Annotated in this window: 52 protein-coding genes and 1 tRNA gene (2 of these 53 running past the window's edge); 16 read left to right on the top strand and 37 right to left on the bottom strand. The window is 72.0% G+C overall.

Annotated features, from left to right (window positions below):
* The 18 genes from GGQ55_RS17580 to GGQ55_RS17495 all read right to left on the bottom strand — a co-directional run.
* A protein-coding gene (locus tag GGQ55_RS17580) for a glycoside hydrolase family 43 protein (RefSeq protein ID WP_179718896.1) crosses the window boundary here: on the bottom strand, positions 1-1,466 show its 5' portion. 13 nt of this gene lie to the left of the window's left edge; the window shows 1,466 of its 1,479 coding nt (coding positions 1-1,466); it begins with the start codon at positions 1,464-1,466; its stop codon lies off the left edge, out of view.
* Entirely contained in the window at positions 1,463-1,789 is a 327-nt protein-coding gene (locus tag GGQ55_RS17575) for a nucleoside triphosphate pyrophosphohydrolase family protein (RefSeq protein WP_179718894.1), read from the bottom strand. The genes GGQ55_RS17580 and GGQ55_RS17575 overlap by 4 nt, the downstream gene beginning before the upstream one ends.
* Before the next feature lie 43 nt (positions 1,790-1,832).
* Positions 1,833-2,804 carry an alpha/beta hydrolase gene (locus GGQ55_RS17570; protein WP_179718892.1) on the bottom strand — a complete coding sequence of 324 codons (972 nt, stop codon included), beginning with the start codon at positions 2,802-2,804 and terminating at the stop codon, positions 1,833-1,835.
* On the bottom strand, positions 2,801-4,351 hold the full coding sequence (locus GGQ55_RS17565; RefSeq protein ID WP_179714522.1) for a glycoside hydrolase family 43 protein: 1,551 nt from the start codon (positions 4,349-4,351) through the stop codon (positions 2,801-2,803). Before GGQ55_RS17565 ends, GGQ55_RS17570 begins: the two co-directional genes overlap by 4 nt.
* 94 nt (positions 4,352-4,445) lie before the next feature.
* A complete protein-coding gene (locus GGQ55_RS17560) occupies positions 4,446-5,447 on the bottom strand; it encodes an alpha/beta hydrolase (protein WP_179718890.1) in 1,002 nt (333 codons plus the stop codon).
* Positions 5,448-5,497: 50 nt separating this feature from the next.
* Complete coding sequence (locus GGQ55_RS17555) at positions 5,498-6,556, bottom strand: oligopeptide/dipeptide ABC transporter ATP-binding protein (protein WP_179718888.1); 1,059 nt, start codon at positions 6,554-6,556, stop codon at positions 5,498-5,500.
* Positions 6,553-8,565 (bottom strand): dipeptide/oligopeptide/nickel ABC transporter permease/ATP-binding protein, encoded by a 2,013-nt coding sequence (locus GGQ55_RS17550; protein ID WP_179718886.1) that lies wholly within the window; start codon positions 8,563-8,565, stop codon positions 6,553-6,555. Before GGQ55_RS17550 ends, GGQ55_RS17555 begins: the two co-directional genes overlap by 4 nt.
* Positions 8,562-9,506 (bottom strand): ABC transporter permease, encoded by a 945-nt coding sequence (locus tag GGQ55_RS17545; RefSeq protein WP_179718884.1) that lies wholly within the window; start codon positions 9,504-9,506, stop codon positions 8,562-8,564. Before GGQ55_RS17545 ends, GGQ55_RS17550 begins: the two co-directional genes overlap by 4 nt.
* Positions 9,507-9,590: 84 nt before the next feature.
* Positions 9,591-11,141, bottom strand: a complete 1,551-nt coding sequence (locus GGQ55_RS17540; RefSeq protein WP_179718882.1) for an ABC transporter substrate-binding protein — start codon at positions 11,139-11,141, stop codon at positions 9,591-9,593.
* Positions 11,142-11,384: 243 nt separating this feature from the next.
* On the bottom strand, positions 11,385-14,180 hold the full coding sequence (locus GGQ55_RS17535; RefSeq protein WP_179718880.1) for an alpha-L-rhamnosidase: 2,796 nt from the start codon (positions 14,178-14,180) through the stop codon (positions 11,385-11,387).
* Entirely contained in the window at positions 14,177-15,118 is a 942-nt protein-coding gene (locus GGQ55_RS17530; RefSeq protein ID WP_179718878.1) for a Gfo/Idh/MocA family protein, read from the bottom strand. Before GGQ55_RS17530 ends, GGQ55_RS17535 begins: the two co-directional genes overlap by 4 nt.
* Positions 15,115-15,324: a hypothetical protein gene (locus GGQ55_RS17525; RefSeq protein WP_179718876.1), complete on the bottom strand. Its 210-nt coding sequence runs from the start codon at positions 15,322-15,324 to the stop codon at positions 15,115-15,117. The genes GGQ55_RS17530 and GGQ55_RS17525 overlap by 4 nt, the downstream gene beginning before the upstream one ends.
* A 280-nt stretch (positions 15,325-15,604) precedes the next feature.
* Positions 15,605-16,255: a TetR/AcrR family transcriptional regulator gene (locus tag GGQ55_RS17520; protein WP_366489589.1), complete on the bottom strand. Its 651-nt coding sequence runs from the start codon at positions 16,253-16,255 to the stop codon at positions 15,605-15,607.
* Positions 16,256-16,340: 85 nt separating this feature from the next.
* The gene (locus GGQ55_RS17515) at positions 16,341-16,490 is read right to left on the bottom strand and encodes a hypothetical protein (protein WP_179718874.1); all 150 of its coding nucleotides are present in this window, start codon (positions 16,488-16,490) and stop codon (positions 16,341-16,343) included.
* A complete protein-coding gene (locus GGQ55_RS17510) occupies positions 16,487-17,227 on the bottom strand; it encodes an SDR family NAD(P)-dependent oxidoreductase (RefSeq protein ID WP_179718872.1) in 741 nt (246 codons plus the stop codon). The genes GGQ55_RS17515 and GGQ55_RS17510 overlap by 4 nt, the downstream gene beginning before the upstream one ends.
* A gap of 10 nt (positions 17,228-17,237) precedes the next feature.
* Complete coding sequence (locus GGQ55_RS17505) at positions 17,238-18,269, bottom strand: zinc-dependent alcohol dehydrogenase (RefSeq protein ID WP_366489587.1); 1,032 nt, start codon at positions 18,267-18,269, stop codon at positions 17,238-17,240.
* On the bottom strand, positions 18,266-19,117 hold the full coding sequence (locus tag GGQ55_RS17500) for a fumarylacetoacetate hydrolase family protein (RefSeq protein ID WP_218860430.1): 852 nt from the start codon (positions 19,115-19,117) through the stop codon (positions 18,266-18,268). Before GGQ55_RS17500 ends, GGQ55_RS17505 begins: the two co-directional genes overlap by 4 nt.
* 39 nt (positions 19,118-19,156) lie before the next feature.
* Entirely contained in the window at positions 19,157-19,927 is a 771-nt protein-coding gene (locus tag GGQ55_RS17495; RefSeq protein ID WP_366489585.1) for an IclR family transcriptional regulator, read from the bottom strand.
* 96 nt (positions 19,928-20,023) lie between these two features.
* Here GGQ55_RS17495 and GGQ55_RS17490 point away from each other — a divergent pair, with 96 nt between their 5' ends.
* The 10 genes from GGQ55_RS17490 to GGQ55_RS17445 all read left to right on the top strand — a co-directional run bounded on the left by GGQ55_RS17490 (position 20,024) and on the right by GGQ55_RS17445 (position 33,329).
* Positions 20,024-21,733, top strand: a complete 1,710-nt coding sequence (locus GGQ55_RS17490; RefSeq protein ID WP_179718866.1) for an IlvD/Edd family dehydratase — start codon at positions 20,024-20,026, stop codon at positions 21,731-21,733.
* On the top strand, positions 21,720-24,527 hold the full coding sequence (locus GGQ55_RS17485; RefSeq protein ID WP_179718864.1) for an FAD-binding and (Fe-S)-binding domain-containing protein: 2,808 nt from the start codon (positions 21,720-21,722) through the stop codon (positions 24,525-24,527). The genes GGQ55_RS17490 and GGQ55_RS17485 overlap by 14 nt, the downstream gene beginning before the upstream one ends.
* 28 nt (positions 24,528-24,555) lie before the next feature.
* Positions 24,556-25,236, top strand: coding sequence for an SDR family NAD(P)-dependent oxidoreductase (locus tag GGQ55_RS17480; protein ID WP_179718862.1), 681 nt, complete (start codon positions 24,556-24,558; stop codon positions 25,234-25,236).
* A 137-nt stretch (positions 25,237-25,373) separates the two neighbouring features.
* Positions 25,374-26,363 carry a Gfo/Idh/MocA family protein gene (locus GGQ55_RS17475; RefSeq protein ID WP_366489583.1) on the top strand — a complete coding sequence of 330 codons (990 nt, stop codon included), beginning with the start codon at positions 25,374-25,376 and terminating at the stop codon, positions 26,361-26,363.
* Between the two features lie 133 nt (positions 26,364-26,496).
* A complete protein-coding gene (locus GGQ55_RS17470) occupies positions 26,497-27,597 on the top strand; it encodes an alpha-hydroxy acid oxidase (protein WP_179718860.1) in 1,101 nt (366 codons plus the stop codon).
* A 31-nt stretch (positions 27,598-27,628) separates the two neighbouring features.
* Positions 27,629-29,830 carry a cytochrome P450/oxidoreductase gene (locus tag GGQ55_RS17465; protein WP_179718858.1) on the top strand — a complete coding sequence of 734 codons (2,202 nt, stop codon included), beginning with the start codon at positions 27,629-27,631 and terminating at the stop codon, positions 29,828-29,830.
* Positions 29,831-29,954: 124 nt separating this feature from the next.
* Positions 29,955-30,968, top strand: coding sequence for a DUF4432 family protein (locus GGQ55_RS17460; protein ID WP_281371680.1), 1,014 nt, complete (start codon positions 29,955-29,957; stop codon positions 30,966-30,968).
* Positions 30,969-31,033: 65 nt separating this feature from the next.
* The gene (locus GGQ55_RS17455; RefSeq protein WP_179718854.1) at positions 31,034-31,810 is read left to right on the top strand and encodes an SDR family NAD(P)-dependent oxidoreductase; all 777 of its coding nucleotides are present in this window, start codon (positions 31,034-31,036) and stop codon (positions 31,808-31,810) included.
* Between the two features lie 12 nt (positions 31,811-31,822).
* Positions 31,823-32,731, top strand: a complete 909-nt coding sequence (locus tag GGQ55_RS17450; protein ID WP_179718852.1) for an SMP-30/gluconolactonase/LRE family protein — start codon at positions 31,823-31,825, stop codon at positions 32,729-32,731.
* 421 nt (positions 32,732-33,152) lie between these two features.
* Positions 33,153-33,329: a hypothetical protein gene (locus tag GGQ55_RS17445; RefSeq protein WP_179718850.1), complete on the top strand. Its 177-nt coding sequence runs from the start codon at positions 33,153-33,155 to the stop codon at positions 33,327-33,329.
* Between the two features lie 120 nt (positions 33,330-33,449).
* On the opposite strand, the gene GGQ55_RS17440 is transcribed toward GGQ55_RS17445, so the two are convergent.
* Complete coding sequence (locus GGQ55_RS17440) at positions 33,450-34,706, bottom strand: IS110 family RNA-guided transposase (RefSeq protein WP_179718848.1); 1,257 nt, start codon at positions 34,704-34,706, stop codon at positions 33,450-33,452.
* A 1,555-nt stretch (positions 34,707-36,261) separates the two neighbouring features.
* Here GGQ55_RS17440 and GGQ55_RS17435 point away from each other — a divergent pair.
* Entirely contained in the window at positions 36,262-36,882 is a 621-nt protein-coding gene (locus GGQ55_RS17435) for a hypothetical protein (RefSeq protein ID WP_179718846.1), read from the top strand.
* Between the two features lie 253 nt (positions 36,883-37,135).
* On the opposite strand, the gene GGQ55_RS17430 is transcribed toward GGQ55_RS17435, so the two are convergent.
* Positions 37,136-37,208 (bottom strand) — tRNA-Asn (locus GGQ55_RS17430).
* Positions 37,209-37,342: 134 nt separating this feature from the next.
* On the opposite strand from GGQ55_RS17430, the gene GGQ55_RS17425 reads away from it, so the two are divergent.
* Entirely contained in the window at positions 37,343-37,552 is a 210-nt protein-coding gene (locus tag GGQ55_RS17425; RefSeq protein WP_179718844.1) for a hypothetical protein, read from the top strand.
* 1 nt (position 37,553) lies between these two features.
* Here the strand turns inward: GGQ55_RS17425 and GGQ55_RS17420 are convergent, their stop codons facing one another.
* The 8 genes from GGQ55_RS17420 to dusB all read right to left on the bottom strand — a co-directional run bounded on the left by GGQ55_RS17420 (position 37,554) and on the right by dusB (position 45,871).
* Complete coding sequence (locus GGQ55_RS17420; protein ID WP_179714521.1) at positions 37,554-37,775, bottom strand: hypothetical protein; 222 nt, start codon at positions 37,773-37,775, stop codon at positions 37,554-37,556.
* Positions 37,772-38,350, bottom strand: coding sequence for a hypothetical protein (locus tag GGQ55_RS17415; protein WP_179718842.1), 579 nt, complete (start codon positions 38,348-38,350; stop codon positions 37,772-37,774). Before GGQ55_RS17415 ends, GGQ55_RS17420 begins: the two co-directional genes overlap by 4 nt.
* Complete coding sequence (dnaG, locus tag GGQ55_RS17410; RefSeq protein WP_179718840.1) at positions 38,347-40,239, bottom strand: DNA primase; 1,893 nt, start codon at positions 40,237-40,239, stop codon at positions 38,347-38,349. The genes GGQ55_RS17415 and dnaG overlap by 4 nt, the downstream gene beginning before the upstream one ends.
* An 11-nt stretch (positions 40,240-40,250) precedes the next feature.
* Positions 40,251-40,880 (bottom strand): YdcF family protein, encoded by a 630-nt coding sequence (locus GGQ55_RS17405; RefSeq protein ID WP_179718838.1) that lies wholly within the window; start codon positions 40,878-40,880, stop codon positions 40,251-40,253.
* A 73-nt stretch (positions 40,881-40,953) separates the two neighbouring features.
* A complete protein-coding gene (ppdK, locus tag GGQ55_RS17400; protein WP_366489578.1) occupies positions 40,954-43,653 on the bottom strand; it encodes a pyruvate, phosphate dikinase in 2,700 nt (899 codons plus the stop codon).
* 203 nt (positions 43,654-43,856) lie between these two features.
* Positions 43,857-44,174, bottom strand: coding sequence for a hypothetical protein (locus GGQ55_RS17395; RefSeq protein ID WP_179718834.1), 318 nt, complete (start codon positions 44,172-44,174; stop codon positions 43,857-43,859).
* A 99-nt stretch (positions 44,175-44,273) separates the two neighbouring features.
* Positions 44,274-44,729: an Rv0361 family membrane protein gene (locus tag GGQ55_RS17390; RefSeq protein WP_179718833.1), complete on the bottom strand. Its 456-nt coding sequence runs from the start codon at positions 44,727-44,729 to the stop codon at positions 44,274-44,276.
* Positions 44,726-45,871: a tRNA dihydrouridine synthase DusB gene (dusB, locus tag GGQ55_RS17385; RefSeq protein ID WP_179718831.1), complete on the bottom strand. Its 1,146-nt coding sequence runs from the start codon at positions 45,869-45,871 to the stop codon at positions 44,726-44,728. Before dusB ends, GGQ55_RS17390 begins: the two co-directional genes overlap by 4 nt.
* Positions 45,872-46,082: 211 nt before the next feature.
* On the opposite strand from dusB, the gene GGQ55_RS17380 reads away from it, so the two are divergent.
* A complete protein-coding gene (locus GGQ55_RS17380) occupies positions 46,083-47,177 on the top strand; it encodes a type IV toxin-antitoxin system AbiEi family antitoxin domain-containing protein (protein WP_179718829.1) in 1,095 nt (364 codons plus the stop codon).
* 70 nt (positions 47,178-47,247) lie between these two features.
* On the opposite strand, the gene GGQ55_RS17375 is transcribed toward GGQ55_RS17380, so the two are convergent.
* The 7 genes from GGQ55_RS17375 to GGQ55_RS17345 all read right to left on the bottom strand — a co-directional run bounded on the left by GGQ55_RS17375 (position 47,248) and on the right by GGQ55_RS17345 (position 52,891).
* Positions 47,248-47,856: a response regulator transcription factor gene (locus tag GGQ55_RS17375; protein ID WP_179718827.1), complete on the bottom strand. Its 609-nt coding sequence runs from the start codon at positions 47,854-47,856 to the stop codon at positions 47,248-47,250.
* Positions 47,853-49,016 (bottom strand): sensor histidine kinase, encoded by a 1,164-nt coding sequence (locus GGQ55_RS17370; protein ID WP_218859321.1) that lies wholly within the window; start codon positions 49,014-49,016, stop codon positions 47,853-47,855. Before GGQ55_RS17370 ends, GGQ55_RS17375 begins: the two co-directional genes overlap by 4 nt.
* Positions 49,017-49,037: 21 nt before the next feature.
* The gene (locus tag GGQ55_RS17365; protein ID WP_179718825.1) at positions 49,038-49,832 is read right to left on the bottom strand and encodes an ABC transporter permease; all 795 of its coding nucleotides are present in this window, start codon (positions 49,830-49,832) and stop codon (positions 49,038-49,040) included.
* On the bottom strand, positions 49,829-50,767 hold the full coding sequence (locus tag GGQ55_RS17360) for an ABC transporter ATP-binding protein (protein ID WP_179718823.1): 939 nt from the start codon (positions 50,765-50,767) through the stop codon (positions 49,829-49,831). The genes GGQ55_RS17365 and GGQ55_RS17360 overlap by 4 nt, the downstream gene beginning before the upstream one ends.
* A 121-nt stretch (positions 50,768-50,888) precedes the next feature.
* Positions 50,889-52,295 carry a glycine--tRNA ligase gene (locus GGQ55_RS17355; protein ID WP_366489575.1) on the bottom strand — a complete coding sequence of 469 codons (1,407 nt, stop codon included), beginning with the start codon at positions 52,293-52,295 and terminating at the stop codon, positions 50,889-50,891.
* 72 nt (positions 52,296-52,367) lie between these two features.
* Positions 52,368-52,613, bottom strand: a complete 246-nt coding sequence (locus tag GGQ55_RS17350; protein ID WP_179718819.1) for a hypothetical protein — start codon at positions 52,611-52,613, stop codon at positions 52,368-52,370.
* A complete protein-coding gene (locus GGQ55_RS17345; RefSeq protein WP_179718817.1) occupies positions 52,610-52,891 on the bottom strand; it encodes an antibiotic biosynthesis monooxygenase family protein in 282 nt (93 codons plus the stop codon). Before GGQ55_RS17345 ends, GGQ55_RS17350 begins: the two co-directional genes overlap by 4 nt.
* A gap of 64 nt (positions 52,892-52,955) precedes the next feature.
* Here GGQ55_RS17345 and GGQ55_RS17340 point away from each other — a divergent pair, with 64 nt between their 5' ends.
* Entirely contained in the window at positions 52,956-53,351 is a 396-nt protein-coding gene (locus GGQ55_RS17340) for a Fur family transcriptional regulator (RefSeq protein ID WP_179718815.1), read from the top strand.
* Between the two features lie 54 nt (positions 53,352-53,405).
* On the opposite strand, the gene GGQ55_RS17335 is transcribed toward GGQ55_RS17340, so the two are convergent.
* Positions 53,406-54,290: a hypothetical protein gene (locus GGQ55_RS17335; protein WP_179718813.1), complete on the bottom strand. Its 885-nt coding sequence runs from the start codon at positions 54,288-54,290 to the stop codon at positions 53,406-53,408.
* 283 nt (positions 54,291-54,573) lie between these two features.
* On the opposite strand from GGQ55_RS17335, the gene GGQ55_RS26520 reads away from it, so the two are divergent.
* Complete coding sequence (locus tag GGQ55_RS26520) at positions 54,574-56,484, top strand: serine/threonine-protein kinase (RefSeq protein WP_366489572.1); 1,911 nt, start codon at positions 54,574-54,576, stop codon at positions 56,482-56,484.
* A 54-nt stretch (positions 56,485-56,538) separates the two neighbouring features.
* On the opposite strand, the gene GGQ55_RS17325 is transcribed toward GGQ55_RS26520, so the two are convergent.
* Positions 56,539-57,378, bottom strand: coding sequence for a serine/threonine-protein kinase (locus tag GGQ55_RS17325; RefSeq protein ID WP_179718810.1), 840 nt, complete (start codon positions 57,376-57,378; stop codon positions 56,539-56,541).
* 281 nt (positions 57,379-57,659) lie between these two features.
* Here GGQ55_RS17325 and GGQ55_RS17320 point away from each other — a divergent pair, with 281 nt between their 5' ends.
* A protein-coding gene (locus GGQ55_RS17320) for a cation:proton antiporter (protein WP_218859319.1) crosses the window boundary here: on the top strand, positions 57,660-57,671 show its beginning. Its footprint extends 2,085 nt past the window's final position; 12 of the gene's 2,097 nt are visible here — the first part of the coding sequence; its start codon is at positions 57,660-57,662; the stop codon falls past the right edge of the window.

Here is a 57,671-nt window from a genome sequence, read left to right as displayed (position 1 = left end):
AGTTCCGACGGGTCGTCGGCGCCGGTGTACTCGAAGGACCGGAGTAGCACCTCGCCGGCACTGCACCAGACGCCGAGGACGCGTCCGGTCATCCCCCCGGCCACCTCGGTGGAGAGATACCGGCCGTCGAGACGCCCGAGCTCGACGAGCCTGCCTGCTGTGACGACGCCGGCCACCAGGTCGTCCGGGCCGGACTCGGTGCTCCACACGTGGCCGGTCGACGGCTCGGCGCGCAGTTCCAGAGTCACGTCCGGTCCGGTGGCCGCCTCCCCCAGGACCGACGTGATCGATCCGATCCGGACCACCGCCCGGACCCGCTCTCCGTCGGCCTCCAGACGCAGGGCGTGTCGCGGGTCGATGCGGAGCTCGAGGCCGCCCGCGCCGTCCTCCACGCGGACGTCCGCCCGGACGCCGGCGTGCAGGTGCTGCTGCCGGCGGCCGACGAAGACCGGCTCCGCCGCGTCGTCGGCCGTGAGACGCCGGCCGCCCTCCGCGGGGTGCAGCACCTCGCCGGGGAAGCGTCCCGGCGAGACCCAGCTCGGCGGGAGCTCCGGTCCGGACAGGGACTCGCTGACCAACCCGACCGGCGGTGGCTCGATCGGCTCCGTCACCCGGGGCCAGCCGTCCTCCCAGGTCACGTCCGCGGCGAACGTCTCCCGACCGAGCACGTGCCACTGGGGGCTGGACCCGCGGACGCGGACGCCGTGGTAGACCAGCGCCCACGAGCCGTCGGGCCGCTGGACGAGGTCGGCGTGGCCGGCGTTCTGCACCGGGGAGTCGGTCCCCCGGGTGGTCAGGACCGGATTCCAGGGGCAGGGCTCGAACGGACCGGAGGGCGACGGTCCGCGGGCGATGGTCACCGCATGCCCGCGCTCGGTGCCCCCCTCGGCAATCAGCTGATACCAGAGGTCGCCGATCCGGTAGATGTGCGGGCCCTCCGGGAACTTCCCACCCGTCCCCTGCCACAGCTGCCGTGGCTCGGACAGGACGGCTCCGGTCGTCGGGTCGACGACCGCCTGGACGACGCCCAGCGGCTGCCCGTCGGCGAAGCCCGCCCAGGTCAGGTAGCAGCTGCCGTCCTCGTCCCACGAGAGATCGGGGTCGATGCCGGGGGCCTCCGGGAAGAAGACCGGCTCGGACCACGGGCCGGCCGGATCGTCGGCGGTGACCAGCAGGTGGCCTTGCGGATCGGACATGTTGGTGGTGATCAACCAGAACCGGCCGGCGTGGTGCCGCAGCGTGGGCGCGAAGATGCCACCGGACGAGACCGCCCCTGCCACCGACAGCTGGGACGGCCGGTCGAGCGCGTTGCCGATCTGCTCCCACGAGCGCAGGTCCGTCGAGCGGAAGACCGGCAGTCCCGGCGCGTACTCAAAGCTCGAGCAGGCCAGGTAGTAGGCGTCGTCGACGCGGCAGATGCTGGGGTCGGGGAAGAACCCGGGGACGACGGGCCGCTGCGCCGTCATGCCGGCACCTCCGCCCCCGGCCGGCTGTCCTCGACTGCCGCGCGGAGCCGCACCACAGCTTCCTCGGCCACGTCGAAGCCGAGAGCGTCGGTGAGGGCCACGAGGTACACCAGGCAGTCCGCGAGTTCGGCGCGCAGCTCCGGAGCAGCCGGCTCCGCCGTCGGCTCGCCCTCTCCGGCGAACTGCAGATGGGTGGCCACGGCACCAACGCGCCCGGTCAGCGCCAGGGCCATGTTGCGGGGCGTGCGGAACCGGGCCCAGCCCTGCAGATCTACGAGTTCGTCGTAGACGCGGCGCAGCTGGTCGAGATCGTCATCAGGCATGAGGAACCTCTGGGTGGCTGTGGGTGGGAAATCGGTGGGGCGGTCAGTCGGTCAGGACCCGACGCAGCCAGCTGAGACGAGCCGCCCTGGCTTGCTGAGAGATGGCCGCGTGGGGGGCGAGGACGTCGAAGCCGTGGAAACCGCCGGGCCACACGTGCAGCTCGGCCCGTCCGCCGGCCTGCCAGATGCGGCTGGCGTAGTCGACGACCTCGTCGCGGAACGTTTCTGCCGAGCCGACGTCCAGAAAGGTCGGTGGCAACCCGGTGAGGTCCTCCGCGCGGGAGGGCGCCGCGTACGCCGAGACGTCAGGCGTCCCTCGCGCCGGGCCCAGCAGGGCCGTCCACCCGACCTCGTTGCGCGCGCGGTCCCAGGTGTCGACCCCGGCCATCTGGAGGACGGACGGCCGGTCGTTGCGGTCGTCGAGCATCGGGCAGCTGAGCAGCTGCCCGGCGGGTCGCGGACCACCACGGTCGCGGCTCAGGAGGACGAGCGCGGCGGCGAGCCCTCCGCCGGCGCTCTCCCCCGCCACGACGATCCGCCGGGCGTCGGCCTCGATCTCGGACCCGTGCCGGGCCAGCCAGCACAGGCCCGCGTAGCAGTCCTCCACCGGGCCGGGGTGCGGCGTCTCCGGCGCCAGCCGGTAGTCGACCGACACCACGACGGCCCCCAGGTCCCCCGCCCACTCCAGGACCTGCGGGAGCGACATCTCGGGGCTGCCGCTGAACATCCCACCACCGTGCACGTGGTAGATGACCGGTCGAGTGCCATCTGCCTCCGCCGGACGACAGATGACCAGTCGCACGTCGGGGGCGTCCTCCGGTCCCGGGACGGTCCGACGCACGATGTCGAAGGCGCCGTCCCGGCTCAGGTCGGCGTCGCTCGGGGGCTCGAAGCCGGGAGGAGGGATGCGCACCTCCGGGATCGTTTCCAGGGTCAGCGGCGGGAACGCGGGCAACCGCTCCAGCGCTGCGGCGCACTCTGCGTCGAACGGCGGCGGTCCGACCGCCCGGCTCATGCCACCTCCTCCGAACGCTCCGCAGCAGAGGGGCCGTCGTCCGCGTCGGGGAGCTGGTCGGTCCCGGAGTAGGCGTAGTCGGCGAAGGTCACCATGCCTTCGGTGGCGTACAGACCGATCACCCGGCCGGTGAAGGAGTTCGCCGTCTCGAAGCTCCAGTACCGGCCGTCCAGTTCGGCGAGCACCACGCGGCGGCCGCTGGCCGCCGCGCACAGCCGGATGTGGTCCCCACCGGTCCACATGGCCCGGATGTCCCTGGACGGTTGGCGCAGCTCGATGGCGAGTTCCACCTCCCCGGCCGGCAGCGTCGCCTCCCATGTGCGCTCGAACCCGGACAGCGCGGCCCGCGCGGTGACCACGGCCGCGCTCCCCTCCGTGCGGACCTCGAGGGCGAACCAGTGCCGCTCGTCGTGCCGGGCCGCCAGGCCCCCGACCCCTACCGTCGCGTCCACCCGAGCGGTCACCGTCGCGGACAGATGCCGTTGCCGGCGCCCGAGGAACACGGGGCGCCGTGCGTCGAGGCCGGCACCGTCGCCGGCGAGGCACAGCCGCCCCGTCGCCCCGTCCAACGAGGCAACCTCGGCCGGCGTGCGACGCACGGCGATCCATCCCGGGTCGTCCAGGGCGGCCGGGTCGGCGAAGTCGAAGACCGCCTCCTGCCGGGCCGGACCCCCGGCCAGCAGGACCGGCCTCGGCCGTGGCCACCCGTCGACCCAGTCCACGTCGGTCAGGAAGGTCTCGCGGCCCAGCGGGGAAAACGCCTGGGTGAAGCCGACCGGGCGCACCCCGAGCAGGATGAGCGCTGTTCCACCGTCCGGGGTCTCGACCAGGTCACCGTGGCCGGTGTTCTGCACCGGCCGGCGTGTGCCGGCGGCGGTCAGCACGGGGTTGGACGGGCAGCCCTCCCAGGGACCCTCGGGCGAGGAACTCCGGGCGACGGTCACGGCATGCCCGCGCTCGGTGCCGCCCTCGGCAGCCAGCAGGTACCAGTAGCCGCCGCGCCGGTACAGGTGCGGGCTCTCAGGGGTGGACAGCCCGCTGCCGACCCAGAGTGGCCGCGGCTGCTCCAGCGCCTCACCGGTCGCGAGGTCCACCCGCACCTGCTGGATGGCATGGGGGTACCGGGCGTAGGTGACGATCGCGGTGCCATCGTCGTCCCAGGCGAGATCGGGGTCGATGCCGTCGACCGCCCGCAGGGACAGCCCGTCGCTCCACGGGCCGGACGGATCGGTGGCGGTGAAGACGACGCAGCCGCGCCCACCGAGGGCCACCGTGACGATGACGTAGAAGACGCCGTCGCGATACCGGATCGTGGGAGCCCAGACCCCGCCGGGGGTCGGCACGTCGCCGAGATCGACCTGCTCAGGCCGGGTGACCACGTTGCCGATGTGTGTCCACTCGAGCAGATCAGTGCTGCGGTGGACGGGCAGGGCCGGGAGGTACTCCATCGTCGAGTTGACGAGGTAGTACACCCCGTCGACGAGGACGACGCTGGGATCGGGGTGGAACCCGGCGGCAATGGGGCTGGATCGCTGGGTCGTCGTCACTGGGAACTCCTCGGTCGTGGGCTGATCGTCGGCTCTCGGACTGTCCGGGTCCGAGGACGGACTCGTCGCCCCGCCCGGTCCAGGTCCGCCTCCATCAGCCGACCGCCTGCTCGAGAGCGACCGCGGACGGCGCAGCGCTGCGGGCGTCGCAGATGGTGTCGGCGAGCAACTGCCGGGTCCGCCCGGCCGGCTCGATCGAGTCCGGCAGCATGAGGAAGCCGTGCAGCATCCCCGGCGCGCAGACCTGCCGAACATCGACACCGGCCAGGGCCAGCGAGGCCACGAAGGCCTCCCCCGAGGCGCGCAGGTCGTCGTACTCGGCGTTGACGACCAGCGTCGGGGGGAGCCCGTCCAGCACCGCCAGGCCGGGCATCGCGTACCCGTCGGCCGTGGTCTCCGGCCCGCCCAGGTAGTTGCGGTTCATCTCCGCCACATCGCTCGGCAGGAAACGCAGGAGGTCGGGCAGCGTGGCGGCGGCAGCCGCGAGTCCAGGCGACAACGGCGGCACCACGGGGTGCAGGACCGGATAGACGAGCAGCAACGCGGCGGGCGTCCAGGCGTCCTCGTCCCGCACGCGGAGAGCAGCTCCGGCGACCAGGTTGCCCCCCGCGCTGTCCCCGCCCGCGGAGAGCCGCGTCGGATCGATGCCCACGGCGTCGGCGTTGGCCCGCACCCAGCGCAACGCAGCCACGACGTCGTCGTGCGGAACTGGATAAGCGACCCCGTCGACGGCCAGGCGGTAATCCACGCTGACCACCACCGCGTCCGCCCGCACGCAGAACTCGCGGACGAGCCCGTCGATCGGTGCGTCGTCGAGGTTCCCCATGCGGAACCCGCCGCCGTGCACCCACACCAGTCCGGGCCTGGCCGGCGAGCCGTCGCCCTCCACGGGGGTGTACACGCGGACGCGCACAGGTCCGTGCGGGCCTGGGGCCTCCAGGTCGCGGGTGAGCACCTCGGGACAAGGCGCCGCCTCCCCCACGGACATGAACTGCGCCAGGCGGGGGGCCTGTTGGGGATCGGCGAGGGCCGCCTCGATCGACGTCATGCCGTCGAGCAGGTGCAGGTTCGAGGCGAGGTGCGGGTGCAGTGGCATAAGGAGTTCTCCTAGGGGCACCGGCCGCGCGGGCCGGGTGCGACGTGGGATCAGCGCGTCGTCGGTGCGAGCTCGCCGGCCGCCTGTGCGGCGGCGTTCCCTGCCTGGGGGTGGCCAGAGGACGGGTCGAAGACGTGACAGGCGACCGTCCGGTCCTCGAACGGCGCGTCGATCGGCCGCTTGTTCCAGCACACGTCGGCCACGTGCGGGCACCGCGGCGCGAACGGACAGCCCTCCGCCGGTGCGGGTTTGGCCTGGGCCGTGGTGGCCCGGACGACGGCCTGCCTCTGGCGCCGGAGGATGCGCTGCTGCGCGGCGTCCGGCACCGGGACGGCCGCCCGGAGCGCCTGCGTGTATGGGTGGGCGGGCCGGTCGTGTATCGCCGCGGCGGGGCCGGACTCCATGATCCGGCCGCGGTAGAGCACGAGGACACGGTCGGAGAAGTAGGAGACGACCGGGAGGTTGTGGGCGATGAAGAGGTAGCCGACCCCGGTCTCGCGCTGCAGCTCAGCGAGCAAATTGAGCACCTGAGCCTGGGTCACGACGTCGAGGGCGCTGATCGCCTCGTCGCAGACGACGAGCCTGGGGTTGACCGCGAGGGCTCGGGCGATGGCGATCCTCTGCCGCTGGCCGCCGCTGAAGGCGTTCGGGTAGCGATCGGCAGCGTCCTCGGGCAGCCGGACCTTGGTCAGCACCTCGCGGATCCGCTCCAGAGCGGCCGACCGGTCGAGTTCCCCCGCGGCCTCCAGCGGCTCGGCGAGCGTTCTGCCCACGGTGCGGGCCGGGTTCAGCGACCCGTACGGGTCCTGGAAGACGACCTGCAGGTCCGAGGCGATGTGCCGGCGTTCGCCTGCCTTGCTGTGCGTGATGTCGTGCCCGTCCAGCACGATCCGACCGTCGCTGACCGGGGCCAGGCCGAGCAGTGCCCGGCCGATGGTCGACTTGCCGGAGCCGGATTCCCCGACCAGGCCGACGGTCTCGTGCGCGGCCATGGTGAAGCTGACGCCGTCCACGGCCTTGACCGGTGGGGTTCGCCACCCGGGCAGCTTGTACCGGACATGCAGGTCTGTGACGGCGAGCAACGGCGCTGTCTGCTGGGCGGCGCTCATCGGATGGCTCCCGTCTTCGCGAGGCCGGGGATCGGGTCGAGCTCGTCGGTGCGGATGCACCGGCTGGACCGCTCGTCCCCGACGCGGATCAGCGGGATCGTGCCCTCCCGGCAGGCGTCGGCGGCCAGCGGGCAGCGGGCGGCGAACCGGCAGTGCGCCGGCCAGTCCTGGGGCAGCGGCACGACGCCGGGGATGGTGGGCAGCTGCTCCCCGCGGACGGCGTCCTCGGGCATCGCGTCGAGCAAACCGCGGGAGTAGGGGTGCCGGGGGGTGGCGAGCAGCTCGTCCACCGGGGCCAGCTCGACGATCTGCCCGGCGTACATGACCGCCGCGACGTCGCCGATGTCGGCCACCACACCGAGGTCGTGGGTGACCAGCACGAGCGCCAGGCCGAGGGATTCCTGCAGCGAGCGCAGCAGGTCGAGGATCTCGGCCTGGATCGTGGGGTCCAGGGCCGTGGTGGGCTCGTCGGCGATGAGCACCCGGGGCTCCCCCGCGAGTGCCAGGGCGATGCACACCCGCTGTGCCATCCCGCCGGAGAGCTGGTGCGGGTAGCTCTTGGCCACGGCTTCGGCGTTCGGGATGCCGACGAGCCGCAACAGGTCGTGCACCCTCTGGCGGACCTCCACGCGTGATCCGCCCCGGTGCAGCGTGACCACCTCGCCCAGCTGGGAGCGCACGGAGAAGCACGGGTCGAGGGCCACCATGGGCTCCTGCGAGATCAGCGCGATCTGCGAGCCGCGGACCTGCGCCATGTCCTTCTCCGAGAGGGTCAGCAGCTCGCGGCCGCCCAGGCGGACGGAGCCGGCGGCGGCACCGCCCTCGGGGAGCAGGCCCAGGGTCGCCATCGCCGTCATCGTCTTGCCGCAGCCGGACTCGCCGACCAGGCACAGGGTCTGCCCCTGACGGACGGCGAACGAGACGCCGTCCACGACCGACTGCCAACCCCCCTCGGACGTGCGGAAGGAGACGACGAGGTCCTCCACGACCAGCGGGAGGTCGTGGTCGGCCGGGTCCGCGGCCGACGAGCGCCGCCTCTCCCCCGCAGCCCTGGCCGCGGCCTCCGGTGGCAGCTGCGGTCGGCGCAGCGGGGTCAGCAGCCGGGCTCGTCGAGCGGTGGGGAGCGTGGCCAGCAGGGAGTTGCCCAGGTAGTTCAGTGCGGCGACCGTGGCGATGAGCACGATGCCGATCGGGACCATCATCCAGGGGTCGGTGTCGAGGTGGCCGGAGGCGTCGAAGACCAGTTGTCCCCAGCTGGGCTGCTGCGGGTCGAAGCCGAGGCCGAGGAACGACAGCGAGGTCAGGAACAGGAAGGCGCCGCTGTAGAGCAGGAAGCCCTGCACGATCAGCGGCCCCAAGACATTGGGCAGGATGTGCCGCAGCAGGATCGTCCACCGCGCGACGCCGCTGACCCGGGCGGCGTCGACGTAGAGGAGGTCCCGGGAGGCCTGGGTCGAGGCGCGCACCAGCCGGAAGATCCCGCCGCTGATGATGACCCCGAAGATCACCGTCATCACCAGCAGGTTGTTGTTCGAGACGACGGCCACGGCGAGGACGATGACCAGGGCCGGGATGGCGAACAGGACGTTGACCACGAAGTCGGCGACCGCGTCGGCCTTGCCGCCGACGTACCCGACGAGCAGGCCGGCAGGCACGCCGAGGAGGTAGGACACGGCGAGCGGGATGAGCGCCGCGAGCAGCAGGCTGCCGCCCCCGTGCAGGATCCGGGACAGCAGGTCCCGGCCCAGTTCGTCGGTGCCCAGCAGGTAGGTGCCGGTCGGGCCGGACAGCGTGTGGTCGAGGTCTTGGGCCAGCGGGTCGTGCGGCGCGAGGACCCCGGCCAGCGCACTGGATAGGACGACCAGCACGACCCAGCCGAGCGCCACGAGCACGGCCGGCCGGCGCAGCGCCGCCCGGACTGCTGAGGAGAAGGTGCCTGCGGGTCGTGGCCGCCCCGGCTGGGCGACCGGCTCCCCGACGCCCTGGGCGGGAACGGTGGCAGCGGTCATCGGACACGCACCCGGGGGTCGAGAGCAGCCGTGGCCAGGTCGACGACCAGGTTGACCAGGAGGACCACGAGGCTGAAGTACAGGACACCGGCCTGCACGATGGAGAAGTCGTGGGTCTGCACCGAGCGCAGCATCAGGTTGCCCATCCCGGGTAAGCCGAAGATCAGCTCCAGGACGACGACGCCGCCCAGGGTGAAGATGAAGGTCAGCCCCGTCACCGTGGCGACGGGGGTCGCTGCGTTGCGCAGCACGTGCTTGTAGAGGATCCGCCGGCGTGGCACGCCGGTGGAGTGCAGCGTGCGCACGAAGTCGCGGCCGAGCGCGTCCTGCACCGCGGCACGCGCCTGGAACGCAATCTGGCCCAGGTTGGCCACGCTGAGCGCGATGACCGGCAGGACGAGGTGGAGGATCCACGGCCCGAAGCCGGCGGTGCTCAGCTCCGCGTAGCCCGTGGCCGGGAACACCGAGACCTTGAGGGCGAACACGAAGACCAGCAGGGCGGCGAGCCAGAAGTTCGGGATCGCCATGCCCAGGCTGCCCGCCCACTGGACGGTGCGGTCGGTGCGCCCGCCGCGCACCGCCGCGGCCATGCCGAGCACCACACCGAGCACGAGGGTGACGAGCGTCGACAGGAGGGCCAGGGAGAGCGTGGGGGGCAACGCCTGGCCGAGCGCGTCGCTGACGGACTGGCCGTTGACGTAGGAGCGCCCGAGGTCACCGCGCAGCGCTCGGCCGAGCCAGTCGCCGTACTGGGTGAGCACGGGACGATCCAGGCCGAGGGTGTGCTCGAGGGCGCTGACCTGCTGCTTGGTGGAGTTCAGCCCGAGGATGGCGGCGGCCGGGCTGCCGGGCACGAGCTGGACGAGGAAGAAGGACAGGGTGGCTACGACGAACAGCAGCGGTACGGCCACCGCGAGGCGACGGGCAGCGAATCTCAGCACGGGGGCCTCCGTGGCGTTGGTACTGCTCGGGGCGGACCTAGGTGTCCGGGGGTGGGCCGGGAGGCCGGCCCACCCCCGGACAGCTCAGCTGGGCAGGTGGTAGTCGTACAGGTGGATCGCGCCGCGGTCCGGCGGCTCGACCTTCACGACCTTCGGGTCGAAGGCGGTGATGGTCTGGAGCTGAACCGTGCCGAGGAACCAGGCGTCGTCCGCGCCGCGCTGGGCAGCCTGCTGGTACAGGTGGTTGCGGGCGTTCTCGTCCGTCTCCTGCGCCGCCTGCTTCAGCAGCGCGTCGAGCTGCGGGTCGTCGGCCTGATGGACGTTGTAGAAGGCGGTCGACGAGAACAGGTTCGCCATGTCCTGGCCGAAGTCACCGGTGAGGGATGACAACAGCAAGCCGGTGGGTCGGGTGCCGGACTGCACGGCCTGCACCAGGTCGCTGGTGTGGCTCTCGATGTTCACCTTCACGCCCACCTGCTGCAGCTGGCCGGCGATCGCCTGGGCGAACTGGTCGGCCGGCGGGAGGCTGATCATCGTGAGCTCGAAGCCGTCCGGATAGCCGGCCTCGGCCAGCAGCTGCTTGGCCTTGTCGGGGTCGTACGGGTACATCGAACCCAACTGCTCACTCCAGGCAGGGCTGTCCTTGGTGACCGGCACCAGCGGCACGGCGACCGCCGCGTCCTGGTACACCGCCTTGGCGATCTTCGCCCGGTCGATCGCGTAGTTGAGCGCCTGCCGGACCCGCTGGTCACCCATGGCCTTCAAGGCGGTACCGGTCACGTCGACCCAGGCGCCGCTGAAGCCGGACTGGTTGCCGGAGTTGCTGGTGACCGTCGTGAACCCCGGGATCGTTGTGCCGGGCTGCACGGTGAGGGCCTTGACCTGACCGGAGGCAGCGGCGTTCTTGGCCGCGTTGGGATCGCCCTGCAGGGTGAACGTGACCGTGTCGTACGGGAAGACGTTTTCCTTGGCCGCCCAGTAGTCGGGGTTGCGCTTGAACGAGTAGCTGACGCCGGCGCGCGTCGCGGCGGTGTCGAGCACGTACGGTCCGGTGCCGACCGGCGCCTGCTTCAGCCCGTCCGGGTTCTGCAGCGCCTTGGGGCTGACCATGTAGCCGGCGTTCTGGCTGAGGTCGTAGGGCAACGCCGGGTTGGGCGTGCTGAGCGTCACGTCGAGGGTGGTCGGGTCCACGACGGTCATACCGCTGACGTTCTGCAGGAAGATCAAGCTGCCGTAGTTGGCTTTGTTGTCGATCGCGTACTGGAAGTTGGCGCGCACGGCCTCGGCGTCAAACGTCGTCCCGTCGGTGAAGGTGACGCCGTTCCGTAGCTTGAGCTCGAGCGTCGTCGGGTCCTTGAAGTCCCACGACGTCGCCAGCCACGGCTTCAGCTCGCCGTCGACGTAGTGGATGAGCGTGTCGTACGCCGGGTCCTCCAGGTCGCTGAGCGACGACTGGTCGTAGGGGTTGAACGAGTACGCGACGCTCCCGTTCAGGCCGATCGGGAGACTCTGCGAGGTGGACGAACCGCTGTCCGCGCTGGACGAGCCGCACGCGGCCAGCGCCGTCGCGAGGACGACAGCGCTGCCTGCGGCAGCGGTCACCCGGGCGAGCCGGGTCATCGAGACAAGGGGCACCTGGTTCTCCTGGTGGTCGAGACCGCCCCGCTGAGGACCGGCGGCCGCCGTCGGGGGATGGTGGTGTGGGTCACGGTCGGCCGTCAGTCTGCCGGGGCGAGGAACCAAATTCAACGTTCGGATTATGATTCCGGGCGATGGACGCCATAGCCGGCGCTGATGCCCTGTGGCAGTGCAGAACCGCATCTGGAGCCGCCCGTCCGCCATGGGCGCGGGCGTCGGCCGAAAAAGCGTCCGGGGACGCTACGAGTCCTGACCGAAGGTGGCCAGCTCCGCGTCGATGGCCTCCCGCACCGGGGCGGGGAGCATGAACACGTCCATGATCAGCGGGACACCTGGATGCCACCGCGGGTGGGACCGCAACGCGTCGGCGGCCCAGGGGGCGTGCCGGTCGAACGCTGCCAGGACCGCCGCGTAGGCCGCCGGGTCGTCGATCACGTCGACGCCGTCCGTCGCCAGCGAGAGGCCGGGACGGCGGCGCGCTGCTACCGGCACGCGCGCCGTCCACTCGTGCCTGCCCGCGCCGACCGTGAACTCGGCCGATCCGTCCGGGAGCTGCACCACCGCCGTGGTGTTCGGCGGCACCGTCGCGCTCACGTGCACCAAGTCGCCCTCGCGCCGCCAACCGGAGACCGCGACGCCGTACGGCGTCCTCCTCCGCGAACGGGCGTGGTCGAAGCTGGGCAGCGGCGTCGGTGCGATGCGCAGCGTGCGGCACCCCGGCTCGGCCGCGCCGAGGCCGGCCAGACCCTCATGGAGCCAGTGGGCCACGGCGCCGAAGGCGTAGTGGTTGAACGACACGTGGTTCGGGTGGGGTGATCCGTCCGGCCGGATGGCGTCCCAGGCCTCCCAGGTCGTCGTCGCACCCTGGGTGAGCGGGTAGAGCCAGGACGGCTGCTCGGTCTGGGTCAGCAAGCGGTCCAGGACAGCGAGCTGGCCGGACCGGGACAGCGCCTCGGCGAGGAACGACGTGCCCGCGAAGCCGGTACCGATGTGGTAGCCGTTGCGGCGGACGAGCGCGCCGAGGTTCGCGCCCAGACGGCGGACCTCCTCCTCGTCCGCGGCGAGACCGAAGACGATCGGCAGCGCGTAGGCGGTCTGCGCGTCCGACACCACGCGGCCGTTGCCCGTGACGTACTCCTCGTGGAAGGCCGCCTTGATCCCGGCCGCCAGGTCGCGGTACCTCGCCGCGTCATCCGCCTTGCCCAGCGCGGCGGCGTTCGAGGCGAGGAGCTGCGCCGAATAGGCGAAATAGGCGGTGGCGACCAGTTCGGCGTCCGCCCGGGCGTCGAGCGGGAACTCCGGCGGTGTCGTCGGGTCGAGCCAGTCCCCGAACTGGAAGCCGCCCTTCCACAGATGACCCGACCCGGCGAGCCGGTCGACGAGGTCGACCCAGGTCGTCATGCTCTCGTACTGGTCCTCGAGCACCCGCGTGTCGGCGTAGTGGTGGTGCAGCACCCACGGCACCACCGTCGCCGCGTCCCCCCACGCCGCCGTGGCGAAGGTCGGCACACCCGAGATGTTGGGCACGACGTAGGGCACGACGCCGTCGAGCCGCTTCTGCTCGAGGGCGAGATCGGCCAGCCAGTTGGCGAGGAAGCCGTTGACGTCGAACAAGGTGGCGGCGGTCGGCGCGAACACCTGGATGTCTCCGGTCCAGCCCAGTCGCTCGTCCCGCTGCGGGCAGTCCGTCGGCAGCGAGACGAAGTTGCCGCGCATGCTCCACACGACGCTCTCGTGCAGCCGGTCCACCAGGGGGTGCGACGTCTCCAGCCATCCGGTGCGCTCCAGGTCGCTGGAGATCGCGACGGCGGTGACCGCACCCTCGGGCACGCCGCCGGGCCACCCGTCGATGCTCGCGTAGCGGAACCCGTGGACGGTGAACTGCGGCTCCCAGGTTCCCGGGGAGCCGTCGGAGACGAACGAGTCCGTGGCGGCGGCGCCGCGCAGCGAGTGCGTGTCGAGCTCCTCGCCGTCGAGGATCTCGGCGTGCCGCACGACGATCGTCGTGCCCGCGGGCGCGTCGACACGCAGGCGCAGGCGGCCGGCGATGTTCTGCCCGAAGTCGAGGATCGTGACCCCCGACGGCGCAACCCACCGCTCGACCACCGGGAGTTCGGCGACGACGCGAACGGGTGGCCCGAGCCGTGGCGCCGGGGTGGGCGCCGTCTGCGCACGCACCGGGTCCCAGGAGGAGTCGTCGAACCCCGCCGTCGACCACCCGGGCTGGTTCCGCTGCGCGTCGTCGTGCTGGCCGTCGTAGATGCTGGCGCTCACGACCGGGCCGTCCCCCGACGCCGTCCAGGACTCCCCGGTGGCGACCACGGCCGTGTTCCCGTTCTGGTAGGTGATGACCAGCTGGGCGGCCGCCGCCGGCTGGTCGCCGTAGAACGGCTTCTTGTCCTCCCCGAAGCCGTAGCTCTCGCTGTACCAGCCGCCGGCGAGCTGGATGCCCATGGCGTTGCGCCCGGGGCGCAGCAGCGCGGTCACGTCGGTCGTCTCGTGGACGTAGCGCCACTGGTAGGAGGTCCACCCGGGCTTGAGGGTGTCCTCGTCGACGGCCGAGCCGTTGATCTCGACCTGGTAGAGGCCCCGGGCCGTGGCGTAGAGCGTCGCCCGCCGCACGGGGCCGGTGACGTCGAACTCCCCGCGCAGCAGCGCCGGCTGCGACGTCCGGTCGGGAGCGGCCAACCCGACCAGGCATGCCGACCAGGCCCCCTCGGCCAGGAAGCCGGCTTCGACCTCGCGCCACTCGCTCCACCCGGAGACCGACCCGTCCTCACCGTGCACCCGCACCCGCACCGCCCGGCCCTCCCCCTGCGCAAGGGGGGCGAAGGGCCACGGGACGAGCACCGAGTCGCGGCCGTCGACGCGGGCAACCGAGCCACCGCTCTCGACCTCCGCCCACGCCTGACGCCAGTCGGGGACGTCGGTCTCGGTGACCCAGGTCAGGCGGGGCGCCGGCACCGGGACGAACCGGGAGCCCGCCAGGTACTCGACCTGCGTGATGGCCACCGTCACGGGGTGGTGCTCGGTCATCTGTCTCCTTCGACGACTGGGTGTTGCGGAGAGGCGGTGTCGAGCGCGACCGGCGCGCCGCTCGCGGCCGAACGCTCCACAGCGTCCAGCAGCCGCTGGAGCCGCAGGCCGTGGACCACGTCGAGGGCGTGGGGCGATCGGTTCGCGACCGCCGCGGCGAACTCGTCGGCGATGGTCCGCTGCAGGTCGGCGCGCGGGTGGCTGCTCGGGTCCGGGAGCACGAGGAGTCCGCGGTCGGTGAGGACCTCGCAGCGGAGCGGCCCGCGGGTCCCCGGGGTCGTCGAGGACAGCAGCGCCGTGCTGATCGCCCCGCCGCTGTGGCGGCAGGTCAAGGCCAGGCAGCCGGACGGGTCCCGGACGGCGGAGACCGCGCAGATCGGGCCCGCGATGGCGTCGAGCAGGTCGAGCACGTGCGGGCCGACGTCGAGCAGGGCGCTGTTCCGGTCCCGCCACGGTGTGGCGAACGGCGAACCGGTCAGGGCCGCCCCGCTGATGAGCTGCGCGGACACTCCGCGGACGACTTCCTCGGACAGCTGGCGAAGGAAGTCGCGCACCGGCTGCGTGTAGCGGTTGGTGAGCACCATCTGGGTGACGACACCGGCCTCCGCGGCGGCCGCGGCGACCGCCTCGGCCGCGGCCACCGATCCGGCCAGGGGCTTCTCCAGCAGGAGGTGCCGCCCGGCGGCGGCGGCGCGGGGCGCGAGGTCGGATTGGACGTCCGGGGGCACCGCGAAGGCGACCGCGTCGCACGAGGCGAGCAGATCGTCGAAGGTGCGGGCGACGACGCCGCCGTGCCGCGCAGCGATCGACGCCGCCGCGTCCTGCCGGCGCGCGTAGACCGCCGACAGCTCGGTGGCGGCACCGGCGGCGATCATGGGCCCGGTGGACAGGCCGGCCCACGGCCCGGCCCCCACCAGGCCGATCCGGAGCGGCGTCACCGCAGTCGCCCGGGCTGACCGGTGGGGTCGAGCACCGACCGCGGCGCGGCGGCGCCGGGCACCGCTGCCACGGTCCCGTCGGCCTGCTTGGTCGTCACCCGCAGATCGCCGCCGAGCGAGGCGGACATCAGTCGGCCGAGGGCGGCGACGTCACCGGCCGCCCGCGCCTGCACCGGGGCCGACGACCGCACCAGCTCGCCACCCACGTACCGCTCCGGCCACCCCGGTCGGGTAGTGCCCGAGAGTCCAGCGGAAGTCCGCCGCAGAAACCGGCCCGCTGGCCACTCGGACATCGCCCACCCTCAGATAAGTTTCAGAATCACGATTTTGATCTGAGGCTAGAGTGCGCTTGCCCACAGGTCAATGGGTGCCCGAGGCACGGGAGTAGCGCCGGCGAGGAGGCACGGCCTGGACATGGCGTGCGTCGAACCCAGTTCGCTGGCCACGGGTGCTTCCCGCCCGGTCGGGCGACCGGGCGACAGGGATTCAGCCCGCGGTCGAGCCCTGCAGGAAGGCCGTCACGATCTCCGTGAGATCGTCGAGGACCTGGTCCCAGTCAGCCAGACCGACGGCAAAATCCGGGGCGCTCCCGAGCCCGAGGTGGCGGGCCACGACGCTGTAGACGACGTCGAAGCTCCAGACCACGGCCCGGTCCGGATCCGCGCGCCGGATCTCGTCGCGGTGGGTGAGCAACGCCGAGCAGAAGGCCTCGACCAGGCCGTAGTAGACCGGGCGTCCAGCCGCGAAGACCTGCGGGTCCTGGCTGCCGACCACCATCAGTGGCGCCAGAACCGCGGCGTTGCGGCGCAGGTGCTCCGCTGTCGTCACGATGATGCGTCGGACCAGCCGGGGGAGGTCCTCGTCGGCCGGCGCAGCCGTGGCGAAGACCTCCTCCTGCTCGTTGCGGATGCGGGCCATTTCGCGGGCGTGAACCGTGCGGATGAGGTCATCCTTGCTGTCGACCCGCCCGTACATCGACCCGATGGACACCCCGGCCCGCTCGGCGACCTCGGCGAGGGTGAATGCGCCCGATCGTCGTTCCACCATCAGGGCCACGGCTGCGTCGAGTGCCTTCTCGAAGGACTGACGGCTGCGCTCCTGCTTGGGTTCCCGGACGAAGGGCTGGACGTCGGCCACGCCACGACGGTACGGGGCCCCGACCTGTGACGCAGCGACCGCGCGCAGCCATCACCCGACCAGCCGACAACCGACCGCCGCGTCCCTAGGACTCCCCTCGCCACAGATCGCGGGCCGCGACGCCGACGACGTCCGCGCCGATGTCGGGGGCCGGCGTCACCACGGCCGCTTCGGCGATGCGGGCGGCCCCGAGGATGACCACGCGCAGAAGTGGCAGGTCCGCGTCCGCGGTCACAGTCGCAGCGTGGTCATGCCGCCGTCGACCCGGAGGACGGTGCCGGTGATCGAAGCGGCCGAGGGAGAGGCGAGCGAGGCGATCGCATGGGCGACCTCGCCCGCGGTGACCAGCCGGCCGATCGGCTGCCGCCTGCGCAGCGCCTCGGCCGCGGCCTCCGGGTCGTCGGCGGCCGCGAGCAGCCGCCCTACCCACGGGGTGTCGGCGGTGCCCGGCGCGACCGCGTTCACCCGGATCCCGTCGGCCGCGTGGTCGGCGGCCATCGCCAGCGTGAGGGCGAGGACGGCGCCTTTGCTGGCGCTGTAGAGCGCCCGCTGCCGAACGCCGACGAACGCCACCGCCGAGCACATGTTCACCACCGCGGCGTGCCGTGACGCGCGTAGGTGCGGCAAAGCCGCCCGCGACACCCGGGCCATGCCCGTGACGTTGACATCGAGCACGCGGGCCCACTCCGCGTCGTCGTTGCCGGCTACGTCGCCGGTGGCACCGATGCCGGCGTTGTTCACCACCACGTCGAGGCCGCCGAGCCGGTCGACCACCGATGCGACGGCCAAGTCGACCGCGCCGCTGTCGGTGATGTCGCAGCCCAGGGCCAGCACGCCGTCCGGCGCGCCGGCCGGGTCCCGGTCGAGAACCGCCACGCGCGCGCCGCGCTCCTGCAGGTGCGCGGCGGTGGCGGCGCCGATGCCGCTGGCACCGCCGGTGACCAGGGCGACGAGGCCCTCGAAGTCGTCCATGTTCGTCCCTTCAGACGAGGCGGGGGTCGATGTGGACCTTGGGTCCGGGACCGGCGCCCTGCGGCCGTGCCCCGGCGAGCACGGAACCGACCTGATCCAGTCCGACGGTGGCCGCTACCAGCGGCCGCGGATCGACAGCGCCGCTCGCGTAGGCGGCGATGGTGTCGGGCAGGCCCGGTGAGGCGGAGAGGATCCCGACGGCGGTGACGTCCTTGAGCGCGAGGGTCCGCGTGTCGATCGTGCTGGGGCTCCCGGCCAGGCCGATGTAGACGACCCGGCCGGCAGGCTCGACCAGGTCCAGGGCACGCGCCGGCAGATGCACCGCGTTGGACGCCTCCACCACGGCGTCGAACGGCAGGGCGGGTAGTTCGTCCTCGGTCCAGGTGTGCTCGAAGCCGAGCCCGCGGGCGAAGGCGAGGGATCTGTCCGAGCGGCCGAGGAGGTGGACCTCCGCGCCGGCGGCGCGGGCGAACATGGCCACGAGCAGCCCAATCGTGCCCGGACCGGTGACGAGCACGCGCTCACCGGGCTCGAGATCGGCGGCCTGTGCGGCCCGCAGCGCGTTCCCGCCGGGCTCGACGAGCGCGCCCAGGACGGCGCCGACGGACTCCGGAAGCGCGTGCAGCGACCACGCCGGGACGGCGAGTTGCTCGGCGAGCGCACCGGGCCGGCCGCCGCGGATCCCCAGCTCCTGTCGGTCCTCGCACACGTGCTGCTGGCCTTTGCGGCACCGGCGGCAGACCTGGTCGCCGAGCATGGTGTCGCCCGTCACGTGGCGGCCCACCCAGGCCGGGTCCACGCCCGGCCCTATGGCGGTCACGGTGCCGGCCCACTCGTGCCCCAGGCGCATCGGGTAGGCGGCGTGCCCTTGGTGCAGGTAGGCCATCTCGCCGGTGAAGAACTCGACGTCGGTGCCGCAGACGCCGACTCGCTCCACGTCGACGACGACCTCACCGGGTGCGGCCACCGGCGCGGGGACCTCCTGCACCGAGCCCTGCCGGGGACCGGTGAGGACGTAGGCCCGCATGGTCGGCGTGCTCACCGGGGCGCGAGCACGGTCTGCTGCTGCGCGCCGAGCCCGGTGATGCCCAGCTCCATGACGTCGCCGGGCTGCAGCCAGACCGGCGGGTCGAAGCCCATCCCGACGCCGGGCGGCGTGCCGGTGTTGATGAGGTCGCCGGGCTCCATCACGAGGAACTGGCTGAGGTAGTGCACGATCACGTACGGGTCGAACACCATCGTCTTGGTGTTGCCGGTCTGCCGGCGCACGCCGTTGACGTCGAGCCACATGTCCAGGTCCAGGACGTCGTCGATCTCGTCGGGGGTCACCAGCCAGGGGCCGGCCGGGTTGAACGTCTCGGCCGACTTGCCCTTGACCCACTGACCGGCCCGCTCGATCTGGAACGCCCGCTCGCTGACGTCGTTGACCACGCAGAAGCCGGCGATCGCGTCGCGCGCCTCCTCGGGCGAGTCGAGGTAGCTGGTGCGGCGGCCGATGACGACGCCGAGCTCGACCTCCCAGTCGGGCTTGGTCGAGCCGCGCGGGATGCGCACGTCGTCGTCCGGACCGATGAGGGTGTTGGGCGACTTGGTGAACAGGATCGGCTCGGCGGGCACGGCTTGGCCGGTCTCGGCGGCGTGGTCGCGGTAGTTGAGCCCGATGCACAGGATCTGGTGCGGCCGGGCGATCGGGGCGCCGATCCGCTCGCCGGCGAACCGGGAGACCTGGCCGGCCGCGGCCCGCTCGGCGACGACCGGGCGGATGCGGTCCAGTCCCCCGCTGCCGAAGAAGGCCTCGTCGAAGTCGTCGACGACGTCGGCCAGGTCGACGTAGGTGTCGTCGTCGAGCCGGGCGATCGGCTTCTCGGCGCCGGGCGCGCCGATGCGCATCAGGAACACAGCACAGCTCTCCAGGATTCGAGGAACGGGTCAGCGGCCGCCGGCCAACGGGCCGAGCAGGCGTCGGATCTCGGGGACAGCGTCGACGAGCGCTGCTAACGGCGTCCGGTAGGCCAGCGCGCTGACGCTGACCGCCCCGGAGGGCGCGGCCGGCGACAACGCGTAGACAGGCAGCGCCACGCAGTTGATCCCGATCTCGTTCTCCTGGTCGTCGCTGGCGTACCCGCGGTCCCGTATCTCCACCAGATCGCGGTGCAGCTCGGCGGCCGAGCACCGGGTGTGCGGGGTGCGGCGTTCCAACTCGGCCGACCCCACCCAGGCGGTCACCCGGTCGAGAGTCGGCAACTGCTGAGCGAGCAGCAGCTTGCCGACCCCCGTGGAATGGCCGGGGTTGCGGCCACCGATCGTGGAGGTCAGCCGAACAGCTCCTGCGGGAGGGTCCACCTTGGCCCGGTAGACCACGTCGCGGCCGTCGAGGACGGCGTAGTGCGCGGTCTCGCCGAACTTCGCAGCCAGCGCCTCGAGGACCGGGCGGATGCGCACGTGCTCCGGTCGGACCTCGTGGTGAGCGAAGGCCAAGCGGAGGAACTCGTCGCCGAGCAGGTAGTGGCCGCGCGCGTCCTGGTCGGCCAGGCCGGCCCGGCGCAGCGACTGCAGGGCCCGGTGCACGGTCGGCTTGGGGCTGCCGATGGCACGGGTCAGTTCCTCGAGGCCGACCCCGTCCGGGAACCGGCCCAGCTCCTTGAGCACCGCCAGCACCCGGTCCGAGCCCACGAGCCGCGCCTCGTCGAGCCGTTGCACGGTGCCGGCGGCGGGTGCTGTTGCTCGGCCCGATGTCTGCGTACTGTCCATGGCGTTCCAGAAGTTAGACCATCATGTCGATAGTTGGAAGGGCACATGAGTCTCCGCAGCGCGCAGTGGTACGCCGGCGACGACCGCAACACCTACATCCACCGCGCCTGGATGCGCCGCGGCATCCCCTCCGACGGCTTCGACCGGCCGCAGATCGCCATCGCCAACACCGCCTCGGACCTCGTGCCCTGCAACCGGCACCTGACCGAGGTGGCCGCGGCGGTGCGCGACGGCGTGCACGCCGCGGGCGGCACCCCGCTCGAGCTGCCGGTGCTGGGCCTGGGCGAGACGAACGTGCGGCCCACGGCGATGCTCTGGCGCAACCTCGCCGCGATGGAGATGGAGGAGATGTTCCGCGCCAACCCGATCGACGGGCTGGTGCTCCTCGGCGGCTGCGACAAGACGATCCCGGCGCTGCTCATGGCCGCGGCCTCGGTCGACCTGCCGGCGGTCGTCGTCCCCGGCGGCCCGATGCTGACCGGCACCTTCCGCGGGGTGCCGCTGGGCTGCGGCACCGACGTGTGGCGATTGAGCGAGGAGGTCCGCGCCGGCACGCTGTCGGCCGAGCAGTTCACCCGCTCCGAGTCGGCGATGATCCGCTCCCGCGGGCACTGCAACACCATGGGCACCGCCTCGACGATGGGCCTGGTCGCCGAGGCCCTGGGCACCGTCGTCCCCGGCGTGGCCGGCACCCCGGCCGCCGACAGCCGGCTGCTCGAGGCCGCCCACGGCACCGGCCGGCTGGTCGTCGACCTGGTCACCGCCGACCGGCGGCCCTCGACCTTCCTCACCAAGGCGTCGTTCACCAACGCGATCGTCGCGCTGGCCGCGATCGGCGGGTCCACCAACGCCGTCGTCCACCTGCTGGCCATCGCCGGCCGGCTGGGCATCGACCTGACCCTCGACGACTTCGACCGCATCGGCTCGGAGGTACCCGTCCTGGTCGACCTGCAGCCGGCCGGCCGGTTCCTCATGGAGGACTTCCACCGCGCCGGCGGCCTGCTCGCCGTGCTGCGCGAGGTGCGCGACCTGCTCGACCCCTCCGCGCTCACGGTCACCGGCAAGCCGCTGGTCGACTACCTGGACGACGCCCCGATCTGGGACGCCGAGGTGATCCGCCCGCGCACCGACCCGCTGGTCGCCCACGGCGGCATCGCGGTGCTGCGCGGCAACCTCGCCCCGTCCGGCGCGGTCATCAAGCCCGCCGCCGCGTCGCCGAAGCTGCTGCGCCACCGCGGCCCGGCCGTCGTCTTCGACTCGATCGAGGACTTCCACGCCCGCGTGGACGACCCCGACCTCGACGTCACCGCCGACTCGGTGCTCGTGCTGCGCGGCTGCGGACCGAAGGGCTACCCGGGCATGCCCGAGGTGTCGAACATGCCGCTGCCCAAGAAGCTGCTCGAGGCCGGCGTGCGCGACATGGTCCGGGTCTGCGACGGGCGGATGTCGGGCACCGCGTACGGCACCGTCGTCCTGCACGTCGCCCCCGAGGCCGCCGCGGGTGGCCCGCTCGCGCTGGTCCGCACCGGCGACGTGATCAGCCTGGACGTCGAGGCCCGCCGGATCGACGTCGAGATCGACGACGCCGTGCTGGCCGCCCGCACTCCGAACGAGGCCACCGTCGCCGGCTTCGCCAACCCCGCCCGCGGCTGGGAGCGGCTCTACGTCGACCACGTCCTGCAGGCCGACACCGGCGCCGACCTGGACTTCCTCGTCGGCTCCAGCGGCTCCGAGGTGAGCCGTGAGTCGCACTGAGGACCTCCTCTCCCCCGACCCCGGGCTGCTCGCCGCGCTGGAGCAGGCCGCGCCCGGCGCGGTCGCGGCCCGGGCCACCGACCGGCTCGGGTTCGCCCACGACGCCTCGCACTACCTGCTCGTCCCGCAGGCGGTCGTCAGCCCGCGCGACGCGAGCCAGGTGGGCGCCCTGCTACGCACCGCTGCCGCCTCCGGGCTGGCGCTGACGTTCCGCTCGGGCGGCACCAGCCTGTCCGGGCAGGCGACCAACGACGGCGTGCTGGTCGACACGCGGCGGCACTTCCGGCGTATCGAGGTGCTCGACGACGGCGCCCGGGTACGTGTGCAGCCCGGAGCGACGGTGCGCGAGGTCAACACCCGGCTGGCGCGGTACGGGCGCAAGCTCGGCCCCGACCCGGCCAGCGAATCCGCCTGCACGATCGGCGGCGTCGTCGCCAACAACTCCTCCGGCATGGCCTGCGGCACCGAGCTGAACACCTACCGAACGCTGGAGTCCGCCATCCTGGTACTGCCTTCGGGCACGGTCCTGGACACCGGGGCTCCGGACGCCGACGAGCGCCTGCGGGCACTCGAGCCCGACGTGTACGAGGGCCTGGCCCGGCTGCGCGACCGGGTGCGCGGCAACCCCGGCTCGGTGCGCCGCATCCAGGCCCTCTACTCGCTGAAGAACACCATGGGGTACGGGGTCAACTCCTTTCTCGACCACGACCGGCCGGTCGACGTCCTGCTGCACCTCGTCATCGGCTCCGAGGGCACGCTGGCCTTCGTCGCCCAGGCCACCTTCCGCACCGTCCCCGCCCACCGGCACGCCGCCACCGCGCTGCTGGTGTTCCCCGATCTCGCCGCGGCCACCGGCTCGCTGCCTGCGCTGGTGGACTCGGGCTTGGCCACCATCGAACTGCTCGACGCCACGAGCCTGCGCGTCGCCCAGACCGACCCGGGGGCGATCGCCGCCCTCCGATCCCTCGAGGTACGCGACCACGCCGCCTTGCTCGTCGAGCACCAGCAGCCCACCGACAAAGAGCTCGCCGACCGCGTCGCCGCATCCGAGCGGGTGCTCGCCGGCCTGCCGCTGTCCTCCCCCGCGGCCCTCTCCGCCGACGCGGCCGAACGGGCAGCGCTGTGGCACATCCGGAAGGGCCTCTACACCGCCGTGGCCGGGGCACGCCCGTCCGGGACGACGGCACTGCTGGAGGACATCGCCGTCCCCGTGCCCGAGTTGCTGCCCACCTGCCAAGAGCTCGTCCGGCTGTTCGACGTCCACGGCTACACCGGCAGCGTGATCTTCGGCCACGCCAAGGACGGCAACGTCCACTTCCTGCTCAACGAGAACTTCGACGCGGCCGGCAACGTCGACCGCTACCTGCGCTTCACCGACGACATGGTCGGCCTCGTGCTGGACGCGGGCGGCACGCTCAAGGCCGAGCACGGCACCGGCCGGATCATGGCCCCGTTCGTGCGACGGCAGTACGGCGAGGAGCTGTACGAGGTCATGCGCGAGACCAAGCGGCTGCTGGACCCGTGCGGCCTGCTCAATCCTGGCGTCCTGCTCGACGAGGACCCGGCCGGCCACGTCAGCCATCTCAAGTCCACCCCGACCGTCGAGGTCGAGGTCGACCGTTGCGTGGAATGCGGCTACTGCGAGCCGGTGTGCCCGAGCAAGGACCTCACCACCACGCCCCGGCGGCGGATCGTGCTGCGCCGCGAGATGGCCCGCGCCCGGGATGCCGGGCACGCCGCGCTGCTCGAGTGCCTGGAGGACGAGTACCGGTACGACGCGGTGGAGACCTGCGCGGTCGACGGCATGTGCCGGACCGCCTGCCCCGTGCTCATCGACACCGGCGACCTCACCCGCCGGCTGCGCGCAGAGTCCCACGGCCGCATCGAGCAGAAGGCCTGGACCACCGCGGCCCGGCACTGGGACGCCGCCACCCGCGCGGCCGCGGCCGCGCTGACCGCCGCGAGGGCGGTGCCCGCCCCCCTCCCCCGCGCCGTGACGGCCGCCGGCCGGGCGCTGCTCGGCGACGACGTCGTCCCTGCCTGGTCCCCGGAGCTGCCCCGGGGAGGCAGCCGCCGCCTCCCCCACCCGGCCGAGCAACCCGTAGCCGTGTACTTCCCGGCTTGCATCTCGACCATGTTCGGCCCTGCAGCCGGCGCCCTGGGGGTCCGCGACGCGTTCCTCGAGCTGTGCGATCGGGCCGCCGTCCCCGTCCGCGTGCCGGAGGGCATCGGCTCGCTGTGCTGCGGAACACCGTGGAAGTCCAAGGGCCTGACCGAGGGGTACGCCGCGATGCGGGAACGCGTCCTCCCTGTGCTGCGACGCGCCACCGACGGGGGCGCTCTTCCGGTGGCGGTCGACGCGACCTCGTGCACCGAAGGCCTGCAGCTCCTGCTGGGCGAACAGGGCATCGACGTCGTGGACGCCGTCGCGTTCGTCGACGCCACCGTGCTGCCGCGACTGCCCGCCGCCCGCCGGATCGCCTCGGTGGTCGTGCACCCGACCTGCTCCTCGACCCAGCTCGGCATCGAGGACGCGCTGCTGCGGGTGGCCGCAGCGGTCGCCGACGAGGTCGTGCGCCCCGACGACTGGACGTGCTGCGCCTTCGCCGGCGACCGCGGTCTGCTGCACCCCGAACTCACCGCCAGCGCCACCGCAGCCGAAGCCCACGCCGTCCGGGAACACCCGGCCAGCGCCTACGCGTCGGTCAACCGCACCTGCGAGCTCGGCATGACGCGAGCCACCGGACATCCCTACCGGCACGTACTCGAACTCCTCGAGACCGTCACCCGGTGAGCAGCTACCTTCCGCCGACAGGAGACCCATGACGACCACCCGGACCGCACTCGTCACCGGCGGGGGCCGCGGCCTCGGCGCCGCCACCGCCGACCGCCTGCGAGCCGACGGCGTGGCCGTGACCACCCTGGACCTCACCGGGGCGGACATCTCCGCCGACGTCACCGACGACGACGCGCTGCGCCGGATCGCCCAGGAGATCGGCCCGGTCGACGTGCTGGTCAACGCGGCCGGCGTCGTCGGCCCCAACAAACCCCTGGTCGAGACCACCGCCGAGGAGTGGCGCCGCGTCCTGGACATCAACGTCGTCGGCACCGTGAACACCATGCGCGCCTTCGTCCCCGGCATGCGGGAGCGGGGGTGGGGCCGCGTGGTCAACTTCGCCAGCATGGCCGGCAAGGACGGCAACCCGAACCTGTCGATCTACTCGGCGTCCAAGGCCGCCGTGATCGCGTTGACCAAGTCCGCGGGCAAGGAACTGGCCACCTCCGGGGTCCTGGTCAACGTCATCGCACCAGCGGTGATCGCGACCCCGATGAACGACGACACCGCGCCGGACGTGCTCGCGCACATCACGAGCCTGATCCCGATGAAGCGCATCGGACGACCCGAGGAGGTCGCCGAGCTGGTCGCGTTCCTCTGCTCGGACCGGGTCAGCTTCTCCACCGGCGCCGTCTACGACATCAGCGGGGGCCGAGCCACCTATTAGCCATGCAAGTTCGTCGCGGAAAAAACTAGAACTAATGTTCCGACTCGGATAAGGTCGCTGGACCGACATGCCGCAGCGCTTCTCAGCGAGGAGATCCGGTGGTGCAGCCAGCTTCCCCGTCCACTGACGGACGAGCCGTGCGGTGGGGCATCGTGGGCCCCGGGCGCATCGCCGAGACCGTGATGGCCGACTTCCCGCTCGTCGAGGGCGCCGAGGTCGTGGCGGTCGCCTCCCGCTCTGCGTCCCGCGCGGAGGACTTCGCACGCCGGCACGGCATCGGGCGCGCCTACGGCAGCTACGGCCAGCTGCTCGACGACCCCGAGATCGACGTGCTGTACATCGCGACCACCAGTGCTCAACACCACGCGATCGCGGTAGCTGCCCTGCGGGCCGGCAAGTCGGTCCTGGTCGAGAAGCCGTTGGCGCTGACGCTGGCCGGCGCCGAGGAGATCCTCGACGCCGCGAGCAAGGCCGGCAGGTTCGCCATGGAGGGCGTCTGGATGCGCTTCCACCCGGCGATCGCCCGGCTGCGCGACCTGCTGGCCCAGGCGGCCATCGGCGACGTGCGCGCACTGCACATCACCGCGGGGCTGCCCCTGCCGACCGACCCGGCCGACCGGTTCTACAACGCGGCGCTGGGAGGCGGCGTGCTGCTCGACGTCGGCGTGTACGCGGTCTCGTTGGCGCAGATGATCCTAGGCGCTCCCGACACGGTCGCAGCGACCGGCGTGCGATCCACCACCGGCGTCGACGAGGAGGTCGGCTTGCTGCTGGGCTGGACAGGGGGACGCAGCGCCTCCTTCACCCTGTCGATGCGCCATGGCATGCCGGCGTCGGCGCGCGTGTTCGGGAGCGCCGGCTGGATCGACGTCGGTCCGCCGTTCCTCCGGCCGGAGCGGTTGCAGCTCCACCGTCGTGGAGCAGAGCCGGAGACGTTCCACGACCCCATCCCGGGCCAGGGATACGTTCCCGAACTGACCGAGGTCACCCGGTGCGTCCTCGACGGACGCACCGAGAGCACGGTCGTGCCCTGGACGGACACGCTCGCCGTCCTCTCCGTCTTGGAAGAGGCCACCGCACAACTCGGCGTGCGGCACGCCGAGGACCTCCATGCGCTAGAAGCCTGAGCCTGCGGCCCGGCCCGAACCCGGTTCCGGATCGACGCCCCTCCGTGCGACCACGCACCCGGAACACCGGGGTCTCGCGTTCTCCGACGCTCACCAGCTCCCACCGGCACGCTCATTGAAAAGGACAGCGGCGATGACCACGGACCTGACGGCAGACCTCACCGACCTCGTCGAGATCGAGGAGTTCCAGGCCGCGGCGGAGCGCGTGATGCCCGAGGCCTACCGGGATTTCGTGAACAACGTCGGGATGGACGAGACGCTGCGCGACGACCTCGGGGCGTGGCGCGGGCTGCACCTGCGCCCCCGCGCCCTGACCGACGTCAGCGCCATCGACACGTCGGTCACCGTCCTCGGCCAGGACATCACGGCACCGGTCATCACCGCGCCCTTCGTCGGCTCCACCTTCGTCCACCCGGACGGCGAGATCGCCACGGCGCGGGGAGCCGTGGCCGCCGGGACGATCACCACCCTGAGCATGATGGGCTCCCGGACACCCGAGCAGGTCGGAGCGGTGGCCGCCGGCCATTACTGGCAGCAGCTGTACTGGCTGCGCGACCGCGACGTCGTCAAGGACATGGTCGACCGGGCGGTCGCGGCCGGCGCCACGGGCCTGTGCCTGACGGTGGACCTGCCGGTCATGCCGTCCTTCCCCGCCCGCATGCGGGCCGCGTCTCGGGCGCTCGACGAGCAGTGGGCCACCGACGAGCACATGATGTACGTCCGCCACGACTACCAGCACAAGCCGTTCGGCTCGACCTTCCCGAACTCCGCGGTCACCTGGGCCGAGCTGGAGTGGCTCCGCGGGCTGTCGGACCTGCCGCTGATCTTGAAGGGTGTCATCCGGCCCGAGGACGCCGTCCTCGCCCGTGAGCACGGCGCCGCCGCTGTCATCGTGTCCAACCACGCCGGCCAGGGGTTGCGGTACTCGATGCCGGTGGCCCACGCGCTGCCCGCGATCGTGGACGCCGTGGGAGACGACCTCGAGGTCTACGCCGACAGCGGCATCCGGACGGGAGCGGACGTGCTCCGCGCGCTCGCGCTCGGCGCCCGGGCCGTGCTGATCGGCCGTCCCACCCTGTGGGGGCTCGCCGTCGGCGGCGCTGACGGAGTCGAGCGCGTCATCGGCATCCTGCGCGACGAGCTGGCGCAGGTCATGGCCATCACAGGCGCCGCCCGCCTCGCGGACGTCGACTCGTCCGTGCTCGCCCCGCTGACGACCCGTGGCCACATCTGACCATCCCTGCCATCCCGACCCGGAGCACCCGATGTCCTCTCAGCAGCCCCAGGGCGCCTGCCCGTTCTCCGATCCGCGCCACCTCTTCCAGGACCTCGCGGCCACCCGGGCCACCGACGGCTTTCCGTACTCCCAGGTCTTCGATTCCCGGGTGGTCAGCCGGTACGACGACATCACCGTGGCGCTGCACGACCCGGACACCTTCTCCTCCACGGCGACGGTCCCCGAGATGCCGCCGCCGTTCCGAGAGCAGTTCGCGGGCCGGGTGCCCAGCCGAGGCACCCTGATCGGTCTCGACAACCCCGACCACGACCGGCTGCGGGCCGCCGTCAACACCTTCTTCATGCCGCGCCGCCTGGCCCGCTACGAGCCGTGGATCCGCGAGCAGGCGCACCGACTGGTCGACGGCTTCGTCGAGCAGGGCAACACCGACCTGAAGCTCTCGTTCGCTCGGCCGCTGCCCCTGCGCGTCATCGCCCACGTTGTCGGTCTGGACGTCGAGCGCGCCGACTGGATCGGTGCCGCGCTCGGCTTCTTCCTGGGCCCGGGCGACATCTACCACTCCGGGACGCCGGAGGAGAAGGCGCAGCTGCTGCTCGACCTGCACGACTACGTCCTCGAGGTCATGGCCGAGCGCAAGCATGATCGGCGGGACGACCTGATCAGCCACGTCTGGGACATGCGGGACGCGGGCACGGTGGAGATGAGCGACTTCGAGATGTTGTCGCTCTTCCCGGGACTGATGCTCGCCGGCCACGACACGTCGTCCAACCTCATCTGCACGGGCCTGTCGCACCTGCTGGCCGACCCCGCCCGCTACGCGGCGGCGCAGCAGGACGACACCAGCCGCGCGGCCGCCCTCGAGGAACTGTTCCGCTACGAGTCGGCCATCACCGGGATGAAGCGGCTGGTCACCCGAGACACCACGCTCGGCGGTGTGCCGCTGAAGGCGGGCGAGCAGGTGTTCCTCGCCTACGCGTCCGGATCCCGAGACACCAGCCGCTTCTCCCACCCGGACGAACTGGATCTCGACCGGTCGTGGGCCGTTCCCCACCTCGGCTTCGGTCAGGGCGTGCACGCCTGCATCGGCGCCCCGCTGGCCCGGCTGCTGCTCCGAGTCGAGCTTGACGTCCTGCACGAGCGGCTGCCCGACCTGCGGCTGGCCGTTCCGTACGAGGCCCTGGAGTACACCATGGTCTCGGAGGCCCGGGGCATGGTGGCGCTTCCGCTGGCGTGGACGCCGGTCCCGGTGACCGAGCGCACGGCTGTTCGCGCGGTGGAGGTGGCCGCGGCCGAGGCCGTCCCCGTGACCGTGGCGGCCCGGCGGGCCCTGACGACGGACGTCGTCGAGCTGACTCTCACAGTCGACCAGCCGGAGAGGCTGCCGACCTGGGAGCCGGGGGCGCACATCGACCTGGAGCTCCCCGACGGCGCCCTGCGGCAGTACTCGTTGTGCGGACGCCCCGGTGCTGCCGAGCTCCGCATCGCGGTGCTGCGGGAGGAGACCGGTCGCGGGGGATCCGTCACCGTGCACGACCAGGTGCAGGCCGGCGACCGGCTGCGGATCCGCGGACCGCGCAACCACTTCCGGCTGCGACCGGCGGACTCGCTGGTCTTCGTCGCCGGCGGTATCGGGATCACTCCCCTGCTGGCGATGATCGAGGAGGCCGAACGCCGCGGTACCGACTGGCGGCTGGTCTACCTCGGCCGGTCCCGCGAGCGGATGGCCTACGTCGACGACCTCGTCACCCGGCACGGGTCACGCGTGGAGACGTGGCCCAGCCAGGAGCTGGGCCGGTTCGACCTCGCAGGCTTGTGGGCGGAGCTGCCGGACGGCGCGTACGTCTACGCCTGCGGACCCGAGGAACTGCTGTCCGGCCTGGAGGACGCCGCCCGCCGGGTCGGCCGCGAATCGCAACTCGTGGTGGAGCGGTTCGCTGCCCGCCCCGCAACCTACGAACCGAACCGGCCGTTCGAGGTGGTGCTCGCCCGCAGCGGCACCGTCGTGACCGTGGCCGAGGACGACACCATGCTGGATGCGGTCAACCGGGTCGGCGCCAACGTGCTGTCGACCTGCCGCGAAGGCACCTGCGGGACCTGCGAGGTCCACGTCCTCGACGGCATCCCCGAGCACCGGGACTCAGTGCTCGGTCTCGAGGAAAGGCTCGCCAACCAGACCGTGATGACCTGCGTCTCCCGCTGCCGAGGACGACGCCTGGTCCTGGACATCTGACGCGCAGCGGCTCGATCGATCTGAATGTCGCGATCGAGCCGCTGTCCGTGGTGCTCGTCGAACTCACCGTTCAGCAGCGAGCGGCGGGGCCCGTCGCGGAGAGCACAGCCCCCGCTGGACCACCCTGCCCCTTCCTCATGACGCCTACCAGGAGGGAATCCGCATGCTCCGACTGTCCAACGTGCACGTGAGCCTGACGATCGAGCCCGCGCGTGGCGCCCAGATCGTCGAGCTCTCGCGAGCCGGTGACGACGTCAACGCCCTCGCGTTCGAGACCTGGGACAGCCCACCGGCCGCGGACGGCGTCAGCTCCTACTACGACCCCGAGCTCGACTGGCTCTCCGGCTACCACGGCGGCTGGCAGGAGACGCTGCCCAACGCCGGTCAGGCCTCGCACCTCGACGGGATGCCGCTTCCCTTCCACGGCGAGGGTTCCTTCATCCCCTGGCAGGTGGTGGAGTCCGGGCCCGACCACTGCGTCGTCGCGACCCACCTGCGCCCGACGCTGTCCGCCACCCGGTCCATGACGCTGTCCGCCACCCACCCCGCCGTGCAGGTCGCGACGCGGGTGACGAACACCGGCCTGCTGCCCGTCCCGATGGTGTGGGGCCACCACCCGGCCTTCGCCGCGGATGCCGGCACCGTGCTCCACCTCCCGGCCACCCGCTACTCCGTCGACCCGGCGCAGCCCGACGGCCTCGACACCACGGAAGGCACCTGGCCGACGTCCTCCGCTCCCGACGGACCGGTGGACCTGTCGCGGTTCAGCGCCGCGACCGGCCAGCGACTCGTCTACTGCCACGGCCACGACGAGGGCTGGGCGGTGGTGGAGCAGAACGGCCTGCTCCCGCACGCCGCCCTGTCCTGGGACGTCGCCGCATACCCCGCGACGTGGATCTGGCAGAACCGCGCCGCGACCGGCTTCCCCTGGTTCGGCCGCCTTCGCTGCCTGGCCGTCGAACCACAACGCGCCTGGCCCTTCGACGGCCTCGCCGGCGCCCGCTCCCGCGGCCAGGAGCTCACGGTCGCGCCCGGCCGGTCCGTGGAGTCGTGGATCACCGTGGCGCTCCCGGAGCAGCTGCCCGCCGTCATCACCGGTGTCGACCAGGACGGTCACGTCATGGGCGACCGGCCCTGACGCACGAGCGCTCAGCGCGTCTGCGCCGGGCATCGCCGACAACGCAGCGAGAGAGGGAAGCAACGATGGATCTGTCGGGCAAGGTCGCCGTCGTGACCGGGGCATCCCGCGGGATCGGGCAGGGGATCGCGGTGGCCCTCGCCGAGGCCGGCGCAGACGTCGCCAGCCTGCATCTGCCGGAGCCCGACGGTAACCGCGACACCGTCGAGCAGGTCGAGGCGCTCGAGCGACGGGCCCTGTTCGTGGACGGGAGCACCGCAGCTCCCGATGTCGTGGAGGCCTTCGCCGACCGCGTCACCGACGAGCTCGGCGACATCGACATCTGGGTCAACAACGCCGCCGCCATCATGGTCAAACCGTTCCTGGAGACCAGCGACGAGGACTGGAGCCGCCTGCTCGGGTCCAACCTCTTCGGGTACATCCACGGCGCGCGGGCCGCGGTCCGCCGGATGGCTCCGCGCCGAACCGGCCGGATCGTGAACATCTCCTCGATCACCGCCCACCAGGCCATCACCGACATGACGGCGTACATCACCGCGAAGGGCGGCGTCGTCTCCTTCACGAAGGCGCTCGCCCTCGAGGTGGGCCCGCTCGGCATCGGCGTCAACGCCGTCGCTCCGGGCGCGATCTCCACGCCGCTCAACGCCGAGCTCTACACGCCGGCCGTCCGCGCCGTCTACGAGGACCGCATCGCGCTCGGACGCATCGGCGTTCCGCGGGACATCGCCACCGCGGTGCTGTTCCTGTGCTCGGACGCGGCGAGCTACGTCTGCGGGCACGAGCTCGTCGTCGACGGCGGGATGACCATCAACGGCAACGTCGGCTTCGAGCCCGAGAGCTGAAGGGACGGCCCCATGACCGTGAGCCAGACCGTGGTCAGCATCGGCCACGGGTTCCTCGAGGGCCCCCGCTGGCGCGACGGCCGCCTCTACGCGTCCGACTTCTTCGCCAGGACGGTGCTCACCTTCGACGGGGACGGCGTCCGCGACGTCGTCTGCGAGGTCCCTGGGCAGCCCTCCGGGCTCGGTTGGAGCCCGGACGGCGTGCTGCACGTCGTCTCGATGCTCGACCGTCGCCTGTTACGGCTCGAGAACGGTGAGCTGACCGAGCTCGCCGACCTCAGCGGCCTGTTCCCCTGGCACGCCAACGACCTGATCGTCGACGGCTCCGGCCGCAGCTACGTCGGGAACTTCGGCTGGGACGAAGGAACCGTCGACACCATCGCCGCCACCGTCATCGCCCGCGTCGACCCCGACGGCTCGGTATCGACGGCCGCCACCGACCTGGTCTTCCCCAACGGCATGGCGATCACCCCGGACGGCGCCACGTTCCTCGTCGCCGAGACCTTCGCCGCGCGCGTCACCGCCTTCACCATCGGCGACGACGGTTCCCTGAGCGACCGTCGCGTCTGGGCGGACTTCGCCGACGGCGCGACCTTTCCGACCCTCACCGAGGCGATGGCCTCCGGGGCCGTCCTGCCCGATGGGATCGCGCTGCACGCGGACGGCACCCTGTGGGTCGCCGACGCCGCCCGCCAGGGGGTCCTGCGGGTCGCGCAGGGCGGCGAGGTCCTCCAGCGGATCGGCTTCGGCACCCGGACGGCCTTCGCCGTAGCCGTCGGGGGGCCGGCCGCGGACACCCTCTACGCCTGCGTCGCCGCGCCGTACCGCAGCGCCAACCCCAGCCTCGACTGGCAGGCCAGCCTGGTCCGCGTCGATCTCGACCCGGTCATGGCCGACGATGCGGTGTGGGCAGGCCGATGAACGTCGTCAGAGCGCCGGTCAAGACGGCGCCGGACCCGGCCAGCGACGAGCCCCGGGAGTCGGTGTGACACCTTTGGCGGCGGAAACCGTGCGAGACCGCCGATCTCGCCGGTCCGCGGAGGCAGGGGGCGAGGCGCCGGGCTCTCTGAATGGGCCGTCAGGGCGAGTCGCCTACTCGCCCTGACGGCGGTTTTGGGGGGCTTCACTCCACGTCGTCCTGGAGCTGCGCAGGCGCAGCTTCGAGACCGCCGGGCGACGTGCCCCGGACGTCCCCATCTGGGGAGCGCCCTCTGCCACCGCTCGGCGGCTGCCTGCACTTATATCCGAGAGACCCCGATCCGGAACAGGCGGCGACCGGCGAAGGTTTTCGCCCGGATCTGGGGTAATGCGTAAGCCTCCTCCGGAGCAGGGAGCCGGACTCATGAGCGACCGGGTGACATGGGAGAAGTGCCCGAAGTGCGGAGCCCCCGCGGCCGTGGGCTGGACGACGGTGGCATGGGCGTCGGGCGAACCCGTCGAGGATGAACCCACCGAGATTGACTGCACGTCGGGATGCCAGTTGAACTCGGACGAGGTGCAGGACGCGTTCGACCACTGACCCTGACACGAGAATCCGTGTTCGTAGGCAGGCGTCAGTTCCACGGCTGAGCCGCGGTGCGTGAGGGGGCTGAGCCGCGGTGCGTGAGGGGGCTGAGCCGCGGTGCGTGAGGGCGCTTGTTCAGGCGGCGGCGTGCGGCTGGAGGGTGACGTCGAAGCCGAGCTTCTCGATTTCGCGGGCCAGGCGTCGGGCGTGCGCCTCGGGGTCGGTTCGGCGGGTGAAGTAGTCGACCCCGAGCTCGGCGTAAGGCTTGTGCTCGGCGAGGACGTGCCAGGCGATCACCAGCATGGTGTGGGCGACGGCGAAGATGGCCTTGGTCTCGCCCCGGCTGCCGAAGCGCCGCCGGAAGCGCTGGTACTGCGCGCCCAGGTAGGTGCTGCGGGTGCGGGTCGCGGCCCAGGCGGCCTCCACCATCGCGGTGCGCAACGCGGTGTCGCCCTTGCGGGCGCGCCCGGAGGGTCGTTTGCCGGCCGACTCGTGGTTGCCCGGGCACAGCCCCGCCCAGGAGGCCAGGTGCGCCGCGGTCGGGAAGCGGGTCATGTCGGGGCCGGCCTCGGCCAGGAGTACCCACGCCGTGCGGGGACCGACGCCGGGGATGGTGCCGAGCAGCTCAACCGCCCGGGAGAAAGGGGCGATCTCGGCCTCCACCCGGGCATGGAGTTGGTCGACGGCGGCGGAGAGGTGGTCGATGTGGGCCAGCAGCATGCGCAGCAGCAGTGCGTGGTGCTCGCTGAACCCGCCCTCCAGTGCCAGGCGCAAGTCGGGGATCTTCACCCGCATCCGGGTCTGCGCGAAATCGGCCAGCACCGCCGGGTCGCGTTCGCCGGCGATCAGCGCCTCCAGCATCGCCCGGGCGGACTTGCCCATCACGTCGGAGGCGACCGAGTCCAGCTTGATCCCGGCGTCTTCCAGCACCCGCTGCAGCCGCTGGATCTCCCGGGTGCGCTCCTCGGTCAGCTTCTTGGCATAGCGGGTCAGGTCGCGCAGCCGGGCCATCACCGGGGTGGGCACGAAGCTGCCGCGCAGCAGCCCGCACTCCAGCATCTGGGCCAGCCAGGCGGCGTCGCCGACGTCGGTCTTGCGCCCGGGCAGGTTCTTCACGTGCCGCGGATTGCACAGCAGCAACTCATAGCCGGTCTCGGCCTCCAGCACATGCCAGACCGGCTTCCAGTACGAGCCGGTCGCCTCCATCGCCACCTGCGTGACCCGCTCGGCCACCAGCCAGTCGCGTAACTCGCGCAGCGCGCCGGTGAAGGTCCGGTACTGGCGCACCTCTTGCTCGCGCCCGGAGCCGTCCTTCCTCGGGCGGCGCACCACCGCCATGACGGTGTCCTTGTGCACGTCCAGCCCCGCGCACCGATCCACCAGTACGTCCATCTCGAGGCCCCTCCCTGTGATGTGAATCAGGGGTGGCCGCCCGTGGGACCTTTGCGCATCGAAGACTCTGACACTCGTGCTCGCGGCGACAGTTGTTGGTTCCTAAAGGCCCCGGCGCCAGACTGAATGACGGGCTCACAGCGCCAGTGACATTCCCGGGCTCTACGGGCGGCCGCCCGCGATTCTCATCCTTGCTGGTGCCCCGCAGGGGCATCCGGGACTGAATGGGTGCTTAAGAGACACCTCGCCGACTCCCCCGCCTCTGCGCTCGGCCCCAATGAGCTCTTGACCCTCAGCCTTCAGCCTCACATTCGCCCACGCTCACCGTCGTACGCCTACTCCCGTCATTCCGGCGTGCGGGACGAACGCGAACGAAGGCGGACCTGCCCGAACGCCGCGTAATGGTGGTCTGAGTCATCGGCAACATCCAGCCCTCATAGGCAGCCTGATGCCCGAGGAAGGTTCATCACGCGACTGGCCACCAAGTGCGACTGCTCACGCCGCGTGGTCTGCTTCGCTCAGCTCTCAGACCGGAACATCGCGAATCTCTCCGCCTCTAGCTCCGACCGGGAAAGCCAACACTCGTGAACCCAAAGGAAGCCGCGCGGATCGACTGCCGCGCCGATCCCTCGGCCACGATCAAACAAGGGGGGCCCTCCGACCTGCCCCGCGGGCTCGTATTGCATCAGCGGCGATGGCTCAGCCGCAATGTCCCGATGAACCACCACGCCAGTTAGGTGCTGCCCAGACTTGTTCACGACAGGACCGAGACAGGCGTTGTCCTCTCGAGCTTGAGCCTCGTTGGGCCACCAGGGGACGGACTTGCAGACCAGAAGCTCCACATCGACGGCACGGTCACGCTGCGGGACCGCAATGAGCCCTCCGAACTCCCGACCCCGGGGCGCTTTAGGCGAAGGGACTGTAGTTGCCTCCGGAGTGAACAGGTCCCACGCAAACCTCAGTCGCATAACCAAGTCCACGTCGTCGCATACTGGAGCGCCAGAGAACCAGTACTTATCTGGCCAGTTGGTTCGCTTGCGGGCAGCTCCGCCAGCGCTGTTGACGACCCCGACAGCTGAGCTGTCAAGCTCGATCTTGTATCCGCCAACGAGCCCGCGAGCGATGTCGGGACCGTGAATGCTGACCTTGATGTCTTGAGCCCAGCCGGCTAGGGGTTTGACGTAGAAGGACGATCCGCCGCTTCCGATTCGCCAGCCGTAGCTCCACTTGCCCAGCGCTCGGTCACCGACGAGGAACTTGACCACCGATCCAGATGACGCCGCACCCACGTCCTCAACGCTAAAGAGCGCCTACGACACGTTAGATAGCGACATCAACCGGCACCGGCGCACCCATGCCACCGCCTCGAGCTGGCGCATCGTCCGCGAGGGCACCCGAGGGGCCCAACCCCGTCCGCCACATCTGACGGTCGAGCGTCAAGCAAGCTGTCCTCCGTGCCAACCTCCCACCCTTTGTGCCTACTCCGAGCCCCCCTGCTGACCGCTCTAGGCTCGCTCGACAGAAACGTCACCGACCCCGCGCACGGCGCGCTCTCATGAATGCTGCAGCAATGACAGACGCGGCGCCCTGGTGGAACGGCCCGTGGGTGGCGGTCCTGGGCACTCTTCTGGGCGCCATCGTTGGCTCGTTCCTCACCTCGGCCCGTGACCGCCGACGATGGGGACGAGAGTTCCTCGCGGGTCAGATCGACCGTCACACCTCCTATGCGGCAGATGTCTGTAGCGCCGTCGACTTTTTGGAACTGGTCTACGTACAGGTCGGGGATGCTGCACTCGGCAAACGAGTGGAGGTCAAAGCTGAGCGCATCGATGACGTCGATGCGGCATGGCGCGATGTGCTAACCCGGCGATACGTCTACGCGTCGGCAGAACTGCAGGCCGCACTGGTGAAATTCGACGTCGCTCGAGCTGCCGCGGTTGACGCAATCGCTCGTCGAGACCCCGCCCCGCTCGCGCTGAGCCAGCAACGCCTAACTGCTGCACGGCTCGGCGTACTCGATGCGATTCAGAAGACGGTCAACGCAACCAACAAGGCGTTGGGGTGGGACCTGCTGCCATGGCGTCGGCGAGCATGGGCAGGCCTTTGGCGTCGCCCCTGGTACCCGGTGGCACGCATGCCAAGCGAGCTCCCGCAAGAGCGCCCAGCCGCCAACTGACCTGCTGCCTCCAGTCTTCGCCGGCTTCTCCGGGGCCACGTGCACCCCACGAACGCCCTGGAGGTAGCAAGATCAATAGCCGTCACACCCACTGCTCGTTGGAGCGGGTGCGCGTCCTCAGCCGACGTATCGGAACCTGCGGACCGAACCCTTAGATGGTTCCTCGCTGAGCCGACCACATAACCAAAGCTGGGGGTTTGATGGGGCTCGTTGCCCCGGGTCACGAATTTTGCCCCACTGACCTGCGGTTTTGCTCCCCCGATTGGACTCGAACCAATAACCCTGCGATTAACAGTCGCATGCTCTGCCAATTGAGCTACGGGGGACGGGCGGGCCTGACCCGCGCGCCCGACCAGAGTACCTGACGGCCCCCCGCACCCCGGGACCGGCTCGCGGTCCGACGAGTGCGCCGCGCCACAGGTAGCGTGATCACGACGTTCCCAGTCCCAGGAGGTCTCTCGTGGCGAAGCTGTCCTTCCTCGCCGGGTTCGGCGTCGGCTACGTGCTCGGCTCCCGCGCCGGCCGCGAGCGCTACGAGCAGATCGTGCGCGCCTGGGACCACGCCAAGGACGACCCGCGCCTGCAGAGCGTCGCCGGCATGGCGCAGGCCCAGGCCGACAACGTCGTCCAGTCGGTCAAGGCCAAGATGGGCAGCGACGCCCCGCGCTGACCTACGGCCGGTCGTCGGGGGACGGCGCCGGCGCCTCGGCCTCTGCCTGCACCTGGATCTCGATGTTGGTCCGGTGCGCGACCGGGTCCCAGATCTCCTCGAGCGGCGCGAGCACCGAGCCGCCGATCCCCCGTCGCCGGGCCCGCCGGCCCAGCAGCAGGAAGCCCACCGGGACGCCGACCAGGACGACGAGCCCGCCGACGGCGAGCAGGACCTCCGTCACTCCGGGGAGTCGGCGGCGACCGCGTCGGCCAGCTTCTGCCGCGCCACCTCGCGCGACTGCTCGTCGGTGCGGTCGGCGTCGTCGTCGAACACGACGGTCCACTCCCGCGCCGCCTGACCGGGGATCCGGCGCGCGACCAGCAGCACCCCTCCCCCGCCAGGCAGGGGCGAGCGCCGGCTGGCCACCACGGTCTGGTCGACCCGGCGGCGGACGACGGGCGGCAGGTCGCGGGCGTCGGTCAGCACGTGCTTCTCCACCGGCAGCCGCGCCTGCACACCGGGCTCGACCTCGGTCAGCGGCGTGACCTCGAACGTGCCGCCGTCGGCGATCTTGTTCCACTTCGCCGAGCCGATCTCGTGCCAGCGCAGCACGCCCACCTCACCGGCGCGGTCGAGGGACAGGTCGGCCGGCACCCGGCGCAGCCCGCGGGACGTCGCCACAAGCCAGCCCTCGTCGCGCACCAGCACGCCCCAGCCCAGCAGGTGCTCGTCGGGGTCCGGCGACGCCTGCAGCACCGCGCGCACCAGTTCGGGCGCCCGGGTCCAGCGCCGGCGCCACGTGTCCAGAAGGCTCACGGGGTCAGGCCGCCCATCGCCCGCTCCCGCAGCGACCGCGCCTGCTGCTCCAGCGCGAGCAGCTTCAGAAACGCCTTGTTGTAGGCGTCGGCCTCCTCGACCGGGTTCATCCGCTGCAGCCGGCCCTTGAGCGCAGCCACCTGGCGCACGGTCGCCATCTCCTGCAGCCGCGCCAGGATCGCGTTCACGTACACGGTGTCGGACTCCCCGTTCACCGAGCGCAGCGGCTCGACGGCCAACGCGGTCAGCTGGGCCTGCGCGGTCTCCCGCGGGCACTGCGCCGCCACGGCCTCCAGCCAGGCCGGACCGGTCACGTGCGTGGCCGCCGCTCCCCCGGCGCCGGCCACCGCGGCGGCGATCGCGGCGTAGTCCGGGTCGGTGTAGGCCTCGGCCGGGATCGCGTCGAACGACGGCCCGGCCAGCTCCGGCACCTGCAGGGCGGCCTTGATCGCCTCCCGTTCGACCTCGATCGCGACGTCGTCCGGACTCTTGCGGGGCACCCGGCCCCGCCCACGGGACTGCTCGGGCTCCTCGCCGCCGCCCATCGCGCGACGCACCCGGCGCATGACGTCGGCCTCGTCGGTGTCGCCGATCAGCGCGGCGAGCCGGCGGGCGTAGGCGGGGCGCAGCGCGTGGTCCTTGATCGAGGCCAGCAGCGGCGCGGTCCGCTCCAGCGCGTGCACCCGGCCCTCGACGGTCTCCAGGTCGTACTCGGCCAGCGTCGTCTTCAGGACGAACTCGATCAGCGGCGTGCGCCGGGCGACCAGGTCGCGGACGGCGGCGTCGCCGTGCGCCTGCCGCAGCTCGCAGGGGTCGCGGCCGTCGGGCTCGACGGCGACGAAGGTCTGCGCGACGAAGCGCTGGTCCTCCTTGAACGTCTTCATCGCCGCCGCCTGGCCGGCCGCGTCGCCGTCGAAGGTGTAGACCACCTCGCCGCGGAACTCGTCCTGGTCCATGAGCAGCCGCCGCAGGACGGCGATGTGCTCGGGCCCGAACGCGGTACCGCAGGACGCGACGGCGGTGGTCACGCCGGCCAGGTGGCAGGCCATGACGTCGGTGTAGCCCTCGACGACGACCGCCTGGTGCCGCCGGGCGATGTCGCGCTTGGCCCGCTCGATCCCGTAGAGCACCGTGCTCTTCTTGTAGAGCGGCGTCTCGGGGGTGTTGAGGTACTTCGGGCCCTGGTCGTCGTCGAACAGCTTGCGCGCGCCGAACCCGATGACGTCGCCGGTGATGTCGCGGATCGGCCAGATCAGCCGGCGGTGGAACCGGTCGATGAGCGTGCCGCGGCTGGACTCCTTGGCCAGCCCGCCGGTGACCAGTTCCTGCTGCGTGTAGCCCTTGCTGCGCAGGTGCCGGGTGAGCCCGTCCCAGCCGCCGGGCGCGAACCCGCAGCCGAAGTCGAGGGCCACCTGCCGGTCGAAGCCGCGGTCGGCGAGGAACTGCCGGGCCGGGGCCGCCTCGGGGCTCTTCAGCTGCTCGGCGTAGAACTCCGCGGCCGCGTGGTTCGCGGCGACGAGCCTGGCGCGCTGGCCGCCCTGCGCCCGGTCGGGCCCGCCAGTCGGTCGCCCCCCGTCGTCCTCGTAGTGCAGCTCGATGTTGGTCCGACCGGCCAGGTATTCGACGGCTTCACCAAACGACAAATGGTCGATCTGCTGGATGAAAGAAATAACATCGCCGCCTTGGCCGCAGCCAAAACAATGATAGAGATTTCTCGACGGCGTCACGTGGAAGGACGGCGACTTCTCGTCGTGGAACGGGCACAGCCCCTTGAGGCTGCCTCCGCCCGCGCGCTTGAGCTGGAGGTGCTCCCCTACGATCTCGTCGATCCGGCTGCGCTCGCGGACCAGCGCGATGTCCGCGGCCCGGATCTTGCCTCGACCGGCCATGTGCTTCTCCCTCAGCCGATCCCTGGTGCGCCGGCCACGCTGTGCCCGGTCGCGCGGTAGAGCAGGTACGCCGCCGTCTCGCGGAGGATGTACTTGAACTGCGTGGTGCGGGTCTGCACTGCCGGGCCCTGCCGGGTCGGCGAACTGGCGGCGTCGATGCCGGAGTCGTCGGCCATGCGCTCGGCGCGCATCGCGTGCCACGGATCGGTGACCAGCACCGCCGACGTCCACCCCCGTTCGCGGAACGCGGAGGCGACCAGCTTCATGCTCTCCAGCGTGTCCACCCCGCCGCGCACGGCGAGCAGCGCGTCGGACGGGATGCCCGCCTGGGCCAGGTAGTCGCGGCCGGCCTCGGCCTCGGTGAACTGGTCACCGGACTTCTTGCCACCCACGGTGACGATCACCGGCGCGACTCCGGCCTCGTACAGCGTGATCGCGTGCTCCAGCCGTGCCTCGAAGATCGACGACGGGACGCCGTTGTACTGCGCCGAGCCCAGCACCACGATCGCGTCGGAGTGCGGGCGCGAGTCCTGCCGCGCCGTCCACCAGATGCCCAGCGCCGTCGAGGTGACCAGCAGCACGAACGCGAGCACGGCGGCCCCGACGATCCTGCCGATCAGCGTCCCGAGCCGCACCCCCACGCGTCATGGGTACCACGCGTGGACGACGGGGTGGGACGCCTGGGGACGGTGTTGGCTTCCCGCCCGCCCGGGCCTACGACCCGACGCTCTCCGCGCCGAGCGCCGCGCGGCCGGCCTCGAGCCGCGCCACGGGCACTCGGAACGGCGAGCAGGAGACGTAGTCCAGCCCGACCTCGTGGAAGAAGTGCACCGATTCCGGGTCGCCGCCGTGCTCGCCGCAGATCCCGAGCTTCAGCTCCGGCCGCGCCTCCCGGCCCTCGCGAGCCGCTACCCGCACCAGCCGACCGACGCCGTCCAGGTCCAGCGACTCGAACGGCGAGATCCCGAAGATGCCCTTGTCCAGGTAGGCGTGGAAGAACGCCGCCTCGACGTCGTCCCGGGAGAAACCCCACGTCATCTGGGTCAGGTCGTTGGTGCCGAAGGAGAAGAACTCCGCCGAGTGCGCGATCTCGGCCGCGGTCAGCGCGGCCCGCGGGACCTCGATCATCGTGCCGATCAGCGGCCGGATCTCGGCACCGTGCTCCTCGCAGACCGAGGCGATGACCTGCTCGGTCTCCTCACGGATCGCCTCGAGCTCCTGCACCGCGCCGACCAGCGGGATCATGATCTCCGGCCGCGGGTCGCCGCCGGCCTTCTTCCGCTCGCAGGCCGCCTCGACGATGGCGCGCACCTGCATGGCGAACAGGCCGGGTACCACCAGCCCGAGCCGGACGCCGCGCAGGCCGAGCATCGGGTTCTGCTCGTGCAGCCGGCGGACGGCAGCCAGCAGCCGCAGGTTGGCCTCGTCGGGGTGCCCTTCGGCCTCGGCGACAGCCACGCGGACCGAGAGGTCGGTGAGGTCGGGCAGGAACTCGTGCAGCGGCGGGTCGAGCAGCCGCACGGTCACCGGCAGCCCGTCCATGGCCTCGAAGATCTCGACGAAGTCCTGCTTCTGCAGCGGGGCGAGGCCGTCGAGCGCCGCCTGCCGGTCGTCGTCCCCCTCGGCCAGGATCAGCTTCTCGACCAGCTGACGACGGTCGCCGAGGAACATGTGCTCGGTCCGGCACAGCCCGATGCCGTGCGCGCCGAAGCGACGGGCGCGGGCGGAGTCCTCCGGGGTGTCGGCGTTGGTCCGCACGTCCAGCCGCCGGCGGGAGTCGGCGTGGGTCAGGATCCGGTGCACGCTGTTCACCAAAGCCTCGGTGTCATCAGCTTCGGGATCCACCTCCCCCTCGAAGTACCGGACGACGGACGACGGCTCGACCGGGACCTCCCCCAGCCAGACCTTGCCGGTGGAGCCGTCGATCGAGATGACGTCGCCCTCGGTGACCTCCGTGCCGTCGGGCGCGGTGAACTTCTTGGCCTTGGTGTCGACCTGCAGCTCCTCGGCGCCGCAGACGCAGGTCTTGCCCATGCCGCGGGCCACGACGGCGGCGTGCGAGGTCTTGCCGCCGCGGCTGGTGAGCACGCCCTGGGCGGCGATCATGCCGGCGAGGTCGTCGGGGTTGGTCTCTCGGCGGACGAGGATGACCTTCTCGCCGTTCTGCGCCTGCTCGACCGCGGCCTCGGAGGAGAAGACGGCCTTGCCGACGGCGGCACCCGGCGAGGCGTTCATCCCCTGGGTGAGCTTCTTGGCGTCGCCGCCCTCGGTGAAGCGCGGGAACATCAGCTGCGCGAGCTGGTCGCCGGTGACCCGGCGGACCGCCTCGTCCATGTCGATGAGGCCCTCGTCGACCAGCTGGGTGGCGATCCGGAACGCCGCGCCCGCGGTGCGCTTGCCCACGCGGGTCTGCAGCATCCACAGCTTGTTGCGCTCGATCGTGAACTCGATGTCGCACAGGTCCCGGTAGTGCGATTCGAGCGTCGACATGGTCTGCAGCAGCTCGTCGTACGCGTCCTTGTCGATCTGCTCGAGCTCGGTCAGCGCCACGGTGTTGCGGATGCCGGCGACGACGTCCTCGCCCTGCGCGTTCTGCAGGTAGTCGCCGTAGACACCCTGCTCGCCGCTGCCCGGGTCGCGGGTGAAGGCGACGCCGGTGCCGGAGTCCATGCCGAGGTTGCCGAACACCATCGCGACCACGTTGACCGCGGTGCCGGCGTCGCCCGGGATGCGCTCGCGGCGGCGGTAGAGGATCGCCCGGTCGGAGTTCCACGAGTCGAAGACGGCGTTGATCGCGAGGTCCATCTGCTCGCGCGGGTCCTGCGGGAAGTCGCGGTCGGTGTGCTGCTTGACGATCTCCTTGAACCGCCGGACGACGTCCTGGAGGTGCTCGGCGTCGAGGTCCAGGTCGAGCTCGGTGCCCTGCTCGCGCTTGACCTCGTCGAGCGCCTCGTCGAACAGCTCGCCGTCGATGCCCTGCACCGTCTTGCCGAACATCTGGATCAGCCGGCGGTAGGAGTCCCAGGCGAACCGGTCGCTGCCGGACTGGGTGGCCAGGCCCTGCACCGACTCGTCGTTGAGCCCGACGTTGAGGACGGTCTCCATCATCCCGGGCATGGAGGCGGCCGCCCCGGAGCGCACGGAGACCAGCAGCGGGTCCGACGGGTCGCCGAGGGTCTTGCCCATGGCCTTCTCGAGCGCGGTCAGGTGCTCGGTGACCTCGTCGGACAGGTCCGGAGGAGTCGACCCGTGTTCCAGGTAGAAGCGGCAGGCGTCGGTGGTGATGGTGAACCCGGGCGGGACGGGCAGGCCCAGGTTGGTCATCTCGGCGAGGTTCGCGCCCTTCCCGCCGAGCAGGTCCTTCTGGTCCTTGTTGCCCTCGCTGAAGTCGTAGACCCACTTCGTGCCAGCCACCGCGCACCTCCGCGCTCGTTCACCCGGACCGGACCGTTCCATCGTGGAGCAGACGCGGTCAGATGAGCAGACGTCTGGGACGTCCACTTTCAGGAATTAGAGCGATCTTGGCGGACGACGGCCCAGGTCGCACACCGATGTGACCTGGACGACACAGGTCCCGGGCACGCCGCAGCGCCCCCGGGACCCGGCCAGTGCGGAACTCAGCCGATGAGCAGGAACCCGATCACCGCGCCGGCGATCACGACCAGGCACACGATGATGCCGACGATCAGGCCGGTCCGGTTCTTGGGCGACGGCGCCGGCGACCGGTACTGCGGGAAACCGGTGGCGAACGACTGCGGCTGCTGCTGCGCCGGGGTGGGCGCGTACTGCGGCTGCGGCGGGAGCTGCACCTGACCGGGGAAGACCACCTGGGTCGGCGCGGCGGGCGCTGGCCCACCGGGCGCCGGCGCGCCGGGGGCCGGGGGAACATAGCCCACCTGGGGACCGGCAACGGGCGGGTACGGCGGCTGCGACAACGGATCGTCCTCTCGAGCTGGCCCAGCGATTGCGCGCGCCATGGTGGCAGCCTCACCGGCTCCTGAGAAGACTTCCGGTCCCGGTCCGCGCGGTCTCGTTCAGCCGTCCGTCGTCGTTCCGCAGATGTGGGCGCCGTCCTCGTTGACGACGGTCAGGAACGTGCTGGTCACGGCCCCGCCGTCGGTCCAGCGGACCGTCACCACACGGGCGCCGCTGTCACCGGGATCCGCTGTCGCTTTCCCGACCGTGGGGGTCCCGGACCGGACGTACTTCCCGGCGACCTGGTCCGGCTGCAACCGGGCGCGCTCGTCGTTGCAGAGCAGGCTGTACGCGGTGTCGGTGTCACCTTGCTCCAGGGCGGCGTAGAAGACCTGCACGGCCTGGGTCGACTGCTCCTCCGCCGTCCCCTTGACCAGCGGCAGCACGACGACGGCGGCGATCGCCAGCAGGACGGTGCCGGCGAAGATCAGCACCAGGAGGCGGCCTCGGCGGCGGCCCGCGCCGGTGTGCAGCGGCTCCGGCCCCTCGTCGTACAGGTACGGGCCCTCGGTCACCCGCCGCTCACCTCGAGCTCCGCGCCGGCCGGCGGCCGAGGGTCGTCGCGGTCGGCCAGCCAACCCTCGGGGAGCGCCACCGGCCGCGGCGGGCTCGTGCGCCCCCGCGGGGCACCGAGCACCTCGACCGGGTAGGGCTGGTCGGGGATCCGCGCGAGCAGGTCGGCCAGCTCGTCGAGGGAGCTCACCATGGCGAGGGCCTTGCGGACGTCGGAGCCGACCGAGAAACCCTTGAGGTACCAGGCGACGTGCTTGCGGAAGTCGGTGCAGCCGTGCCGCTCACCCTGCTCCTCGCCGAGCAGTGTCGCGTGCCGGTGCATGACGGCGGCGACCTCCCGCAGGGTCGGCAGCGCCCGTCGCGGCTGCCCGGCGAACGCGGCGGCCAGGTCCCCGAACAGCCACGGCCGCCCCAGGCAGCCGCGGCCGATGACGACGCCCGCGCACCCGGTCTCGGCGACCATGCGCAGCGCGTCGTCGGCCTCCCAGATGTCGCCGTTGCCCAGCACCGGGATGTCCACGGTCTCGACCAGGCGGGCGATGTGCGACCAGTCGGCAGTGCCGCTGTAGAGCTGGTCGGCGGTGCGGCCGTGCAGGGTGATCGCGGCGGCGCCGGCGTCCTGCGCGATCCGGCCGGCGTCTGCGTACGTGTGGTGGTCGGCGTCGATGCCGATCCGGGTCTTGACCGTCACCGGGACGTCGCCGGCCGCTCGCACCGCCTCACGGACGATGTTCTCGAACAGCCTTCGCCGCCAGGGCAGCGCCGAGCCGCCGCCCTTGCGGGTCACCTTGGGCACCGGGCAGCCGAAGTTGAGGTCGATGTGCGCCGGGCGGGTGCCGGCGATCCCCTCGTCGACCAGCATCTGCACCGCACGGCCGACGGTGGCGGGGTCGACCCCGTAGAGCTGCACGGAGAAGGCGTCCTTCTCGTCCGGCGTCGCCCGGACCATCTGCAGCGTCTTCTCGTTGCGCTCGACCAGCGCCCGGGTGGTGATCATCTCGCAGACGTAGAGGCCGGCCCCGAACTCCCGGCACAGGGTCCGGAAGGCCGGGTTCGTGATGCCGGCCATCGGCGCGAGGACGACGGCGGGGTCGACGCTCAACGTCCCCAGCTTCAGGGCCGGGAGCGCCACCGTCGTCGTCACGTCCCCAGGGTAGGTGGGCGGACTTGTCCGGGTTGAGCCGCTCAGGGCTGGGTGGGCCCGCGTGTTCCCGCGGCTCTCCCCCGACCGGCCCGGGTTGAGCCGCTATCACCGATCGCCCCCGTCCCGGCCCACCCCTCCTCAGGAGACCGCGCCCTCCACAGATTCCACGAGCAGGGTCACGGCCTTCGCGCGGGGCGCCACCCTCGGACCCGTGCCCGCGCCGCTCTTCCTACCGCTCGCCATCGACCTGCCTGTGCGCCGGCGGCTCGGCGTGTTCACAGCCGCCGACCTCACCGCCTCCGGCATCGGCAAGGTCGAGACCGCCGCCGCCGTGCGCGCCGGCACCTGGGTGCGGCTGCGACCTGGCGTCTTCGTCACTGCCGCCGACCTCGCCGAGGTGACGCGGACGAGCCGCCGTCCCGGTCTCGATGCCTTGGCCGTCATGGCGAGCCTGGATCGACCATCCGCCGTCTTCAGCGGGGCCACTGCCGCGTGGATCTGGGGACTGCCTGGCCCACGGTCGAGCACCGACGTCGTACAGCTGACCGATCCGCACCGCTGGCGTCGCGGAACCGGCTGGCTGATGACCCGCGCCACCCTTCCCGATGAGGACGTGGTCGTCCGTGGCGCATACCGGGTGACCACAGCGGCGCGGACATTGGTGGACGTCGCCCGCATCTGGCCCGAAGTGCATGCGGTCGCCGCGGTCGACGCCGCACTGCTGCGCCGGTTGACCAGTCGTGAGGAACTGGCCGCGGTGCTGGCCCGGCAATGCTTCGTCCCGGGTGTGCCCCGCGCGGTCCGCGCGGTCGCGTTGGCTGACGGCAGGGCCGAGTCGTGGCTGGAGACCTGCGGCCGGCTGACCTTCGCCGCCCTCGGGCTACCGCGGTTCGTCCCGCAGGTCGAGCTGTGGGTCGACGGCACGCTGCTCAAGGTGGTCGACGGCTGGTATCCCGAGGCCGCACTGGCGATCGAGTTCGACGGCCGGATCAAGTACCAGCGACCGAGGTACGGCCGCACCCCGGACGAAGAGCTGTGGCGGGAGAAGCGGGCGGAGGATCATCTGCGCTCCCTGGGAGTGCGGTTCGTGCGGGTCGCCGCCGAGGACCTGAACGGAGGCCGTGACGCGCTGGAGCGACAGGTGCGGCGATCGCTCGAGACCCCAGGGCCCACGGTGCGGGACTTCCAGGAGATCCCGCGGGTCGAGGGTCGGTTCCGGGGCGAGGACACAGGGGATGACGGCTGGTTACCCCGCGCCGACGACCGCATCGTCGTCCCCGGCTTGACCCATCCGAGGCGGGGTTGAGCCGCATGCTCCTGCGGCTCATCCCCTCCCCAGGCGGCTTGACCCGCGTGCGGTCGCGCGGCGAGACCACCTACAGGAGCCAGCCGCGGTCCTCGGCGAGGCGGACGGCCTCGGCGCGGTTGCGCGCGCCGGTCTTGCCGATGGCGGCCGAGAGGTGGTTGCGCACCGTCCCCTCCGACAGGTGCAGGACGGCGGCGACGTCGGCGACCGTGTCCCCACCGCGCGCCGCCCGGAGCACCTCGGTCTCCCGGGTGGTGAGCGGGCTGGCGCCCGACACCAGCGACTCCTCGGCCAAGGCGGGGTCGAGCACCCGCAGCCCGGCGTGCACCCGGCGCACCGCCTCGGCCAGCTGCCGGGCGGGGGTGTCCTTGACGACGAACCCGCTGGCGCCGGCCTCGATCGCGCGGCGCAGGTAGCCGGGCCGGCCGAACGTGGTCACGATCAGCACCCGGCACGACGGCAGGGCCTTGCGCAGCACCGCGGTGGCCGCGATCCCGTCGAGCCCGGGCATCTCGACGTCCATGAGGACGACGTCCGCCTTCTCCCGCACCGCCGCCTCGACCACCTGGTCGCCCCGGCCGACCTCGGCGACCACCTCCAGGTCGGACTCCAGCGCGAGCAGCGCGGCGAGCGCGCCACGGACCAGGGCCTGGTCATCGGCGAGGAGCAGCCGGATCACGCGACCACCCGCAGCAGGAAGCCGCCCTCCGGCGCGCGCTCGATCTCGAGCGTGGCGCCCGACGTCGCCGCCCGCGCCTGCAGCCCGGCCAGGCCGTTGCCACCGCTCTGGTAGGTGCCCGGCCCGCGACCGTCGTCGCGCACCTCCACGCAGTCGGCGGTCAGGTGCACGCCGCACCAGCTCGCACCGGAGTGCCGCACCACGTTGGTGACCCCTTCCCGCAGCGCCCAGGCGAACAGCTCCCGGTGCCGGGCCGGGACGACGTCGACCCCGCTGGGCAGGTCGGCCGAGATCCCGGCCGCCGCCAGCGCCGACCGGGCCGCCGCGAGCTCCCCGGTGAGCGAGACCTCGCGGGTGCCCGAGACGGTCGCGCGGACGTCGGCGAGCGCCTCGCGGGCCAGCCGTTCGACGTCGGCGACCTCGCTGCGAGCTCGGTCGGTGGCCGGACCGGGCGGCAGGGTCTCCAACATCCGGCCGGCCAGCTCGGTCTTCACCGTGATGACGGTCAGCGAGTGGCCGAGGATGTCGTGCACGTCCCGGCCCAGGCGCTCCCGCTCCTGGGTGACGGCGAGGTCCACCAGCTGCTCGCGCGCCTGGGCGAGCTGGGCATTGCGCTCGATGACCTGGCTGATCCCGAACGCGGCGAAGCAGCCGAGCAGGAGGCTGGGCAGGAAGTCGCCCAGCGGCTTCCAGCCGGGGATCACGAGGGGCAGGACGACGACGAGGACGACGAGCCCGGCGACCACCGCCCACGCCGCCCGCGCCCGCAGCGTCATCACCGCCGTGACCCCGACGTAGATGAGCCCGGCCATCGCCTCCTCGCCGGCGGCGGGGGCGGCGAGCGCGAGCAGGCCGAGCCCGCCGGCCAGCACCCACCACACCTGCGCGGTGGGCGGCCGGCTGAAGCCGCGCCGGTAACGGATCCGGGCGAAGAACCAGACGAAGCCGCCGGCGAACGTCAGGAGCGCCGCGATGCCGACAACCCGCCAGCCGAGCGCGGCGTCGGAGTTCCACGCGGCCTCGAGCGGCTGGTACAGGAAGTAAAGCCAGACCGCGGCGAAGACCCACCCAAACCGCCCGGGGCGGCGGATGCCGGCGTCCGCGGGCACGCCGGAGGGGACCGCACCGTGCGGCGCGGTCCCCTCGGTCGTGGTGGTCACGGAGAGCAGTGTGACTCCCGGTCAGACGCGGGCGGTGTCGCGGCGGAACCGCCACACCGCGCCGGCGGCGAACAGCGCCGTCCAGATGATGACGTTGGCGATCGCGGCCAGGTTCACGTGGTCCTCGATCAGCGCCGCCCGGGCCAGCGCGCCCACGCCGTAGGCGGGGGTGAACTTCGCCAGGGTCTGCAGCGTGTGGCTGAGGACGTCGAGCGGCACGAAGATGCCGCCCATCAGGGCCAGCAGCGCCAGCGCGGGGCCGAGCAGCTGCATGACGTTCTCCGACGGCACCAGGTAGCCGATGAACAGGCCGAACGCGGCGAAGACGACCGCGCAGATCCAGGCGACCAGCCCGCTGACGACCCACGCCCAGGCGGGCATCCGCACCGCGCCGCTCAGGCCGCCGACGGCGAACACGATGGCCACCGAGACCGCGCCCATGACCATGGCGGTGAGCACCTTGGTGGCCATGTACGCCAGCGGGTTGAGCGGGGTGAGCCGCAGCTGGCGCGACCAGCCGAGCGCCCGCTCCACGGCGACCGAGGCGCCGGCGGCGGTGTTGGCGATCATCGAGCCGTACACGGCGAAGCTGATCATCAGGTACGCCGAGACGTTGCCGCGGCCGGCGACCTGGTGCTGGTAGGCGTCGCTGAGTCCGCCGAAGAGCAGGAAGAACGCCGGCGGCATGATCAGCGTGAACACCAGGGTGCGGCGGTTGCGCAGCATCCTGGTGATCTCCAGCCGCAGGAAGGTGAGCGAGAAGCCGCCCAGCGGGGGCACGCGGCGCTGGGGGACGGTGGCGATCGCGGCGGTCATCGGTTGTCTCCGGTCAGGGCGAGGAAGGCGTCTTCGAGGCCGCGCGAGGTGATCTGGAGGTCCCGCGCGGGCGTGGTGGTGAGCAGGTGCCGGGCGACGGAGTCGGAGTCCTTGGCCCGGACGAGCACGGTGTCGCCGCGCAGTTCGACGTCCTCGACGCCGGGCAGCGACCGCAGGCCGACGGCCTCGCTCGTGCCGACCCCCTCCCAGGTGGCGGTGACCAGCCGGCCGGAGGACTGCGCCTTGATCTCGGCGGCGGTGCCGTCGGCGACCACGTGGCCGTGGCTGACCAGGACGATCCGGTCGGCGTAGGCGTCGGCCTCTTCCAGGTAGTGGGTCGCGAAGACGACGGTGCGGCCGCGCTCGGCGTCGGCGCGGATCGCGCCCCAGAAGTCGCGACGGCCCTCGACGTCCATCCCGGTGGTGGGCTCGTCGAGGATCAGCAGCTCGGGCTCGGGCAGCAGCGCCATGGCGAAGCGCAGCCGCTGCTGCTCGCCGCCGGAGCACTTGGCGACCCGGCGGCCGGCGATCGCGGTGAGCCCAGCGCGCTCGAGCACCTCGGCGATCGGCCGGGTGTGCGCGAACAGCGCGGCGGTGAGCTCGACGGTCTCGGCGACGGTGAGGTCCTTGAGCAGGCCGCCGGTCTGCATGACGGCGGTGACCAGGCCGTGCGCGACCGCGGAGCGCGGGGTCATCCCGAAGACCTCCGCGGTGCCGGCGTCCGGGCGGGACAGGCCGAGCACCATGTCGATGGTCGAGGTCTTGCCGGCGCCGTTGGGGCCGAGGAAGGCGACGATCTCACCCTGCTCGATCGTGAGGTCGAGGCCGTCGACCGCGGTGACCGCGCCGAAGCGCTTGGTCAGCCCGCGCAGGGCGACGGCCGGAGCGGCGCGGCCGGCCGCCGGAGCGGCCGCGCCCGGGAAGGTCTGCGTCATGCGTAGAGCATCGGGAGCGGCGGCCCCGACCACCTCTGCCGCGCATCACGACATCCCCGTGAGAGATGTCACGGGTGGTTTCGCGTGCTTGACCGCGCGCGGTTAAGCACGCGAAACCACGTCAGCAGATGGGGAGGCGGTCCTTGAGGTAGCGCTCGACCTGGTCGAGACCGACCCGCTCCTGGCTCATCGTGTCCCGCTCGCGCACCGTCACGGCGTCGTCCTCGAGGGTGTCGAAGTCGACCGTGAGGCAGAACGGCGTGCCGATCTCGTCCTGCCGCCGGTAGCGCCGGCCGATAGCGCCGGCGTCGTCGAAGTCGACGTTCCAGTTCTTGCGCAGGGTCGCGGCGAGGTCGCGGGCCTTCGGCGAGAGGTCGGCGTTGCGCGACAGCGGCAGGACGGCGGCCTTCACCGGTGCCAGCCGCGGGTCCAGCCGCAGCACCGTCCGGACGTCGACACCGCCCTTGGTGTTCGGCGCCTCGTCCTCGGTGTAGGCCTCGATGAGGAACGCCATGAGCGAGCGGGTCAGCCCGGCCGCCGGCTCGATGACGTAGGGCACCCACCGCGTGTTCGACGCCTGGTCGAAGTAGGACAGGTCGACCCCGGAGTGCTCCGAGTGGGTCTTCAGGTCGAAGTCGGTGCGGTTGGCGATGCCCTCGAGCTCACCCCATTCCGAGCCCTGGAAGCCGAAGCGGTACTCGATGTCGACGGTGCGCGTCGAGTAGTGCGACAGCTTCTCCTTCGGGTGCTCGTAGTGGCGCAGGTTGTCCGCCGAGATGCCCAGGTCGGTGTACCAGCGGGTGCGCTCGTCGATCCAGTACTGGTGCCAGGTCTCGTCGGTGCCGGGCTCGACGAAGAACTCCATCTCCATCTGCTCGAACTCGCGGGTGCGGAAGATGAAGTTGCCCGGCGTGATCTCGTTGCGGAACGACTTGCCGATCTGGCCGATGCCGAACGGCGGCTTCTTGCGGGCCGCGCCGCTGACGTTGGCGAAGTTCACGAAGATGCCCTGCGCGGTCTCCGGGCGCAGGTAGTGCAGCCCCGACTCGTCCTCGACCGGGCCGAGGTAGGTCTTGAGCATCATGTTGAAGTCGCGCGGTTCGGTCCACGCGCCCTTCGTGCCGCAGTTCGGGCAGGTGATGTCGGCCAGGCCGTTCTCCGGCGCCCGGCCCTTCTTGGCCTCGAACTCCTCCTCGAGGTGGTCGGCGCGGAAGCGCTTGTGGCAGTGCTGGCACTCGGTCAGCGGGTCGGTGAAGACGCCGACGTGCCCCGAGGCCACCCACACCTGCCGCGGCAGGATCACCGAGGAGTCCAGGCCGACGATGTCGTCCCGGCTCTGGACGACGGTGCGCCACCACTGCCGCTTGATGTTCTCCTTGAGCTCGACCCCCAGTGGCCCGTAGTCCCACGCGGAGCGGGTGCCGCCGTAGATCTCACCCGACGGGAAGACGAACCCCCGGCGCTTGCAGAGGTTCACGACCTTGTCGAGGCGGGCGGGGTCGTGCTTGGGACTGGCGGGGGCTGCCACGAAAGGCTCCATCCGGCTGGCGGTCGGCGGGTTGACCGCTCCACGGTAGTTGGGCCGCGCTTCCCCCCGCCGTCACCCCCAGACCAGGACGGCGACCGCCATCACGGCGAGGACCAGCAGCACCAGCGCCGTCACGAGGACCGCCGTCCGGCGGTGGCGGGCGACCGGAACCGGCGCGAGGGGCGTGGTCGGCTCGGCCTGCACGGCCGGCATCCCCACCTGCTCGGTCGGCAGGTCGACCAGCGGCGGCTCGGCCGGACCCGGGGCCGGCACGCGCATCTCGTCGGTGGGTTCCGGCTCGTCCGGCGGCCGGGTCACGCGGGGTCCTCGGCGGCCACGTAGACGCCGGGCTCGTCGACCGCGTGCACCCAGACCGGCGCCCCGGCGATCTTCACCTCGGCGGCGGACAGCCCCCGGCGGTAGGAGCCCACGCCGTCCCACCGCGTGACCAGCGCCCACAGGTCGCCGTCCTCGGTCGACCGGCCGAACTCGCCGTCGACGAAACCGGGACGGGCGGCCAACGCGGCGAGCAGCTCACCCACCGCGGTGGTGAGGTCCTCGTTCGCGGGAGCACGCAGGCGGGTGACGGCGAACATGCGCACGACGGTGCCACGCGACGAGACGGCGGAAACGCGCAGGTGCGAATGGCACCATGAGGTAATGGCCCGCACCACCCGACAGCGCGCAGCGGTCCGCGCCGTCTTCGCCGGGCTGGAGGGCTTCCACAGCGCCCAGGAGGTGCACGGACTGCTCCGCTCGACCGGCGATCAGGTCGGGCTGTCGACGGTGTACCGGACCGTGCAGGCGATGGCCGACGACGGCGAGCTGGACTCGATCCGCACCGACTCCGGCGAGGCGCTCTACCGCCGGTGCAGCCGCCAGCACCACCACCACCTGGTGTGCCGGGCGTGCGGCCGGACCGTCGAGGTGGAGGGGCCGACGGTGGAGCGCTGGGCCGACAGCATCGCCGACGAGCACGGCTTCGCCGACGTCAGCCACACGCTGGAGATCTTCGGCACCTGCGCCGACTGCCGCGTCGTCCCGGCCGAGAGCTGAGACGACGACGGCCCCCGCACCGTGGGGTGCGAGGGCCGTCGACCACTGGCTGGGTCACTGCCAGCCGCAGACCGCCAGGTTCTGGTCGACGCCGACGACCAGGTCGTACGTGCTGCCGTCGTCGAGCTGCAGCGTGAACGACACGATGTCGAGGTCACCGCCGTTCTCCACGCCGTCCACGTTGCCGCCGGAGATGCCGTGGCCGCTGAGCGTGACCTGGTAGAAGAGGATCTGGGTCGCGTCCTCCGGGGAGACACCGTTCTCCGACGCCGCCTGGGCGATGGTCGACTGCCAGTCGGGGCACAGCGAGTTGTAGGCCGTCGTGAAGTCGCCGCTGACCATGGCGTTCACCCAGTCCAGAGCCGCCTGGCCCGAGCCGGCGAACGAGCCGTTGTCGGCGCCGGTCTGGTCGCCGCCCATCGAGCCGCCCGGGTTGGTGGGCGGGGGCTCCGCACCGCCGGGCAGGCTCATGTCGGTGTTCATCGGCCGCATCGACTCCGACGAGCTGCTCGACGAGGAGCTGGAGCTCGACGAGCTGGTCGACGTCGTGGTGCTCGCCGCCGTCGCGGAGTTGTTGTCGTCCTTGTTCAGGACGACGAACAGCACGACACCGGCGGCCACCAGGACGACGACGACCGCGGCGATGATCCACGGCAGAGGGCTCTTCTTCGGCGGCTGACCGTAGGGCGGGTAGCCACCGGGAGCGCCGCCACCGGGCGGGAACCCGCCCCCGGGAGCGCCGTACGGCCCCGGCTGCTGCTGGGGCTGGCCGTACGCCGGCTGGCCGTACTGACCCGGCTGACCGGGCTGTCCGTACTGACCGGGCTGCCCCTGCTGGCCGGGCTGGCCGTAGGGGCCGGGCTGACCGGGCTGCCCGTACGGGCCGGGCTGACCCGGCTGGCCGTACTGGCCGCCGTAAGGACCTGGAGGCTGGCTCATCGTGCTTCTCTCGTTCGACGTGCGGGGGGCGGCGCTCGCCCGTGGCGGCGGCCAAGGTAGTGATCGGCGGTGCCGCCGCCTACGGGTTCGTGCGCGGTATCTGTCACGGGTCCGTCACGAAATGCCCCGCTCGTCCCGGCGGACCGCTCGGCGAGCGAGATCCGGCTCGCCGAGGACGTGATGCCTGTTCGCGGGCCAGGCCGGTACCTAGACTCCGCCCCGACGACCGCCCGGCGCCTATCCGACGAGCGCCCTGGCCGGCGGCCACACGGAAGGTTTCGCGGTGGAATTCGAACAGTTCGGTGCCTATCGCATCGAGGCGTTGCTCGGTCGCGGTGGCATGGGTGAGGTCTATCGGGCCTTCGACACCGAGCACGACCGGGTCGTGGCACTCAAGGTCCTCTCCGAGGCGCTGGCCGCCGACCGCGGCTACCGCGAGCGCTTCCGCCGCGAGGCCCACCTCGCCGCCCGGCTAAACGAGCCGCACATCGTCCCGATCCACCGCTACGGCGAGATCGACGGGCGGCTGTTCCTCGACATGCGGCTGGTGCCGGGCCGCGACGTCGCCGCGGTGCTCGCGCAGGAGGGCCCGATGGGCCCCGAGCGGGCCGTCTCGATCGTCAGCCAGGTCGCCCGCGCCCTGGACTCCGCCCACGCCGACGGTCTCGTCCACCGCGACGTGAAGCCCTCGAACGTGCTGCTGACCGGCGACGGCGACGACGAGTTCGTCTACCTCGTCGACTTCGGCATCGCCCGCTCCACCACCGACACGTCGGGACCCGCGCTGACCCAGACCGGCGCGGCCCTGGGCTCGTTCGACTACATGGCCCCCGAGCGCTTCCTCGAGAAGCCGGTGGACAAGCGGGTCGACGTCTACGCGCTGGCCTGCGTGCTCTTCGAGTGCCTGACCGGACGTCGTCCGTTCGTCGGCGACGGTCTGGCCACGCTGATGTACGCCCACCTCAACACCGCCCCGCCGACGCCGTCGTCGGTGCGCCCCGACCTGCCCGCCGCGCTGGACGAGGTGGTGCTCAAGGGTCTGGCCAAGGACCCCGACGAGCGCTACGGCACCGCCGGTGAGCTCGCCTCGGCCGCCCGCAAGGCGCTGCACGCCGCCGGCGTGACGGTCAAGCCCGAGGCGAAGGCACCGGTGGCGCCGCCGACCTCGATCACGCCGATCCCCTACATCCCGCCGCAGACGGTGGGCTTCTCCAACCCCGGTCCCGCCGGTGGCTACGGCCCGCCGTCCAACCCGGGCCAGGCGGCGAGCTACGGGCCGCCGTCCAGCCCCGGCCTGCCCGCCACCGGGTACGGGCCGCCGTCCAACCCCGGCGGCGGCTACGGGCCGCCGTCCAACCCGGGCCCGTCGACCGGCTACGGGCCGCCGTCGAACCCCGGCGGCAGCTACGGGCCGCCGTCCAGCCCCGGGCAGGGCTTCTACTCGCAGGGCCCCTCGACGTACGCCCCGCCCGGGCAGGCCGGCGGGCCCCCGCCGTACGCGCCGGGCGGTCCCACCGGCGCACCGGGATCCGGCGGCGGCAAGAAGACCCTGCTGCCGATCCTGCTCGGGGTCGGCGCGCTGGTCGTCGTCGGCGTCGTCGTCCTGGTGATCGTGCTGACCGGCGGCAAGGGGGGCGACAACCCGCCTGTGACCAGCTCCTCCTCGACGTCCACCTCGTCGGAGACGTCGACGTCGACCGAGACGACGACCACCGAGACGACGCCCTCGGCGTCGGGTGACGAGGACACGCTGCGCTCGGAGATCCCCGCGGGCTTCGACTCGGCGAGCTGCACCACGCTGGCGCCGGCCGGCGACGGGGACCTCGCCGCGCTCGACTGCGGCGCGGCGACGTCGCAGCCCGGGCCGGACTTCTCCCGGTTCTACCTCTACCCCGACAGCGCCACGGTGGAGCAGGTGTTCCTGGACGACGTCACCGGCGTGAACCTCACCGAGCTGAGCGCGGACCAGGCCTGCCCGGACACCCAGGGCTACTACTACTACACCGGCACGAACGGCGACCAGGCCGGCCGGGTGGCCTGCTACGTCAGCGACGACAACAACGCCGTCCTGGTCTGGACCCAGGACGACGCCCACGCCGAGGCCGTCGTGCAGCTGACCGGTGGCGGCACCGAGGGGCTGGCCACCCTCTGGACCTGGTGGCGCGACGGCGCCAACAGCGACTTCCAGCTCTAGCGGCACAGCAGAACGGCCCCGCTCCTCCCAGGGAGCGGGGCCGTTCTGCGTCGTTCAGGCGTTGGCGAGCGCGGGCGCGGCGAGCGCCTCCAGCCGCTGGGCGACCTCCTCGGCGGTCGCCGGCCGCTCCCCCACCGGGGCCAGGCAGGCGCGCACCAGGTCCGCCTCCTCCGGGGACAGCCCCGAGGCGACGGTCGGCTCGGCGCTCATCACCTTGCGGATGGCCAGCAGCGGCTCGGAGTCGGGCAGCTCGCCGTAGAGGCCGGTGCCGGTCAGCGCCCGGTGCAGCGTGGCCCCCAGCGCGAACACCTCGGTGGCCCGCGACGGGCGCTCCCCGCGCAGCAGCGCCGGGTCGAGGTACTCCACCGACGCCGCGCTGGCCATGCCGGTCAGCGTGACGCCCGGGGTCAGGTAGCGGGCCAGGCCGAGGTCGGACAGCTTCGCGCCGTCCTCGGTCAGCAGGATGTTGGCCGGCTTCAGGTCACCGTGCGTGAGCCCCGCCTCGTGCAGCGCGTGCAGGGCGTGCGCGGCGTGTGCGACGGCCCGCAGCACCTCACCGCGCGAGAGCGGCCGGGCCGGGGCGGCGAGCGAGCCGAGCGGCAGGTACTCCATCGCGTACAGGAAGCTGTCCTGCAGGACGGCGTCGTAGACCTTCACCAGGTACGGCGACTTGACCTGCGCGAACGCCCGCAGTTCGCGGACCCCCCGCTCGTACGCCTGCTCGCTGTGCTGGCCCGTGAACACCTTGACCGCGACGAATTCGTCGGGCAGGCCGAGCCGCGCCGGCGGGCGGGCGAGGTAGAAGCGGCCGTGGTTGCCCTCGCCGAGCAACCGGACCACCTGGTAGTCCGCGATGGCGGCGGGGGCGGAACCGACCAGGCCGGCGGCGTCCATGCATGTCCTCCAGAAACCTTGCGCATCCCCGGTCGCCCGGGGCGCCGCAGTGCGCGGCAGCGGGTCAGTCTGCCGGGGACGGGGCGGTGGCGGAACCCTGTTGCGCGCCCGCTGCGGGGCAGTTCTCCCAGGGCGCTCGGGAACCCCCCACGGGCCCCGCGGCGCGGTTAGCATCCGCGCGCTCGCACGCGTGCTGCGGGCGTGTCCCGAGCCCCGGGGCACGGTGTCCGCCCGTCTTCCCGGCCCTGGCAGCGCAGGCCGGTTCCCCTGCGGAGTAACTCGTGGACCACACA

The organism is Petropleomorpha daqingensis, assembly GCF_013408985.1.
GTDB lineage: Bacteria > Actinomycetota > Actinomycetes > Mycobacteriales > Geodermatophilaceae > Petropleomorpha > Petropleomorpha daqingensis.
The sequence above is the reverse complement of the archived record's forward strand: the minus strand, read 5'-3'. Positions and strand labels throughout refer to the sequence as shown.

Bases quoted from the DNA above. Each gene is read 5' to 3' on its own strand.
- GGQ55_RS17470 (WP_179718860.1), top strand. From the start codon at position 26,497: ATGACCACGGACCTGACGGCAGACCTCACCGACCTCGTCGAGATCGAG.
- GGQ55_RS17575 (WP_179718894.1), bottom strand. From the start codon at position 1,789: ATGCCTGATGACGATCTCGACCAGCTGCGCCGCGTCTACGACGAACTC.
- GGQ55_RS17345 (WP_179718817.1), bottom strand. From the start codon at position 52,891: ATGTTCGCCGTCACCCGCCTGCGTGCTCCCGCGAACGAGGACCTCACC.
- GGQ55_RS17450 (WP_179718852.1), top strand. From the start codon at position 31,823: ATGACCGTGAGCCAGACCGTGGTCAGCATCGGCCACGGGTTCCTCGAG.
- GGQ55_RS17435 (WP_179718846.1), top strand. From the start codon at position 36,262: ATGAATGCTGCAGCAATGACAGACGCGGCGCCCTGGTGGAACGGCCCG.
- GGQ55_RS17465 (WP_179718858.1), top strand. From the start codon at position 27,629: ATGTCCTCTCAGCAGCCCCAGGGCGCCTGCCCGTTCTCCGATCCGCGC.
- GGQ55_RS17340 (WP_179718815.1), top strand. From the start codon at position 52,956: ATGGCCCGCACCACCCGACAGCGCGCAGCGGTCCGCGCCGTCTTCGCC.
- GGQ55_RS17510 (WP_179718872.1), bottom strand. From the start codon at position 17,227: ATGGACGACTTCGAGGGCCTCGTCGCCCTGGTCACCGGCGGTGCCAGC.
- GGQ55_RS17445 (WP_179718850.1), top strand. From the start codon at position 33,153: ATGAGCGACCGGGTGACATGGGAGAAGTGCCCGAAGTGCGGAGCCCCC.
- GGQ55_RS17335 (WP_179718813.1), bottom strand. From the start codon at position 54,290: ATGAGCCAGCCTCCAGGTCCTTACGGCGGCCAGTACGGCCAGCCGGGT.
- GGQ55_RS17550 (WP_179718886.1), bottom strand. From the start codon at position 8,565: ATGACCGCTGCCACCGTTCCCGCCCAGGGCGTCGGGGAGCCGGTCGCC.
- GGQ55_RS17440 (WP_179718848.1), bottom strand. From the start codon at position 34,706: ATGGACGTACTGGTGGATCGGTGCGCGGGGCTGGACGTGCACAAGGAC.
- GGQ55_RS17360 (WP_179718823.1), bottom strand. From the start codon at position 50,767: ATGACGCAGACCTTCCCGGGCGCGGCCGCTCCGGCGGCCGGCCGCGCC.
- GGQ55_RS17535 (WP_179718880.1), bottom strand. From the start codon at position 14,180: ATGACCGAGCACCACCCCGTGACGGTGGCCATCACGCAGGTCGAGTAC.
- GGQ55_RS17480 (WP_179718862.1), top strand. From the start codon at position 24,556: ATGACGACCACCCGGACCGCACTCGTCACCGGCGGGGGCCGCGGCCTC.
- dnaG (WP_179718840.1), bottom strand. From the start codon at position 40,239: ATGGCCGGTCGAGGCAAGATCCGGGCCGCGGACATCGCGCTGGTCCGC.
- GGQ55_RS17500 (WP_218860430.1), bottom strand. From the start codon at position 19,117: ATGCGCATCGGCGCGCCCGGCGCCGAGAAGCCGATCGCCCGGCTCGAC.
- GGQ55_RS17455 (WP_179718854.1), top strand. From the start codon at position 31,034: ATGGATCTGTCGGGCAAGGTCGCCGTCGTGACCGGGGCATCCCGCGGG.
- GGQ55_RS17490 (WP_179718866.1), top strand. From the start codon at position 20,024: ATGAGTCTCCGCAGCGCGCAGTGGTACGCCGGCGACGACCGCAACACC.
- GGQ55_RS17560 (WP_179718890.1), bottom strand. From the start codon at position 5,447: ATGCCACTGCACCCGCACCTCGCCTCGAACCTGCACCTGCTCGACGGC.
- GGQ55_RS17325 (WP_179718810.1), bottom strand. From the start codon at position 57,378: ATGGACGCCGCCGGCCTGGTCGGTTCCGCCCCCGCCGCCATCGCGGAC.
- GGQ55_RS17555 (WP_179718888.1), bottom strand. From the start codon at position 6,556: ATGAGCGCCGCCCAGCAGACAGCGCCGTTGCTCGCCGTCACAGACCTG.
- GGQ55_RS17365 (WP_179718825.1), bottom strand. From the start codon at position 49,832: ATGACCGCCGCGATCGCCACCGTCCCCCAGCGCCGCGTGCCCCCGCTG.
- GGQ55_RS17570 (WP_179718892.1), bottom strand. From the start codon at position 2,804: ATGAGCCGGGCGGTCGGACCGCCGCCGTTCGACGCAGAGTGCGCCGCA.